The sequence below is a fragment of the Pseudomonas sp. AM14(2022) genome (genome assembly GCF_036346455.1).
GTDB lineage: Bacteria > Pseudomonadota > Gammaproteobacteria > Pseudomonadales > Pseudomonadaceae > Aquipseudomonas > Aquipseudomonas putida_A.
The window spans coordinates 1-57,671 of the sequence record NZ_JAOTNY010000019.1 but is presented as its reverse complement, the minus strand read 5'-3'; the positions used below and the strand labels follow the sequence as shown (position 1 = coordinate 57,671).

The window sequence follows — 57,671 nt, the reverse complement described above, 5'->3', positions numbered from 1 at the left end:
GCTGGCCTGCGAAATCGCTCACGCGCTGCGCGCATTGGGCTGTCCGGAACCGGTGGCGCTGTTTGCCTCGGGCACGGCGGCGCCGACGATGCGCGCCGATTACGATCGCGGTTTTGCCGAGCCGAAAACCAACGCCGAGCTGATCGATCAATTGCGCACACTCAACGGCACGAGCGAAGAAGTGCTGGCCAATGCCGAGCTGATGAGCCTGACCCTGCCGATCCTGCGCGCCGACTTTCTGCTCTGCGGCAAATTCGAGCCGTTGTCGCGGCCGTTGCTCAACTGCCCGGTGCACGTGCTGGGCGGCAAGGCGGATCGCGCGACCACCGAACAACTGATCGGCTGGAGCAAGGAAACCCGTGGCAGCTTTTCGGTGGACATGCTCGCCGGCGGGCACTTCTTCATTCATGAGCATGAGGCCAAAGTGCTCAAGGTGATCAAGGATCAGCTGGAAGGGCATCATCGTCGGCATGTCATGGCCGCAATCGCCTGAACAGCGCATCACCCAATGTGGGAGCGGGCTTGCTCGCGAAAGCGGTATTTCAGTTATTGCATCGTTGACTGACACACCGCTTTCGCGAGCAAGCCCGCTCCCACATTTGATTTGTGTGCATGAAAAAAGCCGCCCTACCTCCCGCCTGACAATTGTTCTCATTCGCTAATTTTTCCGGTCTGCATTCGTTTTATAGGGACGACGTGCCTTTGTGCTTCCTGCCTACTGATCCGGATGCTGAGAAATGAATGCTGAAGACTCCTTGAAACTTGCTCGCCGGTTTATCGGGTTGCCCCTGGAAAAGCGCCAGATGTTCCTCGCGGCCCTGCACAAGGAGGGCGTGGATTTCGCGCGGTTCCCGATACCGGCCGGCATCGCAGCCGAGGATCGTCAGGCGCTGTCTTACGCGCAGCGACGCATGTGGTTCCTGTGGCAACTCGATCCGCAGAGCGGCGCCTACAACCTGCCCGGTGCGGTGCGACTCAATGGTCGACTGAACCAGTCGGCGCTGGAGCAAGCTTTCGCCAGTCTGGTGGAGCGCCACGAAACCCTGCGCACGGTGTTCCAGCGCCAGGCCGATGACAGCCTGCTGCAAGTGCCAGCCACCGCGCCGCTGCTGATTAACCGGGAAGACTTCAGCGCACTGCCGGCCAGCGAGCGCGAGCAGGCGGTGATCCGTGCCGCCGAACAGCAGTCGGTGTTGCCATTTGATCTGGCGGTCGGCCCCTTGCTGCGGGTGACCTTGCTCAAGCTTGCCGAGCAGGAACACGTGCTGCTGCTGACCCTGCACCACATCGTCTCCGATGGCTGGTCGATGAACGTGTTGATCGACGAATTCATCCGTTGCTACGACGCGTTCGACGCCGGTCAGACGCCGCAATTGCCGCCATTGCCGATTCAGTACAGCGACTATGCGCTGTGGCAACGCCGCTGGCTGGAGGCCGGTGAGCAAGCACGCCAACTCGAATATTGGCAGGCACAACTGGGCGACGAACACCCGGTGCTGGAGTTGCCACTGGATCATTCGCGCCCGGCGATGCCGAGCTATCGCGGCACTCGTTACGAGTTTGCGGTCGACGGCCAACTCGCCGAGCAACTGCGCAGCACTGCGCAACAGCATCAAGTCACTTTATTCATGTTCCTGCTCGGCGCCTTCAATGCGCTGCTGCACCGATACACCGGGCAGACCGACCTGCGCGTCGGTGTGCCGATCGCCAACCGCAATCGCGGCGAGATCGAAGGCCTGATCGGCTTCTTCGTCAATACCCAGGTGCTGCGCACGCAACTGCACGGTCAGACCCGGGTCGACGAACTGTTGCGGGCGGTCAAGGAAACCGCGCTGGGTGCCCAGGCGCATCAGGATCTGCCGTTCGAGCAACTGGTCGAAGCGCTGAAGCTGGAACGCAGCCTCAGCCACACGCCGCTGTTCCAGGTGATGTATAACCATCAGCCGCACGTGGCCGATATCGCCACCATCAGCACCGCATCCGGCCTGCAACTCGACAGCCTCGACTGGCAGAGCCGCACCACTCAGTTCGACCTGACGCTGGACACCTGGGAGAAGGGCGGCAAGCTGCACGCCGCGCTGACCTACGCCAGCGACCTGTTCGATGCACCGACCATCGAACGCATGGCGCGGCACTGGCTGCGCCTGCTGACGGCGATGGTCGCTGATCCGTCGCAGCGCATCGGTGAGTTGCCGCTGCTGGAGGCTGACGAGCAGCGCACGTTGGTGCACGACTGGAACAACGTCCACGCGCGATACCCGAGCGACACGCCGATTCACCAGTTGATCGAAGCACAGGTCGCGCGCACGCCGCAGGCACCGGCACTGGTATTCGGCGAACAGACCCTGAGTTATGCCGAACTGGATGGCCGGGCCAATCGTCTGGCGCATCTGTTGCGCGAACAGGGTGTGCAGGCGGACAGCCTGGTCGGCGTCTGTGCCCTGCGTTCGGTGGAAATGGTCGTCGCGCTGCTGGCGATTCTCAGGGCCGGCGGCGCCTACGTGCCGCTGGATCCGGAGTACCCGCAGGAGCGTCTGGCCTACATGATCGAGGACAGCGGCATCACTTTGCTGCTGACGCAACAGGCGTTGCTGGCAGCGCTGCCGACTGACGGCGTAAACGTCATCACCCTGGATCAGCCGGGGCTGCTCGACCGTTACAGCGACAGCCGTCCCAACGTCAGCGTCGATCCGCTGAACCTGGCGTACGTGATTTACACCTCGGGTTCCACCGGTAAACCGAAGGGCGCCGGCAACAGCCACGCGGCGCTGGTCAACCGTTTGTGCTGGATGCAGGAAGCCTATGCGCTGGACGCCAGTGATTCGGTGCTGCAGAAAACCCCGTTCAGTTTCGACGTGTCGGTGTGGGAGTTCTTCTGGCCGCTGCTGACTGGCGCACGGCTGGTGGTGGCCGCGCCGGGCGCGCACCGTGATCCGCTGCAACTGATCGATAGCATCAACCGCCACGGCATCAGCACGCTGCACTTTGTGCCGTCGATGTTGCAGGCGTTCATTCACGAGGCCGGCGTGGAAAGCTGCAGCGGACTCAAGCGGATTGTCTGCAGCGGTGAAGCGTTGCCGCTGGATGCGCAACTGCAAGTCTTCGCCAAACTGCCGAACGCCAGCCTCTACAACTTGTACGGCCCGACCGAAGCGGCCATCGACGTCACCCACTGGACCTGTGTCGATGAAGGCGCGGACAGCGTGCCGATCGGCCGGCCGATCGCCAACCTGCGCACCCATGTCCTCGATGCCGAATTGCTGCCGGTGCCGAGCGGTGTCGCCGGTGAGCTGTATCTGGGCGGCGCCGGGCTGGCGCGCAGTTATCACCAGCGCCCGGCGCTGACGGCCGAACGTTTTGTGCCGTGCCCGTTCCATGACGGCGCGCGCCTGTACCGCACCGGCGACCGTGTGCGGCAGCGTGCCGACGGCGTGATCGAATACCTCGGGCGTCTCGACCATCAGGTTAAGTTGCGCGGTTTGCGCATTGAGTTGGGCGAAATCGAGACCCGCCTGATGCAGCACTCGCTGGTGCGTGAGGCGGTGGTGCTGGTGCAGGGCGGCAAGCATCTGGTGGCTTATCTGGTGCTGGAAAACCCGCAGGCAGACGAGCAGTGGCAGCAAGAGGTCAAGGCGTGGCTGCTCGGCAGTTTGCCGGAGTTCATGGTGCCGACCTACCTGATCACCCTCGACAAATTGCCGGTCACCGCCAACGGCAAGCTCGACCGCAAGGCCTTGCCACAACCGGATGCCGCGCCGCAACAGGCATTCGTGGCGCCACAGGACGCCATGCAGAAAGCCCTCGCGGCGATCTGGGAAGCTGTGCTCGGCCTCGACCGCGTCGGCCTCGAAGACAACTTCTTCGAACTGGGCGGCGATTCGATCATCTCGATTCAAGTGGTCAGCCGTGCGCGACAGGCCGGGATCCGCATCAGCCCGCGTGACCTGTTCCAGTACCAGACCGTGCGCAGTCTGGCGCTGGTCGCGAGCCACGATCATCTGTCTTCGGTGGATCAGGGGCCGGTGACCGGCGACGCTGTGCTCGGGCCGATCCAGCAGGATTTCTTCAGTCGGGCGATGCCGGTGCGCGAGCACTGGAACCAATCGTTGCTGCTGACCCCGCGTGAGGCATTGAACGCACAATGGCTCGATGCGGCGCTGACCCACCTGATCAATCACCACGACGCCTTGCGCCTGCGTTTTGTCGAAGGCAGCGAAGGCTGGCAACAAAGCCACGGCCCGCTGCTGACGGGCGCTGAGCTGTGGCAACGCGATGCCGAATCTGCCGAACAGTTGCAGGCGCTATGCAACGAAGCTCAGCGCAGCCTCGACCTGCAAAACGGCCCGCTGCTGCGCGCGTTGCTGGTGACGATGGCCGACGGCTCGCAACGACTGGCACTGATCATTCATCACCTAGCGGTCGATGGCGTTTCCTGGCGGGTGCTGCTGGAAGATCTGCAGCAGGCTTACGAGCAACTGGCGGCGGGTGGCGGCATTCAGTTGCCGGCGAAGACCAGCGCGTTCCAGAGCTGGACGGCGCGTCTGGCGCAGGAAGCGTCGCGTTTCGATGAGCAATTGAGTTATTGGAAAGCCCAGCATCAGGGCGCCGAAGATCTGCCGTGCGACCGCCCGGATGGCAGCCTGAAAAATTTGCATGGCGAGAAAATCGAATGGCGCCTCGACGCCGAGCGCACCCGCCAGTTGCTGCAACAGGCGCCCGCCGCGTATCGCACGCAGGTCAACGACCTCTTGCTCACCGCACTGGCGCGCACCATCAGCCGCTGGAGCCAGCAGCCGGGCACGCTGATCGAACTGGAAGGCCACGGTCGCGAAGACCTGTTTGATGACGTCGACCTGACCCGCACCGTGGGTTGGTTCACCAGTCTGTTCGCGGTCAACCTGACCGCCAGCGCTGATCTCGACGGTTCGATCAAGGCGATCAAGGAGCAACTGCGCGCGGTGCCGGACAAAGGTCTGGGTTACGGCGTGCTACGGCATCTGGCCGCGCCGTCGGTGCGCGCCGAACTGGCCGCGCTGCCGCAACCGCGCATCACCTTCAACTACCTCGGCCAGTTCGACCGCCAGTTCGACGAAGCGGCGCTGTTCGTGCCGGCTGTTGAAACCAGCGGCGTGGCGCAGGACTCGTCGGCGCCTTTGGGCAACTGGCTGACCGTGGAAGGTCAGGTGTATGGCGGCGAATTGTCGATGAGCTGGGGCTTCAGCCGCGAGATGTTCGACAGCGCCACGGTGCAGCACCTGGTCGATCAATACGCCAGCGAATTGCAGGCGCTGATCGAACACTGCTGCACGCTACCCATTGCGCAAGCTACGCCGTCGGACTTCCCGCTGGCTCGGGTGACCCAGGCGCAACTGGATGCGCTGCCGGTACCGGCCGGTCAGCTCGATGATGTCTATCCGCTGTCGCCGATGCAGCAGGGTTTGCTGTTCCACACCCTTTACGAGCAAGCAGCGGGGGAATACATCAATCAGTTGCGCGTGGATGTGCAAGGTCTTGACCCTGAGCGGTTCCGCGCTGCATGGCAGGCCACCGTCGATGCGCAGGACATTCTGCGCAGCGGTTTCGTCTGGCAGGGCGAACTGGCGCAACCGCTGCAGATCGTGCAAAAAGAGGTGCAGTTGCCATTCAGCATTCTCGACTGGCGCGAGCGCGACGATCAGCCGGCAGCCCTTGCGGCGCTGGCCGATGCCGAACGTCAGCAAGGATTCGATCTGAGCCATGCACCGTTGCTGCGTCTGGTGCTGGTGCAGACCGCTGCCGAGCAATGGCACCTGATCTACACCCATCACCACATTCTGATGGACGGCTGGAGCAACTCGCAGTTGCTCGGCGAAGTGTTGCAGCGCTACAGCGGTCGCACCCCGGCCCATGGCGGCGGGCGGTATCGCGATTACATCGCCTGGCTGCAGCGTCAGGACGCGCAACTGAGTCAGGACTTCTGGAGCGCTCAGTTGGCCACGCTGCAAGAGCCGACCCGACTGGCCCGCGCCGCGACCGGCGGCGAGCGCGCCGGCGGCCACGGCGACCATTATCTGACGCTGGACGTGACGCGCACCCAGGCGCTGGAAGCGTTTGCCCGCCAGCAGAAAGTCACCGTCAACACCCTCGTGCAAGCTGCGTGGCTGCTGTTGCTGCAACGCTACACCGGTCACGAAGCGGTGGCGTTCGGTGCGACCGTGGCCGGGCGCCCGGCGGATTTGCCGGGCATCGAGCAGCAAGTCGGCCTGTTCATCAACACCCTGCCGGTGATCGGCGCGCCGCGTCCGGACCAAAGCGTTGGCCAATGGCTGCAAGCGGTGCAGGCGCAAAACCTCAGCCTGCGCGACTTCGAACACACGCCGCTGGCGGACATCCAGCGCTGGGCCGGGCAGGGTGGGGAAGCGCTGTTCGACAACATTCTGGTGTTCGAAAACTACCCGGTCGCCCAGGCGCTGAGCCAGGCCGGGCAAGGCCTGCAGTTCGGTGATGTCGGCAACCTGGAGCAGACCCACTACGCCCTGAGCGTGGCGGTCACCCTCGGTCAGCAACTGGCGCTGCACTACAGCTTCGACCGCAGCCAGTTTGCCAGTGAGGTGATCGAAGGCATCAGTGCCCATCTGCTGCAATTGCTTGAGCAGTTTGCCGTGTCGGCCGAGCGCAACCTTGGCGAAATCGCTCTGGCCAGCGCGCAAGAGCATGCCCGCCAGCAAGCCGAAAACCAGCCGCAGCCGTACCCGCTGGACATCGCTGTGCATCAGCGCATTGCTGCGCTGGCGGCCGAGCGCCCGCAGCGCACTGCAGTGATTTTCAACGGTCAGCATTTCAGTTATGGCGAGATCGAGCAGCGTGCCAATCAACTGGCCCACGCGCTGATCGCCCGTGGTGTCGGCGCCGAGACCCGGGTCGGCGTGGCCCTGCCGCGCAGCGAGGCGGTGATCGTCGCGCTGCTGGCGGTGCTCAAGGCCGGCGGTGCCTATGTGCCGCTGGACACCAGTTATCCGCGTGAACGCCTGGCCTATCTGATCGAGGATTCAGGACTGGCGCTGCTGATCAGCGATTCATCGGTGTCGGCGCAATTGCCGGTCGGCGAGTCGGTACCGTTGCTGGAACTGGATCGTCTCGACCTGCGCCAGTTGCCGAGCACGGCGCCACAGGTGACAGTCGATCCGCACAACCTCGCGTACGTGATCTACACCTCCGGTTCCACCGGCAATCCGAAAGGCGTCAGCGTGGCCCACGGCCCACTGGCGATGCATTGCCAGGCCATCGGTCAGCGCTACGAAATGCGCGACAGCGACTGCGAATTCCACTTCATGTCGTTCGCCTTCGACGGCGCCCACGAACGCTGGCTGACCAGCCTGACCCACGGGGCTTCGCTGCTGATTCGTGACGACACATTGTGGACGCCGGAGCAGACCTACAACGCGATGATTGAACACGGCGTGAGCGTGGTCGCGTTCCCGCCGGTGTACCTGCAACAACTGGCCGAACACGCCGAGCGTGTCGGCAACCCGCCGAAAGTGCGGATCTATTGCTTCGGCGGCGATGCGGTGCCAAACGCCAGTTTCGAACGGGTCAAACGCGCGCTCGATCCGGACTACATCATCAACGGCTACGGCCCGACGGAAACCGTGGTCACGCCATTGATCTGGAAGGCTGGCCGTGAAGAGCCATGCGGTGCCGCTTACGCGCCGATCGGCAGCCGGATCGGCGACCGCAGCGCCTATGTGCTCGACGCCGATCTGAACCTGTTGCCACAAGGTATGGCCGGGGAGTTGTACCTCGGTGGCACCGGTTTGGCGCGGGGTTATCTGAACCGTCCGGGGCTGACCGCCGAGCGTTTTGTCGCCGACCCGTTCAGCGCAAATGGCGGCTTGCTCTATCGCACCGGCGACCTGGTGCGCCAGCGTGTCGACGGCACGTTCGACTATCTGGATCGCATCGACAATCAGGTGAAGATTCGCGGTTTCCGTATCGAACTGGGCGAAGTCGAAGCGGCGCTGCAAGCCCTCGACGGCGTGCGTGAAGCGGTGGTCGTGGCGCAGGAAGGCAGCGCCGGCAGTGGCAAGCGTCTGGTGGCTTACGTGGTCGGCGATTCAGCGAGTGCCGAGTTCACCGACGACCTGCGCGCGCAGCTCAAGGCCAGCCTGCCGGCGCACATGGTGCCGGCGTATGTCCTGTGTCTTGAGCGCATGCCGCTGACGCCGAATGGCAAGCTCGATCGCAAGAACCTGCCAAAACCGGACGTCAGCCAACTGCAGCAAACCTATGTCGCCCCCCAGAGCGCGCTGGAGCAGCGACTGGCGGCCATCTGGCAGGACGTACTCAAACTTGAGCAAGTCGGTGTCAGCGACAACTTCTTCGAACTGGGCGGCGATTCGATCATCTCGATTCAAGTGGTCAGCCGGGCACGGCAGGCCGGGATTCGCTTCAGCCCCAAAGACCTGTTCCAGCACCAGACCATTCAGGCCCTCGCTACAGTCGCGCAGACTGGCGAGGCGGTGCAGCCCATCGATCAGCATGCGCAAACCGGCGAAACCGCGCTGCTGCCGATTCATCAGACATTCTTCGCCGAAGCGATTCCCGACCGTCACCACTGGAACCAGTCGGTGATGCTCAAGCCGACGCAGGCACTGGACGCTCAGGTACTGGAGCAAGCGCTGGATGCGTTGGTGGTGCAGCACGACAGCTTGCGTCTGGACTTTGTCGAGCAGGCTGCGGGTTGGTCGGCGCACTACCGCGACGTCGCCACGCAAGCGGGTGAAACCATTCTCTGGCAAGTCGAGGTCGCTGATCTCGCCGCCCTTGAGGCACTGGGCGACAAGGCCCAGCGCAGTCTGCAACTGAGCGGCGGTTCGCTGATCCGCGCGGTGCTGGCGAACCTGGCTGATGGCAGTCAGCGCCTGCTGCTGATCGTCCATCACCTGGTGGTCGATGGCGTGTCGTGGCGGATTCTCTTTGAAGATCTGCAAAAAGCTTATCGCCAGCTCCTCGCAGGTAAGCCTGTGCAATTGCCGGCGAAAACCAGCGCAGTCAAAGCTTGGGCGGCAGCGTTGCAGGACTACGCCACAACGCCTGCGTTGCAGGCCGAACTGGGCTTCTGGCAGCAGCAGTTGCAGGGCGCTTCGGCGGCTTTGCCTTACGACCGGCCGCAGGGTGGTCAGCAACACGATCAGGCACTGACCCTGCGCAGCAAACTGGATCAGACCCTGACCCGTCAGCTGTTGCAGGAAGCTCCGGCGGCCTATCGCACCCAGGTCAACGACCTGTTGCTGACCGCGCTGGCGCGGGTGCTGGTGCGCTGGACCGGTGACGACAATGCGTTGGTGTTGCTTGAGGGGCATGGTCGCGAAGACCTGTTCGAACACATCGATCTGACTCGCACAGTGGGCTGGTTCACCAGCGTATTCCCGGCACGCCTGGCTCCGGCCGCCGAACTCGGCGCCTCGTTCAAGCAGATCAAGGAACAGCTGCGGGCGATTCCCCACAAGGGCATCGGCTTCGGCGCACTCGCGTACCTCGGTGATGAATCGGCGCGTGCCACCCTGCAAGCCTTGCCGGCGCCGCGCCTGACCTTCAACTACCTCGGCCAGTTCGACGGCAGCTTCGACGCTGCCAGCGATGCCCTGTTCGTGCCGACCAGCGAGTCCGGCGGCGCAGAGGTCAATCTGCAAGGGCCGCTGGGCAATCCGCTGGCGCTCAACAGCAAGGTATTCGGCGGTGAGCTGGACCTGAGCTGGACCTACAGCGGCGCGATGTTCGACACCGCCACCATCCAGCGTCTGGCCGACGACTATGTGCAGGAACTGACCACGCTGATCGGCCACTGCTGCGACAGTGCCAACCGTGGCGTGACGCCGTCGGACTTCCCGCTGGCGCAACTGTCGCAAGCGCAACTCGACGCACTGGTGCTGGAGCCGCAAGGCATCGACGACATCTATCCGCTGTCGCCGATGCAGCAGGGCATGCTGTTCCACACCTTGCTCGAACACGGCAATGGCGACTACATCAACCAGATGCGCCTGGACGTCGACGGCGTCGATCCGCAACGCTTCCGCGCGGCGTGGCAGGCAGCGGTGGATGCGCATGACATCCTGCGCAGCGGCTTCTTCTGGCAAGGCGATCTGCCGCAACCGGTGCAAGTGGTGCAACGTCAGGTCGAGGTGCCGTTCAGCGTGCTCGACTGGCACGGCAGGACTGATCTGGAGGCAGCGCTGCAAGCCCTCGCCGATGAGGAGCGCGCCCTGGGTCTGGACCTGAGCTGTGCACCGCTGATGCGCCTGGTGCTGGTGCGCACTGCAGCCGAGCGTTATCACCTGATCTACACCAACCATCACATCCTGATGGACGGCTGGAGCAGCGCGCAGTTGCTCGGCGAAGTGTTGCAGCACTACAGCGGCGAAGCGATCGCCCGTGGCGCGGGTCGTTATCGCGATTACATCGCCTGGCTGCAACGTCAGGATGGCGCGGCGGCGCAAGCCTACTGGCGGGCGACGCTGGGCAATCTGCAGGAACCGACGCGCCTGGCCAATGCCATCGCACGGCCGCAGGCCGGTTTGCCGAGCGTGGGTTACGGCGATCATTACCAGGTGCTGGACGCTGAGCTGAGCCAGCGCCTGGGTGAGTTTGCCCGGGCCGCGAAAGTCACCGTCAACACCGTGGTGCAAGCGGCGTGGCTGCTGCTGTTGCAGCGCTACACCGGCAAGGATTGCGTGGCGTTCGGCGCCACCGTCGCCGGGCGTCCGGCGGATCTGCCGGGGGCCGAAGCGCAGATCGGCCTGTTCATCAACACGCTGCCGGTGATCGCTGCGCCGTCCGCGCAGCAGAGCGTGATCGCCTGGCTGCAAGCGGTGCAGGCGCAGAACCTCGCCTCGCGCGAGTTCGAACACACGCCGCTGGCGGACATTCAGCGCTGGGCCGGGCAGGGCGGTGACGCGCTGTTCGACAGCCTGATGGTGTTCGAGAACTACCCGATCGGCGAAGCACTGGAACGCGGTGCGCCGCAAGGTCTGCGCTTCGGCGCGGTGGCCAATCAGGAGCAGACCAACTATCCGCTGACCCTGCTGGTGAACATGGGCGCGCAACTGTCGGTGCATTTCAGTTATCAGCGCGACAGCTTCGCGGCGGCCAGCGTGGCGCAGTTGGGCGCGCATCTGCAGCGTCTGCTGAGCCAGATGGCGGATGCCGGTGAGCGCACGCTCAGCGAGCTGGACCTGATCGAACACCGCCCGCCGGTGAACAGCGATTTCGTCACCGAGCAGTGCATCCATCAAGCCATCGCCAATCAGGTGGCGGCGACCCCGGATGCCTTGGCGGTGACCTTCGCCCATAAGCAACTGAGCTACGCCGAACTGGATGCCCACGCCAACCGTCTGGCGCATAAATTGGTAGAACTGGGCGTCGGCCCGGAAGTGCGCGTGGGCGTGGCGATGCCGCGTTCCGAGCAGTTGCTGATTGCCTTGCTCGCGGTGCTCAAGGCGGGTGGCGCTTACGTGCCGCTCGACCCGGACTATCCGGCGGATCGCGTGGCTTACATGCTCGAAGACAGCCGGGCGCGGGTGTTGCTCACCGAACAGGCGGTTGCCGCGACCCTGAGCGTGCCGGGCGATACGCAAGTGCTGCTGTTGGATCAGCTGTTGCTGGGCAGCTATTCGGCTGTTGCGCCAAAAACTACGGTGCAACCGGACAACCTCGCCTACGTGATTTACACCTCTGGTTCCACCGGCAAGCCGAAAGGCGTAGTAATTGCCCATCGCAACGTCATGGCGCTGATCGACTGGTCGGCCAAGGTCTACAGCCGTGATGACATACAAGGCGTGCTGGCCTCGACGTCGGTGTGCTTCGACCTGTCGGTCTGGGAGCTGTTTGTCACTCTCGCCAACGGCGGCTCGCTGATCATCGCCCGTAATGCCTTGGAGCTGGCGCAACTGCCGGCCCGTGATCAGGTGCGTCTGATCAACACTGTGCCGTCGGCGATTGCTGCGCTACAGCGTGCCGGGCAGATTCCGCCGAGCGTGCGCATCATCAACCTCGCTGGCGAGCCGCTGAAACAAGCGCTGGTGGAGGCGCTGTATCAGCAGTCGACGGTCGAGCACGTTTACGACCTGTACGGCCCGTCGGAAGACACCACCTATTCGACCTGGACCCGCCGCAGTGCCGGTGGTCAGGCGCGGATCGGGCGTGCGCTCGAGCACAGCGCCAGTCATCTGCTGGATGCCGATCTGCACGCGGTGCCGCAAGGCATTTCAGCCGAGCTGTACCTGTCCGGCGCCGGCATCACGCGCGGTTATCTGGGGCGTGCGGCGATGACCGCCGAGCGCTTCGTGCCGAATCCTTTCGTCGGCAACGGCCAGCGCATGTACCGCACCGGCGACCTGATTCGTCAGCGCGAGGAGGGCGAGCTGGAGTACATGGGCCGCATCGACCATCAGGTGAAAATTCGTGGATTCCGCATCGAACTGGGGGAGATCGAGGCGCGATTGCTCGCGCAACCGGCAGTCAGCGAAGCGGCGGTGCTGGCCGTCGAAAGCGACACCGGCGCGCAACTGGTGGCGTATGTGGTCGCTCCGCAACTGGAGATGCACGACGGGGACGCGCAGCGGCAACTGCGCGAGGGACTAAAGACTGGCCTCAAGTCTTCGTTACCTGACTACATGATTCCCGCGCACCTGCTGTTCCTTGAGCAGTTGCCACTGACCCCCAACGGCAAACTCGACCGCAAGGCCCTGCCGGCGGTCGATGCCAGCCAGATGCAGGCCGCGTATGTCGCGCCGCACAGTGAGCTTGAGCAGCAGGTCGCGGCGATCTGGCAGCAAGTGCTCGAAGTGCAACGCATCGGTCTGAACGATCACTTCTTCGAACTCGGCGGGCACTCGCTGCTGGCGGTCAACGTGGTGTCGCGCATGGCCCTTGAACTGGGCCTGACGCTGACCCCGCAACTGTTATTCCAGCACCCCGTCCTGAGCGATTTTGTCGCTCGACTCGATACAGGAGGCGGGGCAATCAACGAACAGAAACTGAGCAAGCTGGAAGCCCTGCTTGACGATATGGAGGAAGTCTGATGGACAAGAGTGTTGCTTTGAGGGTAGCCAAGCGCTTTATCACTCTGCCGCTGGACAAACGTAAGCTGTACCTGGAAAAGATGCTCGAAGAGGGCGTCTCTCCGGCCAACCTGCCGATCCCGGAAACACGTTCCGGGTTTGCGGCGATTCCTCTGTCGTACGCTCAGGAACGTCAACTGTTCCTCTGGCAAATGGACCCGCACAGCACCGCGTATCACATCCCCAGCGCCTTGCGCCTCAAGGGTCGGCTGGATGTGGCGGCGCTGGAGCGCAGCTTCAACGCGGTGGCGGCGCGCCACGAAAGCTTGCGCACCACTTTCGCCGAACAGGGTGAAAGCTTTTGCCAGGTGATTCATCCACAACTGCCGCTGAGCATCACTCTGACGCTGCTGCCGGAGGGCCTCGATGCTGGCGGTGAAGACGCCGCGATCAAGGCCTTTGTCGAGAGCGAAACCGCACGCCCGTTCAATTTGCAGCAGGGCCCGCTGCTGCGGGTGGCGCTGCTCGAAGTGGCGGAAGACGACCATGTGCTGGTGCTGATCCAGCACCACATCATCTCCGATGGCTGGTCGATCAAAGTCCTGGTCAACGAGTTGATTCAGCATTACGCCGCCGACACCGCCGGGCAGCCGCTGAGCCTGCCGGAACTGGAAGTGCAATACGCCGACTACGCGATCTGGCAGCGCCACTGGCTGGAAGCGGGCGAGCGCGAGCGCCAGTTGGCCTACTGGGTCAAGACCCTGGGCGGCGAGCAGTCGGTGCTGGAGCTGCCGATCGATTTCCCGCGTCCGGCCGTGCAAAGCCTGCGCGGTGCGCGGCTGGAACTGAACCTGCCGGCTGACCTCGGTGACGCCCTCAAACAGCTGGCGCAGCGCGAAGGTGCGAGCCTGTTCATGCTGCTGCTGGCGTCGTTCCAGGCGTTGTTGCATCGCTACAGCGGTCAGGCGCAGATTCGCGTCGGGGTGCCGACCGCCAACCGCAACCGGGTCGAGACCGAAGGCCTGATCGGCTTCTTCGTCAACACGCAGGTGCTGAATGCCGAGGTCAGCGGGCAGTTGCCGTTCAACCAGTTGCTGGCTCAGGTCAAGCAGGCGGCGATGGATGCGCAGGCGCATCAGGACCTGCCGTTCGAGCAACTGATCGAAGCCCTGCAACCGGAGCGCAGCCTGAGCCACAGCCCGGTGTTCCAGGTGATGTTCAACCACCAGACCAGCCGTGATCAGGGCCGCAGCGCGGCGCAGTTGCCGCAGCTGAGTGTCGAGGATGTGCAGTGGGAAGGGCGCACCGCGCAGTTCGACCTGACGCTGAATACCTACGAGTCCAGCGACGGCTTTGCCGCCGAGCTGACCTACGCCACCGATCTGTTCAAAGCTGAAACCGTCGAGCGTCTGGCACGTCATTGGCAGAACCTGCTGCGCGGTATCGTCGCCGCACCGAGCCAGCGCGTCGGCGAATTGCCGTTGCTGGAAAGCGCCGAGCACGGCGTGTTGTTGCAGGACTGGTTGCGCAGCGCCGACCGCAGCGCGCAAGCCGAATGCGTGCAGCAGGATTTCTCCCGGCGTGCGCAGCAAACGCCGCAGGCCACTGCACTGATCATCGGCGAAGACATGCTGAGCTACGGCGAGCTGGATGCCCGCTCGAGTCAACTGGCGCACAAGCTGATCGAGGCCGGCGTCGGCCCGGATCAACTGGTCGGCATCGCCGTCGAGCGCAGCGTGGAAATGCTCGTCGGCCTGCTGGCGATCCTCAAGGCTGGCGGTGCTTATGTGCCGCTGGATCCGGCGTATCCGGAGGATCGTCTGGCCTACATGATCGAGGACAGCGGCCTGCAATTGCTGCTGATTCAAAGCCATTTGCAGACGCAGCTGCCGATCCCGCCGGGCGTGCAAGCGCTGTTGCTGGATCAGCCACGCGAGTGGCTGGCGGCTTATCCACAGACCGCGCCGGACGTGGCAGTCAATGGCGAGCATCTGGCCTACACGATCTACACCTCCGGTTCCACCGGCAAACCGAAAGGCGTGATGGTGCGCCACGCGGCGCTGAGCAACTTTGTCGCGAGCATGATCAAGCAGCCGGGCATCTGTGCCGCCGATCGCATGCTGTCGCTGACCACCTTTTCGTTCGATATTTTCGGCCTGGAAATCTACGGCCCATTGCTGGCCGGCGCCTGTGTGGTGCTGACCGGCAAGGACGTGCATCAAGACCCGCAAGCGGTGCTCGAACTGATCGAGCGTCATGGCGTGACGGCGCTGCAAGCCACGCCCTCGACCTGGCGCATGCTGCTGGACAATGAACAGGCGCCAATCCTGGCGGGCCGCACGTTCCTCTGTGGCGGTGAAGCGCTGTCGCAGGAGCTGGCGCAACGCATGCTCGCACTGACGCCGAGCGTGTGGAACCTCTACGGCCCGACCGAAACCACTATCTGGTCGGCGCAGCACGCCTTGAGTGCGGACAGCAGCCGTCCATTCCTCGGCACACCGATCGACAACACCGCGTTGTACATCCTCGGCAGCGACCTTGAGCTCAATCCGCTCGGCGCCCCGGGGGAATTGCTGATCGGCGGCGACGGCCTCGCTCGTGGTTACTTCCAGCGCCCGAGCCTGACCGCCGAACGTTTTGTCCCCGATCCCTTTTCGAAAATCGGCGGGCGTCTGTACCGCACCGGCGACCTGACCCGTTACCGCGCCGAGGGCGTGATCGAGTACATCGGGCGGATCGACCACCAGGTGAAAATCCGTGGTTTCCGGATTGAACTCGGCGAGATCGAAGCGCGTTTGCTCGCCCTCGATAGCGTGCGCGAAACCGTGGTAGTCGCTCAGGATGGCCCGACCGGCCCGCAACTGGTCGGCTATGTGGTGCCAGCCGCCAGCGCTTTTGATGAAGGCGAACTGCGCGCCGCATTGAAAGCCAGTCTCAAGGCCGAGCTGCCGGAATACATGGTGCCGGCGCACCTGCTGTTCCTCGCGCAACTGCCGCTGACGCCGAACGGCAAAGTCGACCGCAAAGCCTTGCCGGCGCCCGATGCCAGCCAACTGCAATCGACTTACATCGCCCCGCAAACCGCCACTCAGCACAGCGTCGCCGAGATCTGGCAGGCGGTGCTCAAGCTCGATCGCGTAGGCCTGAGTGACAATTTCTTTGAACTGGGCGGCCACTCGTTGCTGGTCACGCAGGTGGTCTCGCGCGTCCGTCAGGCGCTGAACGTTCAAGTGCCGCTGCGCACGTTGTTCGAACACAGCACGCTGGAAGACTTCGTCGCCGCGCTGGGTGTCGATCAGGCGCATCGGGAGCCGCCGATTGTTGCCTTGCCACGCCAGCAACCGCTGGCGCTGTCCTATGCCCAGGAGCGTCAATGGTTCCTCTGGCAACTGGAACCGACCAGCACCGCTTATCACGTGCCGGCGGCGCTGCGTCTGCGCGGTGAACTGGATCTGCCGGCGTTGCAGCGCAGCTTCGACGCGCTGATCGAGCGCCATGAATCCCTGCGCACCTGCTTCGTCGAACAGCAGGGCCAGACCCTGCAAGTGATCCAGGCTCACGGCACGCTCGATCTGCAGGTGCAGGACGTGGCAGCGGAGCTCGACGAGGCGGCGCTGCAAGCGCTGGTCGCCGCCGAAACCCTGCACCTGTTCAATCTGCAGCAAGGCCCGTTGCTGCGGGTCAAACTGCTGCGTCTGGCCGCCGATGACCACGCACTGGTCATCACCCTGCATCACATCGTCGCCGATGGCTGGTCGATGAATGTCATGGTCGATGAGCTGGTGGCGTTGTATGCCGCCTACAGCCAGGGCCAGAACGTGCAATTGCCGGCGCTGCCGGTGCAATACGCCGACTACGCCGTGTGGCAGAAACAGTGGATGGACGCCGGTGAACGCGAGCGTCAATTGAGCTACTGGACCGCACAACTCGGCGATGGTGATCAACCGCTGCTGGAGTTGCCGACCGACCGTCCGCGTCCAGCCGAGCAGAGCTATCGTGGCGCCCGTCGCGATATCCCGCTGAGCCTCGAACTGGCCACCGCGCTCAAGCAACTGGCGCAGCGCGAGAACGTCACGCTGTTTGCGCTGTTGCTGGCGTCGTTCCAGACCTTGCTGCATCGCTACAGCGGTCAGGCCGATATCCGCGTCGGAGTGCCGGTGGCCAACCGCAACCGGGTCGAGACCGAAGGCCTGATCGGTTTCTTCGTCAACACCCAGGTACTCAAGGCCGAGTTCGACAGTCAGCAGACGTTCCGCAGCCTGCTGCAGCAAGTGAAAAATACCGTGCTCGGTGCGCAGGCGCATCAGGATCTGCCGTTCGAGCAACTGGTCGACGCGCTGCAACCGGAGCGCAGCCTCAGCCACAGCCCATTGTTCCAGGTGATGCACAACCACCAGAGCCAGGTGCGCCAGGCGCAGGGCGCCACGCGTTTGCCGAAACTGGCGATTGAAGGCTTGCCTTGGGCGTCCAGTACTGCGCAGTTCGACTTGACCCTGAACACCTTTGAATCGAGCGACAACGTCTGGGCCGAGCTGACGTACGCCACCGACCTGTTCGACGTCGAGACCATCGAACGCCTGGCGCAACACTGGACCCATCTGCTGCAAGGCATCGTTGCCGACAGCGCTCAGCGCATCGCCGAACTGCCGCTGCATGACGCCGCCGAACGCGCGGCGACCTTGCAGCAGTGGAACCCGGCCATCCGCGATTTCCCGAGCGAGCAGTGCCTGCATCAACGGATCGAACAACAAGCCGCCCGCGCCCCGCAAGCGATTGCCGTGAGCTGTGCCGGGCAGTCCCTGAGCTACGGCGAACTGAACAGTCGCGCCAACCAGTTGGCCCACAAGCTGATTGCCAGCGGTGTCGGCCCGGACGTGCGCGTCGGTCTGGCGGCGGAGCGCAGCCTCGACATGCTGGTCGGCCTGCTGGCGATTCTCAAGGCCGGCGGTGCCTATGTGCCGCTGGACCCGACGTATCCGGAGGAACGCCTGAGCTACATGATCGGCGACAGCGGCATCGCCTTGCTGCTGACCCAGAGTCATCTGCTGGGGCGTCTGCCAGTACCCGATTCGCTGCGCAGCCTGATGCTCGATCAGGAGCGTGATGGTCTGGAAGGCTACGGCGACAGCAATCCGCAGGTACGCATGAGCCCGGACAACCTGGCTTACGTGATCTACACCTCCGGTTCCACCGGTCAGCCGAAGGGCACATTGCTGGCCCATCGCAACGTGCTGCGCCTGTTCGAGGCCACCGATGCGTGGTTCGATTTTGGCGCCACGGATGTCTGGAGCCTGTTCCATTCCTACGCCTTCGACTTCTCGGTGTGGGAGATTTTCGGGGCGCTGCTGTACGGCGGCAAACTGCTGGTGGTGCCTTACGAGGTCAGCCGCTCGCCGGAAGATTTCTTCGCCTTGCTTTGCCGCGAAGGCGTCACCGTGCTCAACCAGACGCCGTCGGCGTTCAAGCAATTGATGCAAGTGGCCTGCGCCCCGCAGCACGCGGCGCAAGCACTGGCGCTGCGTTACGTGGTGTTCGGCGGCGAGGCGCTGGAGGTCAAGAGCCTGCGTCCGTGGTTCGAGCGTTTCGGCGATCAGGCACCGCAACTGATCAACATGTACGGCATCACCGAAACCACCGTGCACGTGACCTATCGGCCGATTTCGCTGGCCGACTTGCAGCGTGATGCCAGCAGTCCGATCGGCGAACCGATTCCCGATCTGTCCTGGTACTTGCTCGACGGTGATCTGAATCCGGTCGCCAAAGGTTGCATCGGTGAGCTGTACGTCGGTCGTGCCGGCCTGGCTCGCGGTTACCTGAACCGTGCGGATCTGACCAGCCTGCGCTTCATTCCCGACCCGTTCGCCGCCGATGGCGGGCGTCTGTACCGTACCGGTGACCTGGCGCGCTATCGCGCCGACGGTGTGATCGAATACATCGGCCGGATCGACCATCAGGTGAAGATTCGCGGTTTCCGTATCGAACTTGGCGAGATCGAAGCGCAACTGCTGGACCAGGCTGCGGTGCGTCAGGCCGTGGTGCTGGCGCAGCCGGGCCTCAGTGGTCAGCAACTGGTGGCGTATCTGGTGCCAGGCGACGCCGCGCTACTCGACGCGAGCCCGGCCGAACAGGCGCTGTGGCGCGACAGCGTGCGCGCCGAACTCAAGGCCAATCTGCCGGATCACATGGTCCCGGCGCACCTGTTGCTGCTGGCGCAATTGCCGTTGACCGCCAACGGCAAACTCAATCGCAACGCCTTGCCGTCACCGGACGCCAGCCAGGCGCAGCAGACCTATCAGGCGCCGCAAAGCGCGATGGAACAGGGTCTGGCCGCGATCTGGCAAGACGTACTGAAGCTGCCGCAAGTCGGCATCAACGACAACTTCTTCGAATTGGGCGGCGACTCGATCATCTCGATTCAGGTGGTCAGCCGCGCCCGTCAGGCCGGCATTCGCCTCAATCCCAAAGACCTGTTCCAGCACCAGACCGTGCAGCGTCTGGCGCTGGTCGCGCAGTGGGGCGGCGACGAGTCGACGATTGATCAGCAAGCCGCGAGCGGTGCAGCGTTGCTGCTGCCGATCCAGCAGCAGTTCTTCGCCGACGAGATTCCGCAGCGTCATCACTGGAACCAGTCGGTGCTGCTGCAGCCGCGGCAGGCGCTGGACGCTGAAAAACTCGAGCAAGTGTTGCGCGCACTGGTGGCTCATCACGATGCCTTACGCCTGAGCTTCACCCAGCGCGATGGCGTGTGGCAGGCCGAGCACCGCGCGGTCGAAGCGCTGCCGCAGCACCTGCTCTGGCAGGAGGACGTGGCCGATGCCGCTGCCCTTGAGGCCTTGGGTAATCGCGCCCAGCGCAGTCTCGATCTGCAACACGGGCCGTTGCTGCGTGCGGTACTGGCGAATCTGGCCGATGGCACGCAGCGTTTGCAGTTGGTGATTCATCACCTGGCGGTGGACGGCGTGTCGTGGCGGATTCTGCTGGAAGACCTGCAAAACGCTTATCAGCAATTGCTGAATGATCAGCCGTTGAGCCTGCCGTCCCGGACCAGCGCCTTCAAGGACTGGGGCGAGCATTTGCAGCGTTACGCCAACAGCCCGGCGTTGCAGGCCGAACTGGATTATTGGCAGGCCTGCCTGAGCGATGTAAGTACCGATCTGCCGTGCAAACGCGTTGACGCCAGCCAGGACAATCGTCTGGCCCAGACCGTGCAGACCCGGCTCGGCGCCGAGCTGACCCGCCAACTGCTGCAAGAGGCCCCGGCGGCGTACCGCACCCAGGTCAACGATCTGTTGCTGACGGCGCTGGCGCGGGTCATCGGCCGTTGGAGCGGGCAGGCGTCGACGCTGATCCAGCTCGAAGGCCATGGCCGCGAAGAACTGTTCGACGGTGTCGATCTGACCCGCACGGTGGGCTGGTTCACCAGCCTGTTCCCGGTGCGCCTGACGCCGGCAGAGACGCTTGGCGAGTCGATCAAGCAGATCAAGGAACAACTGCGCTCGATCCCCAACAAGGGCATCGGTTTCGGCGCCTTGCGTTACCTCGGTGATGCCCGCGCGCAACAGAGCCTGCAGGCCTTGCCGAGCCCGCGCATCACCTTCAACTACCTCGGGCAGTTCGACGGCAGTTTCGCCGGCGATGACGCTGCGCTGTTCGTGCCGTCGCCGGACAACGCCGGCCTCGATCAGAGCCCGGAGGCGCCGCTGGGCAACTGGTTGACCCTCAACGGTCAAGTGTATGGCGGCGAGCTGCGGGTGGGCTGGACGTTCAGCAGCGAGCGTTTCGACGGCGCGGTGATCGAAGCCCTTGCGGAAGATTACGCCGCAGAACTCGCAGCGTTGATCGGCCATTGCCTGACCCCGGGCGTCGAAGGTCTGACCCCGTCGGACTTCCCGTTGGCTGGCCTGACGCAGGCGCAGCTCGATCAGTTCCCGCTGGCGCCACGCCAGGTCGCCGATGTGTATCCGCTGTCGGCGATGCAGCAGGGCATGTTGTTCCACAGCCTCTACGAGCAGGCCACCGGCGATTACATCAACCAGGTCCGGCTCGATGTCGAAGGCCTCGATCCGCAACGCTTTCAGCAGGCCTGGCAAGCGGCGGTGGACAACCACGACATCCTGCGCAGCAGCTTTGTCTGGCAGGGTGAACTGGCGCGTCCAGTGCAGGTGGTGCACAAGCAACTGGACATGCCGTTCCGCGTCCTCGACTGGCGTGATCGCGACGATTGCCACAGCGATCTGAATGCGCTGGCCGCAGCCGAACAGGCGCAAGGTTTCGACTTGAGCCAGGGGCCGCTGTTGCGCATGGTCGTGGTGCGGCTGGACGAGCAGCGCTGCCACTTGATCTACACCAACCACCACATCCTGATGGACGGCTGGAGCAACTCGCAATTGCTTGGTGAAGTCCTGCAGCGCTACAGCGGGGTTGCCCAGCCGCCACTGGCCGGACGTTATCGCGATTACATCGAATGGCTGCAGCGCCAAGACGTGCAGGCCAGCGAGCGTTACTGGACCGCGCAACTGGCTGACCTGCAAGCGCCGACCTTGCTCGCGCAAGCGTTGCAGGCGCAGCGCGGCGATGCACCGCGCGACGGCCACGGCGAGCATTTCTGCGTGCTCGACGCTGAGCAAACGCGGCGTCTGGGCGAGTTCGCGCGCCAGCAGAAAGTCACCCTCAACACGCTGATTCAGGCAGCATGGCTGCTGCTGTTGCAGCGCCTGACCGGCCAGCCGTGTGTGGCGTTCGGCGCGACGGTGGCGGGGCGCCCGGCCGAGCTCAAAGGGGTCGAGCAGCAGATCGGCCTGTTCATCAACACCTTGCCGGTCATCGCCAGCCCGCAGTCGCCATCGAGCGTTGGCGAATGGTTGCAGAGCGTGCAGGCGCAGAACCTGGCCTTGCGTGAGCATGAGCACACGCCGCTGTTCGACATTCAGCGTTGGGCCGAGCGCAACGGTGAGGCGCTGTTCGACAACATTCTGGTGTTCGAGAACTACCCGGTGTCCGAGGCCCTGGCGCAGGGCGCACCGCAAGAACTGCGCTTCGGTGAAATCCACAATCATGAGCAGACCAACTACCCGCTGACGCTGCTGGTGCACTTGAGCGACGAATTGTCGATGCACTTCAGCTACCAGTGCGAAAGCTTTGCCGCGCACAGCGTGGTGCAACTGGCCGGGTATCTGCAGCGCTTGCTCGGGCAAATGAGCGAGTCGGGGGAGCGTTCGCTCAGTGAGCTGAACCTGATCGAGCACAGCCCGCAAGTGAACAGCGATTTCGTTACTGAGCAGTGCATCCATCAAGCCATCGCCCGTCAGGTAGCGGCGATCCCGGATGCCTTGGCGGTAACCTTCGCCCATAAGCAACTGACCTACGCCGAACTGGATGCCCAGGCCAACCGTCTGGCGCACAAACTGGTCGAGCTGGGTGTCGGCCCGGAAGTGCGCGTGGGCGTGGCCATGCCGCGTTCCGAGCAGTTGCTGATTGCCTTGCTCGCGGTGCTCAAGGCCGGTGGCGCCTATGTGCCGCTGGACCCGGATTACCCGGCGGATCGCGTTGCCTACATGCTGGAGGACAGCCGGGCGCGGGTGTTGCTGACCGAACAGGCGGTTGCCTTGACCCTGAGCGTGCCGGGCGATACGCAAGTGCTGCTGATGGATCAGGTTTCGTTGAGCGGTTATTCGACTGTTGCGCCACAGACTGCGGTGCAACCGGACAACCTCGCCTACGTGATTTACACCTCCGGTTCCACCGGCAAACCGAAAGGCGTGGCGATTGCCCATCGCAACGTCATGGCGCTGATCGACTGGTCGGCCAAGGTCTACAGCCGCGACGACATTCAAGGCGTACTGGCCTCGACCTCGGTGTGCTTCGACCTGTCGGTGTGGGAGCTGTTTGTCACGCTGGCCAACGGTGGTTCGCTGATCATCGCGCGTAATGCCTTGGAGCTGGCGCAACTGCCGGCCCGTGATCAGGTGCGCCTGATCAACACTGTGCCGTCGGCGATTGCTGCGCTACAGCGTGCCGGGCAGATTCCGCCGAGCGTGCGCATCATCAACCTGGCGGGTGAACCGCTGAAACAAGCGCTGGTGGAGGCGCTGTATCAGCAGTCGACGGTCGAGCACGTCTACGACCTGTACGGCCCGTCGGAAGACACCACCTATTCGACCTGGACCCGCCGCAGTGCCGGTGGTCAGGCGCGGATTGGTCGTGCGCTCGATCACAGTGCCAGCCATCTGTTGGATGCCGATTTGCACGCGGTTCCGCAGGGTGTTTCGGCCGAGCTGTACGTGTCCGGCGCAGGCATCACGCGCGGTTATCTGGGGCGTGCGGCGATGACCGCTGAGCGCTTCGTGCCGAATCCTTTCGTCGGCAACGGCGAGCGCATGTACCGCACCGGCGACCTGATTCGTGAGCGTGAAGCGGGCGAGCTGGAGTACATGGGCCGGATCGACCATCAGGTGAAAATTCGCGGCTTGCGTATCGAGCTGGGCGAAATTGAAGCGCGTCTGCTGGCGCATGCCGCCGTGCGTGAAGCGGTGGTCGTGGCCAGCGAAGTGTCGAGCAGTCAGCAACTGATTGCCTATCTGGTGCCGAGCGATCCGGCGATCATCGACGCCAACGCCGAGCAACAGGCCGCACTGCAGAAAACCCTCGGCAACTGGCTGGGCGCGACCTTGCCGGATTACATGGTGCCGAGCCACCGCCTGTGGCTGGCGCAGCTGCCGCTGACCCCCAACGGCAAGATCGATCGCAAGCGCCTGCCAGCACTGGAGCTCAGCGCCGCGCAGCTGCATGTCGAACCGGTGAACGCCACCGAGCAGGCGTTGGTGGAGATCTGGAAAGAGGTGCTGGGCCTTGAGCAGGTCAGCACCCACGACAGTTTCTTTGCCTTGGGCGGCGACTCGATCATCTCGATTCAGGTGGTCAGTCGCGCCCGTCAGCAAGGGCTGGAGCTGAGCCCGAAAGACCTGTTCCAGCAACCGACCATTCAACAATTGGCCCTGTGCGTGCAGGCTGCCGAAGGGCGTGTGGCGCCGGAGCCGGCGCTGATCGACCTGCCGCTGCACGGCTTGAGCGAGGCGCAGGTGGCGCAACTGCCACTGCCGGCCGGGCAACTGGACGGGCTCTATCGCTTGTCGCCAATGCAGCAGGGCATGCTGTTCCTTGGCCTGAATTCGCCGGAAGCGGATCTCTACGTCAACCAGTTGAGCGTTCCGGTGCAGGGCCTTGAGCCGCTGCGTCTGCAAGCCGCGTGGGAAACCGTCAGCCGTCGCCACGACATTCTGCGCACCGGTTTCCTCTGGCAGGATATGGCCGAGCCGCTGCAATTTGTGCTCGCCGATCCGCAGTTGCCGTTCAGTCTGCTCGACTGGCGTGAGCAGGATCATTGCGCCGAGGCCTTGCAAGGCCTGGCGGATGCCGAGCGGGCCAAGGGCTTCGACCTTGACCAGCCACCGCTGCAACGGCTGACGCTGGTGCAAGTCGGCGAGCACAGCTATCAACTGATCTGGACCTACCATCACATTCTGATCGACGGCTGGAGCAGTTCGCAATTGATCGGTGAAGTGCTGAGCCAGTATTCCCGACGACCACTGGCCGACGCGGTGCCGTATCGCGGTTACATCAACTGGCTGCAACAGCAGGACGCGAACGCCAGCGAAGGTTTCTGGCGTCAGCACCTGAGCCTGCTCGACGAACCGACCTATCTGGCGGACGCGGTGACGCGTACCGGCAGCGGTCGCGGTCACCAGGCGCTGTACAGCCGTCTGGGCGAGGCCCGCACCGAGCAGTTGAAAGCCTTTGCCCAGTCGCAGCAGGTCACCCTCAACACCTTGGTGCAGGGCGCGTGGCTGGTGCTGCTCAGCCGGTACAGCGGCCAGCGTTGCGTGGCGTTCGGCGCCACGGTGGCGGGGCGTCCGGCGAGTCTGCCGGCGTCGGAATCGATCCTCGGCCTGTTCATCAACACCTTGCCGGTGATCAAGGACGTACCGGCCGAGCAGGCCGTGGGCGCCTGGTTGCGCGAGTTGCAGGACTTCAACCTGGAGATGCGCGAGCGCGAATACACGCCGCTGACCGACGTCCAGCGTTGGGGCGGGCGTGCCGGGCAGTCGCTGTTCGACAGCATCATCGTGTTCGAAAACCACCCGATCGATCAGGCGCTGCGCGAGTGGCGCGATGATTCGCTGAAGTTTGGCGAGATCAATAACTCGGGCCTGACCAACTTCCCGATGGACCTGATGGTCACCCTCGAAGACGGGCTGGTGATCGAGTACATGTTCCTGCGCGAACATTTTGATCTGGCGACCGTGGAAGGCATCCGCAGCAACATGGAAGGCCTGCTCACCGCACTGGTTCAGGACGCCGGGCAGGCGCTGGGACGCATCGGTCTGCCGACCGGGCAAGTCGCGCCCGCGCCGGACGTTGTCGCGCAAGCGCAGACCACGCTGGTGCACCAGCGCATTGCCGGGTGGGCCGCGCAGCGTGCCGAACAAACCGCAGTGATCTTCAATGAGCAAGCCTTCAGCTACGGCCAGATCGAAGCGCGGGCCAATCGTCTGGCGCATGCGCTGATCGCCGAAGGTGTCGGTCCGGAAGTGCGGGTCGGTGTGGCCCTGCCACGCAGCGAAAACATGATTGTCGCGCTGTTGGCGGTGCTCAAGGCCGGTGGCGCCTATGTTCCGCTGGACGCGACCTATCCGCGCGAGCGCTTGAGTTATCTGATGCACGATTCGGGCATCGCCTTGCTGCTCAGCGATTCGAGTCTGCGTCAGGTGCTGCCGACCCAGGCCAACCTGCATGTGCTGGAACTCGATCAACTGGACCTGCGCACTCAGCCGGATTCGGCGCCGCAGGTCGCGGTGCAGCCGGGCAACCTGGCCTACGTGATCTACACCTCCGGCTCCACCGGTCAGCCGAAAGGTGTCGGCGTGGCGCACGGGCCGCTGGCGATGCACTGCCAGGCGATCGGTCAGCGTTACGAAATGAGCGCGGCCGATTGCGAGTTGCACTTCATGTCATTCGCCTTCGACGGCGCGCATGAACGCTGGCTGACCACCCTGACGCACGGCGCGCGTTTGCTGATTCGTGACGACAGCCTGTGGACTGCGGAACAGACCTACGACGCCCTGCATCAGCACGGCGTGACCGTGGCCGCGTTCCCGCCGGTGTACCTGCAGCAACTGGCCGAACACGCTGAGCAGCACGGCAATCCGCCGCCGGTACGGATCTACTGCTTCGGCGGGGACGCGGTGCCGGTGGCGAGTTTCGAACTGGCCAAACGCGCACTGCAACCGCAGTACATCATCAACGGCTATGGCCCGACCGAGACGGTGGTCACGCCGCTGATCTGGAAGGCCGCGGTCGACGATCAATGCGGCGCGGCCTATGCGCCGATCGGCAGCGTGGTCGGCGAGCGTAGCGGTTATGTGCTCGACAGCGACCTCAACCCGCTGCCGGCCGGCATTGCCGGTGAGTTGTACCTCGGAGGGGCGTTGGCGCGCGGTTATCTGGGGCGTGCCAGTGGCACCGCCGAACGTTTCGTTGCCAACCCGTTCAGTGCCGATGGCAGTCGCCTGTACCGCACTGGCGACCTGGTGCGCCAGCGTGCCGACGGCACCGTCGATTACCTCGGGCGGATCGACCATCAGGTGAAAATCCGTGGTTTCCGCATCGAGCTGGGTGAAATCGAAGCGCGCCTCAAGCAGCAGCCGGGCGTGCGTGACGCCGCCGTGGTGGCCCGCGAAGGTGCCAGCGGCAAACAATTGCTCGGCTATGTGCTGGCCGCTGCCGAGACGCCTGCCGACGGTTTGGGCGAACGTCTGCGCGAGCAGCTCAAGGCCAGCCTGCCGGATTACATGGTGCCGGCACACCTGATGGTGCTTGAGCGCATGCCGCTGACGCCGAACGGCAAGCTCGACCGCAAGGCCCTGCCGAATCCGGACGCTGAACAGCGCCTGGCCTACGTCGAGCCGCGCACCGAGCTGGAAAAAGCCCTGGCGAAGATCTGGCAGGAGGTGCTGAAAATCGAACGGGTCGGGCTCACCGACAACTTCTTCGAACTGGGTGGCGACTCGATCCTCAGCCTGCAAGTGGTTGCCCGCAGCCGTGTGCTCAAGGCTCAGGGCCTGAGCCTGAAACTGCGCGATCTGATGCAGAAACCGAGCATCGGCGAACTGGTAGCGAGTGTTCAGGGCACGGCGGAAAAAGCCTCCGGGTTGCTGGCGATGAACGCCGAGGTCAAGGGCGTGGCGCCGCTGTTCTGCCTGCATGCCGGTTTCGGCACGGTGTTCGACTACGAGCCGCTGGCGCGGCGCCTGAGCGGTCAACGCCAGGTGTTGGCGATTCAGTCGCGGATGCTGCTGGATCCGACGTTCAACGACACATCGTTGCACGAGATGGCGAGTGATTACCTGGCGCAGATTCGTCAGAAACAGCCGCAGGGGCCTTACCACCTGTTGGGCTGGTCGCTGGGCGGTACGCTGGCGATGTTGATCGCCGCGCAACTGGAGCAGGCCGGGCAACAGGTCAAGTTTGTCGGGCTGGTCGACAGCTTCGTGCCGTCGGCGGCGGTCGACGCCGGGGCTGTCGATGACTGGCAAGCCGACCTGCGCGACTTCTTGCAGGTGACGCTGCCGGATGCCACACCGGGCCTGCCCATCGATGGTGAAGAAACGCCGCATAACCTGCGCGCGCTGTTCCAGCGTGCCATGAGCGCCGAGCGCGGGGCGTCGACTTATGTGGCGCTGGGTGCCGAAGAACTGGCGCAGGTGTTCAGCGTGGCGCGCCGGCTCAAGCAGTTGTCGCTCAAGCTTGAGCGCTGTGCGCCGCTGACCGTCAACCCGACGTGCTGGTGGACCTTGGGTCGCGAAGCCGAGGCACTGGAGCTGGCGGCGCAACTCGGCCAGCCGGGCATGGGCGGTGAATGGCTGGATTGCGGGCACTTCCAGATCCCGCGCGATGAAACTTTCCTGTCCGAGGCTGAAGAAATGCTCGGCCAGATCGTTGAATCAGTAGTCATGTCCTGAAACCTGCTGTGAAACCCAAGCAAAACCGATCGGGCGCTGCTGGCGCCCGATCGCTTTGGAGATTTGAATGTCATTGAATCCTGATATCGCCGCATTTCTGCAATTGGTCGGCAACGGCCGGGCCAGTGGCAAACGCGTCGGCATGCACGAGCTGACCCCGAGCGAGGCCCGTGAACAATTCGATCAGTCATCGTTGCTGATGGACGCCGGCGGTGAAGAACTGGCCGTGGTGGATGAGCTGCAATTGCCGGTGCGTGACGGTGCACTGTTGAACGCACGGATCTACAGCAATCATCCGTTGCAGGCGGGTGCCGGTCGTCCGGCACTGTTGTATTTCCATGGCGGCGGCTATGTGGTCGGCAGCCTCGACTCGCATGATTCGTTGTGCCGTGCGTTGGCCGCGCTAGCCGATTGTGTGGTGCTGTCGGTGGCGTATCGACTGGCGCCGGAACATCGTTTCCCGACAGCGGCCGACGACGTCCGCGATGCCTGGGACTGGCTGGTGGCGAGTGCTGCTGATCTGGGCATCGATGCGGCGCGGCTGGCGATTGCCGGCGACAGCGTCGGTGGCAGCCTGGCCACGGTGCTGGCTGCGCAACTGACGGATGCTGCTGTGCAGCCGCGTTTGCAGGTGCTGATTTATCCGGTTACCGATGCCAGTCGCACTACGCCTTCGATCGAGCGTTTTGCCGAAGGTTATCTGCTGGAGAAGGCTTCGCTGCAGTGGTTCTACGCGTACTATCAGCGTGATGCCAGCGATCGTCTTGATCCGCGCTTCTCGCCGTTGCTCGGCGAAGTTCCGGCCGATGTCGCGCCGGTGCTGATGGTGTTGGCCGAGTGTGATCCGTTGCACGATGAGGGGGTGGCTTATGCCCGGCATTTGCAGGCGGCGGGGGTTGTTGTGGATTTGCAGGTGTACTCGGGCATGACCCATGACTTTATGCGGATGGGGGCGATTGTTGATGAGGCTGAAGAGGCGCTGGGGTTGATTGCTGGGCGCTTGGTAGAGGTGTTTGCTTTGGCTTGACGGGGTGGGAGGGTGGGGGGGTGAATATCCGTTGCTGCGGTAACGGCCACCTAGGGTTCCGCCCTTACGGCGGGTCACTTTTGGCAAACGCCCCAAAAGTAACCAAAAAGGCTTTACCCTGACGTTCGGCCCTCGCCTAGGCTCGGGTTCCTTCGCTCCGGGATTCATCCGGGGGGCAGCGCCTACGGTTTGCTTCGCTGCACCTCCTCTCGCTGTGTTTGGCTGCGCCAAACGGTCGCTGCGCTCCCACCCCCGGATAAATCCCTCCACTCAGCCTGCCGACGGGCCCTCAGATCAAAAGCGGTACTCGAGCTAACGCTCATTGTGTTGAGTGGGGCGGCTTCGCCGCAAGGGGTGCACGCTCTCTAAATTGTAGGAGCCAGCCTGCTGGTGAAGGCGGCCTGACAGCCGACCCATTTACAACTGAACACACCCATTCCAACTGTGGGAGCGGGCTTGCTCGCGAAGGCGGCCTGCCAGTCGACCAAACTCCAACTGAAAACACCCATTCCCACGCAGGAGCTGCCGAAGGCTGCGATCTTTTGATCTGCTTTGGCTTTGGCTTTGGCTTTGGCTTTGGCTTTGGCTTTGGCTTTGGCTTTGGCTTTGGCTCTTGATGTGGCTTTTGATCTTTTGCCCCTTCGGCAGGCCGAGCGTAGGTGTCCATCCGGGGGTTAGGCGCGCAGCGCCATGCGGCGAAGCCGCATACATCGAGAGGAGGTGCAGCGAAGCAAACCGGAGGCGATGCCCCCGGATGGACGCCGTAGCGAGGGAACACTGAGCCTAAGCGAAGTGCCGTACGCCGGGGCAAAGCCTTTTGGGTTACCTTTTCGGCGTCTGGAAAAGGTGACTCGCTGTAAGAGCGAAACCGCCAGCGGCAGCACCCGAAGCAACGGATATTCACCCAAAACCCCAAGAGCCTGGTCGGCCCAAAGGCCGCCAAGCCCCAATCAGCCCCCCAAAAAAAACGCCAGCAAATGCCGGCGTTTCAGTGATCGCTAAACGTATTACCAGTTATAGGTCACGTCAGCAGTCATGGTCCGGCCTTCGCCGTAATAGCAGTCGAGGGTACCGTTGCACGCGGCCACGTATTTCTCGTCAGTGAGGTTTTGCAGGTTGGCTTGCAGCTTCACGCCTTTGACATGCAGCGGCGATTTCTCCAGGTCGTAAGAGACCATGGCGTCATACACCGTGTAGGACGGAATCTGGAACGAGTCCGACTCGTAATCCGAACCGTAGCTGCTGCGCACGTAACGGGCGCCCAGGCCCATGCCGAAACCGGCGAGGGCGGTAGAGATGTCGAAGTCGTAGTTGACCCACGCGGAGGCGGTCAGCGGTGGACGCATGGCCAGGGTGCGACCTTCGCGACCGTCGTTGTCTTTCTCCCATTTGGTCTGGTTACGCGACACCGCAGCCAGCACGCGCAGGTTGCGGGTGACGTTGACCTTGCCTTCCAGCTCGATACCGCGCGAACGCACGGAGCCGCTCTGGGTGCTGAAGCCCGGGTTGTTGAGGTCGGTGGTGAGCATATTGTCCTGGTCGATCTGGTACGCCGACAGCTGGATGAAGCCGTCGATCGACTTCGGCTCATACTTGACGCCGACTTCGTACTGCTTGCCGGTGGTCGGTTCGAAGGCGCCGCCGCTCATGTCGGTACCGGTTTGCGGCAGGAACGATTCGGCGTAGCTGACGTACGGCGTGATGCCGTTGTCGAACTCGTAGCCGAGGCCGGCACGACCAGTGAACTTCTCGTCCTTCTGGTTGCTGTGGCCGCCGCTCAGCGGTTGCTTGTTGTCGGTTTCGGCGAAGTCATACCGACCGCCGAGGGTCAGGAACCACTGGTTCCAGCGCAGTTGATCCTGAGCGTACAGGCCGGTCTGGGTGATGGTGTTGTCCCATTTGTACGGCTGACGGAAATTGATCTGGCTGCCATACACCGGGTTGTACAGGTCCAGACCTGGAGCGGTGCGGTCATACAAGCCGAGGAATTTCGAATTGTAGTGGTAGTAATCCACGCCCAGCAGCACGGTGTGCTCGACGTCGGCGGTGTGGAACTTGGCCTGGGCGATGTTATCGATGCCGTAGACCTTGTTGTGCTGCGACCAGTCCACCGCATAACGGCTCTGGTAGCTGCCGTCGTTGAGGCCGGTGACCGGGTTGGTCGGGAACGCATAACCGTGCAGCGGCGCCACGTACTGGTCGTTGATGTCGGCGTAACGCGCGTTTTGCTTCAGAGTCCAGACGTCGTTGAGTTCGTGAGCGATCTCGTAACCGACGACGAACTGCTCGCGGTGGTACTTGTTCACGTCCGGCTCGCCGAGGAACAGGCTGCGGCTGATGCGCCCGGCCTGGCTGCGATGTACGGTGCCGTTGGCGGGCAGGCCCTGGGCTTCCGGTACGTCGTGGTCTTTCTGGTACTGACCGAACACGGTGATGGTGGTCTGGTCGTTGGGCAGCCAGGTCAGGCTCGGCGCCAGCAGCATGCGGTTCTGGCTGGCGTAGTCGATGGCCGAGCCGCTGTCGTTGACCACACCGGTCAGGCGATAGAGGAATTCGCCTTGATCGTCGATCGGGCCGCCGAGGTCGAAGGCACCGTACTTGCGGTCATAGCTGCCGCCACCGAGCTTCACTTCGTGCAGCGGGGTCGCGGTCGGACGCTTGCTGACCATGTTGACGATACCGCCCGGCTGGTTCTGGCCGTACAGCACCGAGGCCGGACCCTTGAGCACTTCGACGCGCTCCAGGGTGTACGGGTCGATCTGCAGCGAACCGCCGGTGCTGCCGCCGCCGTAAGGCATGTGCAGGCCGTCGAGGTACAGCGGAGTAGGGGAGAAGCCACGGGACGTCGGTTCGTCGAAGATTTTCACCCGGTCCGAGAAACCGCCGCCGGTCATGCCCGGCGTGTATTGCAGGGCCTCGGTGACGGTCTTCGAGCCGCGCATCTTGATTTCGTCTTGAGTGACGACGTTGATGGTCTGCGGGATTTCCTTGAGCGACGAATCAGTCTTCGAACCGGTGGCGCTGCGCTTGGCGACGATCCCGTCGACCGGGCCCCAGGCCGATTCGGCGGTGGCGGAAATGCTGGTCGGGGCCAGATCGAGGCTGGCACCGCCGGTGCTGCGCGAACGCAAGGCGACGTTGTTGCCCTCGACGCTGTAGGCGATGTTGGTGCCTTGCAGCAGTTGCGCGATGGCGGCGGTCGGTTCCAGGTTGCCACTGACGGCGCTGCTGCGCAGGCCGCTGACTTCATCCGGGCTGTAAAGCACTTGGAGGTTGGTCTGGCGACCGAATTCCTGCAACGCGCTCCCCAGCGACTGTGCAGGAATATTGATCGCCACGGCGGCGGCCTGGGCCTGGCCGATCATCGGCACAGTCAGGGCCATGGCGCAGAACGCGGGCAAGGTGCAACGGAAGGAGCGGCGGATCAGCAGGGCCTTGGCGAGCGGGTGGAGTCCGTGCGGTGCGGGCATTGTTCTTCTACTCTTCAAAGTGTTGACTGAGAACTATTTCTATTAACTGTTAGTAAGACGTTGAGCCTTCCGAAAACCGGAAAGCTCAACGCCATTTTTTTACAAAATTTTCACAGTCAGGCGGGTTGCAGCTCAGTGACCACTTTGCCGGCGCTCATGCGCACCAGTTGGTCGGCGACATCGAAGTAACGATCGTCGTGGGAAATGACGATGATGGTCTTGCCCAGACGCTTCAGGTCCGGCAGCAGCTCGGTATAGAAAATCCGCCGGAAGGTCGGGTCCTGATCGGCGGCCCACTCGTCGAACACCAGCACCGGACGCTCTTCCAGCCAGGCATTGATCAGGGCCAGACGCTTGCGCTGGCCGGTGGACAGGTCGGTGGTGGTGAACGAGCCGTCACGCACGCTGACCTTGTGCGCAATTTCCAGGCGCTCCAGGTATTGGTTGGCGTCTTCCGGGATATGCGTATCGCCCTGGACCACGTCGTCGAACAGGTAATAGTCGGCGAAAATCGTGGTGAACAACTGGCGGTAATCGTCGCGGTTGCTGGCGTCGACGAGCTGCTGATTGAGGTGGATTTCGCCTTGCTGCGGCGCGTACAGGCCCAGCAGCAACTTGATCAGGGTGGTCTTGCCGCAGCCATTTTCGCCGACGATGAAAATGATGTCGCCCTGTTCGATTTTCAGGTTCACCGGCCCCAGCCGGAACGGCTTGGCGCCTTCTACCGTCGGGAAACTGTACGAGACATCGGTCAGTTCCAGGCTGTGCACCGGGGTCTTTTGATGGCCCTGATCACTGAGCAGCAGGTGCGGCTCGGGCGAGGAGAATTGCTCGGACAGATCGGCGATCCGGCGGAACGCAATCTGCGCGCGACTGACGATCGGCAAGGTGCCAATGATGTGTTCCAGCGGCCCTTTCATGTACAGCAGCACCAGCACGAAGCCGCTCATCACCGCTTTGTCGGCGCTCGGCCACAGCGATTGCAGGCCCAGCGCCAGACCGATCACCACGAAGAACAGCATCGAACCCAAGGTCTTGGCGACCACGAAAATGTTCACCGAGCGCACCTGCGTGTCGCAGATCTTATCGGCCGTGCCTTCGATGCCCGAGACGAACATGCGATGCCGGCGCGGGCGGTGGATGCGCAGTTCCTTGGCGCCCTCGGCGACCGCGTGGTAGTGCTTCTGCAACTCGTCTTCGTAGTCACGGGCCTTGAGGAAACCCTGCATGCCGCGCCCGCGCGCGATGTACTGAATGACCGTGCCGATCAGAATCGCCACGGCCATCATCAAGAACATCGGCCACGACAACATCGCCAGGTAGCCCATGCAACCGAGGGTCACGGTCAGGGAAATCGCCAGCGGCGCAAAGGCGAAGGCGAAGTCGCTGATGGTGTCGACGTCGTGGGTCAGCACCGGAATCAGCCGATGGCTGCGATAGCGCTCGATCTGCTCGATCGGCGCCGAGAGGACTTTCTCGCCCAGCTCTTTGCGCAATTTGGCGATGATGTGCTGGCCGACGAAATTGGTGCCGATGTCGGAAAAGATCGAGCTGGTCAGCGCCAGCAGGCACAGGCCGGCAAACACCGCGACCATCGTGCTGGTCAGTGCGCCCTCGGCGTGCAGCACGTTGTTGATGGTCGCCAGCAGTGCGGTGACGCTCAGGCCACCGACCATGCCGAGCAGGATCGACACGCTGACGATCAGTCGAAAGGGTTTGAGCAGGGCGAACAATTCATTGATCACCCCGCGTGTTGGTTTGCTCATGGAGGTTCCCTGCTTGAAGGAGCGGCGAACACCGGCACTGCGCGTGGGGTTCACCTGGATGACGTAGAGGGCGGTGGGCGCGCCATGGAGGATCGCGCCCACCTGTAGAACGACTGGCAGGACGGCTAATTTAGCCGGGCGATGGCGTTACAGATCGCGGGCGACCCGGAAGCCGATCCAGTCGCCACGGGTGTCGGTGTAAGTGGCGTTGCGGTTGCCCGAGCGCGAGAACACCGGGGCCTCGCCCCAGTCGTTGCCACGGATGCGCCGCACGTCGCACTTGCCGCTTAACCAGGCACTGCCATCGCTTGGCGCGCCGACGTAGTTCTCGTTGTAGCAATCGGCGGTCCACTCATAAATATTGCCGTGCATGTCGTAGACGCCGAAGGCATTGGCCGGGAAGCTGCCGGCCGGCGCGGTGAAGTTGTAGCCATCGGCGGCGCCATAGGTGTTGGCGTGTTTGGCGATGCTGTATTCCTTGCCTTCGTCAAACGGGAAAGGGAACGGCCCGGTGCTGCCGGCGCGGGCGGCGTATTCACGCAGCGATTCGCTGACCAGCCGGTATTGCTGGCCGGTCTTCTTCGACAGCCAGGCCACGTACGCTTCGACCTCCGGGAAATCCATGCACACCGCCGGGTGCTTGTCGGTGTACTGCTTGCGCGGGTCGCTGCCCTGATAATCCGGGATCCCCGCCTTGCAGGCGCGACCGGGACGAGTGTCGCCGTCGGGCATTTTGTAGCCGCTGTCCTTGAGGTAGGCGTCCCACTCGCCGCGCAGTATCTGGAAACGGCTGATCGCCAGCGGTTTGGCAAACGTCACCGGGTGCATCGGTCCTTCGTCCGGCTCGCGGCCGACCTCATCCTCCGGGGTGCCCATGGTGAACGTGCCGGTGGGCAGCACGACCATTTCCGGGCAGTCCTTGCAGTCCTTGAACACCTTGCCCGGCGCAGGAGGGGTGGCGGCCTGCGCGGCACCCGGCAGCAGGCCGGCGGCGAGGGCGGTGAGCATCAGCGCCGGCAGCGCCCTCAAGGAAAATCGACGCAGTTCACTGTTCATTGCGAGTCTCGCTAAAAGGAAAAAGGGATCGCCCGGATTCACAGGGCCTGGTCGAGCACGGCCAGCAAGCGGTCGATTTGCTCTTCGTCGTTGAGCAGCCCCGGTGCGGTACGGATCACCGGGCCGACGTCACGGTGCACGGCATCGGCCACCACGCGGTTGGCCATCAGGTGCGCGGCGATCTTGTCGCTGTCCTTGCCCTTGACCCGGAAGAAGGTGAAACCGGCGGACAGCTCAGGGCTCAGTGGCGTCACCAGTTCGATCTGCGGCCGTTGCTGCAGGCGTTGTTTCAGGTAGCTGTTGAGCGCGTGAATGCGCGCCTCGACCTCGGCCTTGCCCAGCTCAAGATGCAATTTGAACGCTTCGTCCAGTGCCCAGCGGTGCTCGAACGAGTGGTAGCCGCCGGGCGTCATGGTGGTGGAAAACGCCGTGGCTTCGGAGAACGTCGGAATGATCGGGGTGACGTATCTGACCTCGGCGAAGCGGCTGCAGACGATGCCGGTGCCGCGCGGGCCGAACATCCACTTGTGGGTGCCGGCGATGAAGAAGTCGCAGTTCATTTGCGTGAAGTTCAGGTTGTCCACGCCGAAGCCATGCACCCCGTCGACCACGTAAACGATGCGGTCAGCGTCGCTGCGACTGCGGTTGTGCTTGTCGACGATGGCGCCGATCTCACCGATGGGCAGTTTCATGCCGCTGCCCGAATGCACCCAGCACATGCCCAGCACCCGGGTTTCGGGGCGGATGGCGCCGTCGATGGCAGCAAGGATTTCTGCTTTGCTGGCGTTGTACGAATCCTTGAACAGACGAATCTTGCGCACCCGGGTGTTGTCGCGTTCGCTACGCAGGGCGAGGATGGTGTGGGTCGCGTAGTGCTCGTGTTCAGTGGTGAGGATTTCCTGATCGGGGCGCACGTGCACGCCGCCGTAAATCATCGCCAGACCTTCGGTGGTGCTGCCGGTCAGAGCGATCTGTTTGGCATCGGCTTGCAGGTAGCGTCCGGCCCAGACGCGGACGTTCTCTTCGCGCTGTTCGATCACGCCGAGGTCCCAATCCATGGCCAGTCCGGGATTGTTGTCGAGGGCGACGCGGTGCCGCTCAATCGCCTCGCGCACTGGTTTGGGGTGCGAGGTGATCAGGAAGTTGGAGAAGTGCAGATACGCCGGATCCTGATCGAACAGCTGCTGCAACTGCGCCCACTTGTTGCCGGTCGCGGGCGCGGCGTTCGCGGCACCGGCGACATTCGGCAGGCTCGCGCCCAGTGGCAGAGCCGCGGCGAGAATCCCCGCCTGCTTCAAGAACTCACGACGATTGCTCATGGCTTGGCAGTTCCCGGCGCGGCGGCCAGTGCCGGTTTCGCGGCTTTCTCGACCTGATCCCAGACCCGCAGGAAGTTGCCGCCCCAGAGCTTGGCGATGTCCGCTTCGGAGTAACCGCGTGAGATCAGCTCGGCGGTGACGTTGCGAATGTCGCCGACGTTCTCGAAGCCTTTGACGCCGCCACCTTCGTTGAAGTCGGAGCTGATGCCGACATGGTCGATGCCGATCTTGCGCACCGCGTAATCGATGGCGTCACCCAGATCCTTGAGGCTGGCTTTCGGTTCTTCTTCGAGGATGCCGTACAGGCGACTGGCGTACTGGCCGAACTTCTGCTCGGACCACGCGGCAATGATCGGGTCGCCGGGCATCAACGCCATCGCCAGGTTCGGCAGCGGCGGCAGGTCGAAGTCCTTGCGCATCTCGTTGAGCTTGTCCTGGGTTTGTTGGGTGAGCGGACGCAGGTACTGCGAGAACGCGACGATCTGCACCACGCCGCCGCTGTTTTTGATCAGCTGCATTTCCTTGTCGCTGAGGTTGCGCGGGATATCGACCATCGCACGCGGCGCCGAATGCGAGGCCACCAAAGGTGTGCGGCTCAGTTGCGCGACTTGCTCGAGGGCCTTGGTCGACATTTGCGAGACGTCGATGATCACACCCAGATCGTTGAGGCGCTTGACCGCTTGCTTGCCCAGATCCGAGAGACCGTCGAGGGCGTCCGGCGAATCATTGAGGAATGGCAGCGGCCGCGACGAATCCGCCCAGTCGTTGTTGCCGATGTAGCTGAAACCGAACATGCGCATGCCGCGCGCCGTCCACAGGTCCAGCAGGTTGAGGTCGTGGCCCAGCGGGTAGGCGTTGAGCATGCTGATGAAAATCGCGAATTTGCCTTCGCCGTGCAAACGCCGGAAATCGTCCGGGGTGTAGGCGATGGCGACCTGATTGGGGTAGTCGCGAACCATCCCGGAGATGATCTTGAAGCGGATTTCCTGCTGGTTGCGCGCCTCGTCGACGAAGCCGGGTGTTGGCTTGTGCGGGGCGTTCGGGCCGTTCCACATTTCCGGCCAGCCGAAGATGGTCAGGGCGGCGCCGGACAGGCGCCCGCGGTTGGCCTTGGCGAGGTCGAACTGGCCGTCGCCGTCCTTGTCGGCTTCGTGGCCGTCGGTGCCGAAATTTTGCGTCAGGCTGACATGGCTGTCGAAAGAGAGCATGCGTTCGTGCAGCTCATCGGCCTGCTTCATGACTTTGGCCGGGTAGCCGAGGTCGTCCTTGAACCAGTGATGCCACACGGCAAAGCCTGCGCCGGCGCTGATCGCCAGGGCCAACGGCAGGCCGATGAATAGAGCCTTTTTCGAACGTGGTTTTGTCATTGCCATCTCAGTCAGGTTCGCCATCGAGTTGCAGGCGCGGAGGCCTTCGCTATCTGGGAAGAACGAGTGGTTGGCAACAAAATTTAAGCCTGGTGCTGTGGCGAGGGGATTTATCCCCGATCGAGTGCGAAGCGCTCGCAAAGCCTGCCAGCGCTGTCCCTTCTGGTGTCGCCGCCAGCGTCGGATGGGAGTTGATTCGCAACTCATCGGGGATGAATCCCCTCGCCACGGGTCATCATCGCCGGGCGCGTTAAATTTGCCGGGGCAACAAACGTTCTAGCTTGGATAAAGCCTGCTTCATGGCTGACACAGGTAGGGCAATGAAGATTTCTCGACGATGGTTCATGGCGGGTCTGGCGCTGACCGGCGCTGCCGTGCCTGCGGCGTATTTCGGGCATCGTGAATGGACGAAGCCGGACCCGACGATCACCCCGGGCGAAGCGTCTTTCGATGTCGCGGACATGGCCGGGCAGCGCCTGGCGAATGCGTTGCGCGGGGTGTGGGATATCCGTTTCGAAGGTGCCGATGCCGGCCTCGAAGGCTTGCCGCTCAAGGGCCTGCAAGTGTTTCTCGACATCGGCCAGAAGGGACGCGGCGTGTGCGGTTTTCTCGACACGCCCGAGCGCCTGCGTTCCGCTGAAACACCGCGCTATCGAATTCTGGGCGACCTCGCGAAAGCCGATGCGGCGAAACTGAGCTGGCGCCTGATCGGCGCTGATGGCCAGATCAGCTATGAGCTGGAGATGATCCTCGATGAGGTCTGGGCCGACTTCGGTAATGCCGGCAGTGGCACCCTCAGCGGCAAGGCTTTGCGCCTGGACCGCTCACTGGCCTTGCCGGCGCAGGACAATCGCTTCGTCGCCGTCAAGCGGCTGTTCCCCGAAGCGCGCGAGCGCACGCCGCTCAACCCGATGTTGCTGGCGTGGTTGATCTCCCCCGAGCATCGCCTGTTTCACCAGTTGTGGCATGCGACCCGGGACAAGTGGCACAAACTGCCCGAGGACAAACGCGAGGCCTTGCGCGGCATCGGCTGGCAGCCCGGCCCGCGCGACAAGGAGCGCGATGCCCGTGGTCCGCGCAAGGATCGCAATGGCTCGGGCGTGGACTTTTTCTTCATGCACCGGCACATGCTCGGGACGGCGCGCTCGATGCAGGAATTGCCATCCTGGGAGTTTTTCCCGCTGCCGCAGCCGGAGCTGATCCGCGACCGCGTTGGCTTCGCCCGCTATTTCGACAACCACGACGGCACGGCCTTGCCACCGACCTGGACGGCGGCGGGTGATGACGAATTCAGTCAGTGGGTCAGCGACATCAAGACTGCCGAGACCTACGAAAGCAACTTCCAGGTCTGGGAATCGCAGTACCGCGATCCGGCGTACCTCGCCCGGCTCACCCTCGGCCAGTTCGGCTCCGAAGTCGAGTTGGGTCTGCATGACTGGCTGCATATGCGCTGGGCCTCTGTGCCGCGCGATCCGTCCAACGGTCAGCCGGTGCCGTTTGCCCGCGATCCGGCGGACTTCGCGGCGCGTTGGTACAACGCCGAAAACGATTTCCTCGGCGATCCGTTTTCTTCCCACGTCAACCCGACGTTCTGGCATTTCCATGGCTGGATCGACGATCGCATCGAGGACTGGTTCCGCGCCCACGAGCGGTTCCATCCGGGCGAAGTCACGCGGCTGCAGGTCAATGGCGTGCCATGGTTTGCCCCGGGGCGTTGGGTGGAAGTCGACGACCCATGGCTCGGGCCGATCACCCATGGCTGCAGCACCACGCCGGGTTTGCAGATGGGCAAGTCGGTGGAGATGGATCCGGAAACCATGAAGCTGGCGCTGCGCATCACCTTCATCACCGACGAGGAAAAACTCGCCGGCCTGTTCCGCCGCGTGCCGCAACGGCCATGGTATGCGCGCAATCTGAAGCCTAAAACCAGCCCGACTTGAGGGCTGCGTTATCGTTCTTCGCGAGCAAGCCCGCTCCCACAGGGTTATGTGTCAGACAATAATGTCCGGGCTGACCCCTGCATGAGAACGCATTCTTACTGATGGAACGCGTTCAAATGTGGGAGCGGGCTTGCTCGCGAAAGCAATCTGTCAAACGCTGCAATTACCGGGCCTGCCAACCCCCACCCAACGCCTTGTACAACGCAATGCTCGCCTGCACTCGTGACAGCCGTAGTTGTGCATGTTGATCCTGGGCCGCGTACAGCGTGCGCTGGGTTTCCAACACGGTCAGCAAGTCTTCAGCGCCAGCCTGGTAACGGCTCTGCGCGATGTCGAATGCGGTCTGCGCCTGATTCAGTTCTTCGTTCTGCCACAACCGCTGCTCATCCAGGCGGCGAATGCTATTGAGCGCTTTTTCCACATCGGCGAAACCGTTGATGATTGCCCCACGGTAAGTTTCCAGCAGCTCTTGCTGGCGCGCAGAGGCCTTGTCGCGTTCCGCGCCGAGGCGACCGTTATTGAAAATCGGTGCGACCAGTCCGGCGGTCAGGTTGTAGAAAGGGCTGCGGATCAAATCGTCGAACTGATTGGCGCCCGAGCCGAGTTGGGCGGTCAGGGTCAGTGCCGGCAACATGGCTGCGCGAGCGACTTTGACGTCAGCTTCGGCGGCGGCCAGTTGGGCTTCGGCGTGTGCGATGTCCGGACGATGCGTGAGCAACTCGCTGGGCACGCCAGCGGCGATGTCTGGCCATTGCAGGTGATCGAAGGACTCTGTCGTCGACAGTTGCTGCACCGGTCGGCCAAGCAGGGCGGCGAGGCTGATCAGCGCGTCCTGGGCTTGCTGTTGCACGCGCGGCAATTGCCATTGCTGGGCGGCGACCAGGCTCTTCTGTTGCGCCAGTTCCAGCGCGGTGGCTGAGCCTGAATCAAACCGCGTCTGCACCAGTTTCAGCACGCTTTGCGCGTTGGCCAGATTGAGTTCGGCGATGCGGCTCTGCTCGCGTAGCGACAAGGTTTGCGCATACGTGCTGGCAACGCCGCTGAGCAATGTCAGTTCGACCGTCGCCCGGTCGAATTCGCTGGCCTGCAGAGCGAACTGGGCACTGTCGCGCGACGCGCGCTTGCCGCCCCAGAAATCGATTTCGTAGGTGGCGCTCAGGTTGGTATCGAAATAGTCCACCGCCTTGTTGCTGCTGTTGGCATCGAGTTGGCTGTAGCCATTGCCGCGCAGCAGTTTCTGCCGATTGGCATTCAGTCCTGCCTTGACCTCCGGCAACTGTGAGCCGCCAGCGATGACGGTGCCCGCCTGCGCCTGATGCACTCGAGCAACGGCGGCCGCGAGGTCGAAACTGCCGACGCGAGCCTGTTCGATCAGGCGATCCAGTTCCGGGCTGCCAAATTGCGTCCACCACTGCGGGTTGTTGCGGGCAACGCTGGCGCCATGGGGCGACTGCCAGGCAGTTGGCGTTTGCACGCCACTGTCCGGGCGTTGAACGGGACTGCCGCAGGCACTGAGGATCAGGCACACGGTCAACAGGCTGAGGCGCGGTTTCATAGATCGATCATTCACTGGTAAGGGCCGTGACCGGGTCGAGCCGGGCAGCTTTGCGGGCAGGCATGAAGCCGAAGACAACACCGGTGACCAGGGCGCAGCCGAACGCGCCGAGTACCGCCATCAAGGAAAAGGCCACGGCCACTTCGCTGAGGATCAGCACGCCACCGACGATCAGTGCCAGGGCGATCCCGGCAATGCCGCCGACCACCGAGAGCATCACCGCTTCGGTGAGGAACTGCCGGAGGATGTCGCGCTGACGTGCGCCGGTGGCCATGCGAATGCCGATCTCGCGAGTCCGCTCGCGCACGGTCATGAGCATGATGTTCATCACGCCGATACCGCCGACCAGCAGCGAAATCGCCGCAATCGAACCGAGCATCAGCGACAGGGTGTTCTGGGTGCGCGCCTCGGCCTGAATCATCGCGGCGTTGTTGGTCAGTTCGAAATCCTTCTTGCCGTTGTGCAGGCGCAGCATCAGTTGCTCGATGGCCTGCTCGGTGTCCTTGACCTTGCGCGCGTCGGCGGCGGCGATGGCCACGTATTCCGGATTGCGCGTGCCGAACAGCCGGACGCTGGCCGCCGAATAAGGGATGGCGATGCGGTTATCACTGTCGGAGTCGCCGGAGCTGGCGCCTTTTTCCGCAAGCACGCCGACCACCTGGAACGGCACATTCTCGATCAGGATGAATTGGCCGATCGGGTTCGGCACATCCTTGAGCAGTTTGCTGCGGACTTTGTGGCCGATCACCGCGACGGCTGCAGCGTTCTGCTCATCGGCCTCGGTGAAGTAATTGCCTTGCACCACCGGCCAGTTGAAGATCGCCGGGAAGTTGGTGTCGTTGCCGCCGACGTAACTCAGGTGGTCGGCGTTGCCGTACCGCACGCCGGCCTCGGCGCCGTTGACCGGCATGATCCGCTGCACTTGCGGCAGGCTGGCCAGCGCGTGCACATCGTCGAGGGTGATGATCCCCGGCGGCGTGCGCGGGTTGGGCGCCGAGCCGCTCAGATAAATAATGTTCGAACCGAAGGCGCCCATCTGCGCCATCACCTGGCGTTTGCTGCCTTCACCGACCGCCAGCATCACCACCACCGACGCCACGCCGATGATGATCCCGAGCAGGGTCAGTGCGGTGCGAAAGCGGTTGATCCACATCACGCGCCACGCGGCGTGCAGGGCATCGACCAGTTCGCCTTTCCAGGCGCCGGTGGCTTCGGCGCCGTCGGCCAGACGCTGGCGCAGATCCACCGCTTGCAGGGCGCCGGGGTTGGCGCTGGTCTGGGCGTGGGGATTGTCGCGGGCGCTGTCGCTGATGATCAGGCCGTCGCGTATTTCGATGATGCGTTTGGCCCGGGCCGCAACTTCGCGGTCGTGGGTGATGAGGATCACCACGTGGCCCTGGCTCGCCAGCTCATCGAGCAGCGTCATCACTTCTTTGCCGCTGTGACTGTCGAGGGCGCCGGTGGGTTCGTCGGCGAGGATGATGTGGCCGCCGTTCATCAACGCCCGGGCAATCGACACCCGTTGCTGTTGGCCACCGGACAACTGATGCGGGCGGTTGCCGGTGCGCGAGGCCAGGCCGAGTCGGTCGAGCAGGGCAGCGGCGCGGGCGTGACGCTCGGCGGCCGGGGTGCCGGCATAGATCGCCGGCATCTCGACGTTTTCCTGGGCCGAGCCGGACGGAATCAGGTGATAGCCCTGGAACACAAAGCCAAAGGCTTCGCGGCGCAGCCAGGCCAGCTCGTCGCTGTCGAGGCCGGCGACGTTTTCCCCGGCAAAGCGATACTCGCCGGAGGTCGGGCGGTCGAGGCAGCCGAGGATATTCATCAGGGTCGATTTGCCGGAGCCGGAAGCGCCGACAATCGCCACGAATTCACCAGCGTGAATCGACAGGTCGATGCCGCGCAACACGTGAACTTCAGGCGCGTCACCGCCGCCGTAGGATTTGCGAATGTCCTGCAGATCGATCAGAGGCGTTCTCATTCAGCCTCCGCTGCCGTCGACCGGGCCGATCAATAGGTGATCGCCTTCGTTGAGGCCGTCGACAATCTGCACTTTGAGCCGGTCGCTGATACCGGTGCGTACCTCGCGCTGCTGGATGTCGCCGTTGGCCGCCACCACCTGCGCGGTTTGCAGGTTGGCCGTGGTGCTGCCCTGCAACGCGGCGACCGGCGCGGTGAGCACGCCTTTGGCCTGATTGGCGACGAAAAACACCTGGGTGGTCATCTCGGCCATCAAGGCGTTGTCGGCGTTATCGACGTCGAGCAAAACCGTGTACAGCACAACGCGGGCGCTGCCGCTTTTACTGCTGCTGGCTGGGCTGCCGCCGCCTTGGCTGGTCTGGTCCAGCGGCTTGGGTGGCACCGGCAAAATCTGCCGCACGGTGCTGCTCCAGCGCCGCTGGCCGCCGCTGAGGGTGGTGAAGTAGGCGGTCATGCCCGGTTTGACGTGACCGATGTCAGCCTCGGAAACCTCGGCCCACACGGTCATCGGTGACAGTTTGGCGATGCGCAGGATCAGCGGCGTCTGCTGTTGCGCGTTGAGGGTCTGGCCTTCGCGGGCGTCGAGGGCAACCACGGTGCCGGCCATCGGCGCGTAGATCCGCGTGTAGCCGAGTTCGGCCTGATCGCTGCGCAGGCTCGCTTCGGCCTGGCGGATCTGCGCCTGGAACATGTCGACGCGGGCCTGAGTGGCTTTCAGTTCGGCGCGGGCGGTTTGCACGTCTTCTTCACGGGTGGCGCCGCCGGCCACGAGATTCTGCTGCCGCTGATACTTCTGCCGCGCCAGCTCATGCTGGGCGCGCTGCTCCTGCAATTGCGCCTTGAGGTTTTCGATGGAGAAGCGCCCGGCGTCGAGTTTGGCCTTCTGCGTGGACGGATCGATTTCCACCAACAGTTGACCTTCCTTGACCACGTCACCGACTTCGACGTGGATCTTCTGGATCTGCCCGGAGGCCTGCGCGCCGACATCGACATACCGGCGCGGTTGCAGGGTGCCCAGCGCGGTGACGCTGCTCTCGATGTCGCCACGGCTGACTTGCACGGTGGCGAAGCGCTCGCGGCCCGGCGGCATGATTTGCCACGCGGCGTAGGCAACAACAGGAATCAGACAAAGGACTGCGAGCAGGGCGCGTCGAGCGGGGCGGGGACGTTTCATGCAGGGTTCCGGCCAGTGGAATTCGGCCCGTCGTCCGGCTGCACGCCACAGCGCGCAGCCGCAGAACGCTGTCGCAGGGCGCGACAGACACGGGGAGCTGTCCTGTAAACGATGAATGCGCAGGGGAATTTAAGCGAAGACACAGGATGTTACAGGTATAGAACGGCACTATTTAGCGGGCAACGACAAACGCCACTTTAAATCTATATGAGAATTACTATAAATTACGCACCTCAAGTTGCCACTATCTTGCTACCCGTGTTTGCGGGGCCTTCGATCAGTGTGCTCAAGGATCGAATCCGCATCGAAGCGGCCGGGAGTCATGTTGGAAAACTACTATCGCGAGCTGGTGTGTTTCCTGAACGCCAAGCTCGGCAACCGTCAGGTCGCCGAAGATGTGGTGCATGACGCTTATGTGCGGGTTCTGGAACGCTCCAGCGACACGCCCATCGAGCAGCCCCGGGCCTTTCTTTATCGCACGGCGCTGAATCTGGTGATCGACGATCATCGGCGCAACGCCTTGCGCCAGGTCGAGCCACTGGAAGTGCTCGACAGCGAAGAGCGCTATTTCACCCCGTCGCCCCATGGCACTCTCGATCACGGCCAGCGTCTGGAGATGCTCCAGCGCGCACTGGCGGAGTTGTCGCCGCTGTGCCGCGACAGTTTTCTGCTGCGCAAGATCGAAGGCCTGTCGCACCCGCAGATTGCCGAACAGCTGGGAATTTCCAAGGCACTGGTGGAAAAACACATCGTCAATGCGATGAAGCATTGCCGTCTGCGCATCAAGCAATGGGATGCCCATTGAGCCGCCATCGCTAAATTTTATTTCACTGTCCTCGTTCCTACTCAACAGACGACCTGCTGTCCTGCTCAAGGCCAGTCGGGTCACTTAGGCTCTCCTTCCCCTTGTTGAGGGGTTCATCCAGAGGACACTGGAAATGACTCAGGCAATTGCATCGCCCATCGTTCACGACCTGATCGGCGTCGGTTTCGGCCCTTCGAACCTGGCGCTGGCCATCGCTCTGCAAGAGCGCGGCCCGACCCACGGCGAGCTGGATGTGCTGTTCCTCGACAAGCAGGCCAACTACAGCTGGCACGGCAACACCCTGTCGACCCAAAGCGAATTGCAGATTTCCTTCCTCAAGGATCTGGTGACCCTGCGCAACCCGACCAGCCCGTACTCGTTCGTCAATTACCTGAAGGCCCACGGCCGTCTGGTGGACTTCATCAACCTCGGCACCTTCTATCCGTGCCGCATGGAGTACAACGACTACTTGCGCTGGGTCGCCGGGCAGTTCACTGAGCAGAGCCGCTATGGCGAAGAAGTGCTGACCATCGAACCGGTGCTGCACAACCATCAGGTTGAAGCGCTGCGCGTGATCTCCCGCGACAGTGAAGGCCAGCAGTTGGTGCGCACCGCGCGTTCGGTGGTGGTCAGTGCCGGTGGCACGCCGCGGATTCCCGAAGCGTTCAAGGCGCTGAAGGGGGACAGCCGCGTGTTCCACCACTCGCAGTATCTGTCGCAGATGGCCAAACAGCCGTGTGTGAACAACCAGCCGATGAGCATCGCGATCATCGGCGGCGGGCAGAGCGCGGCGGAAGCCTTTATCGATCTGAACGATTCGTTCCCGTCGGTGCAGGTCGACATGATCCTGCGCGGCTCGGCCCTCAAACCTGCGGACGACAGCCCGTTCGTCAACGAAGTGTTCTCGCCGGAGTTCACCGATCTGGTGTTCCAGCAAAACAGCGCCGAGCGTGAGCGGCTGGTCAACGAGTACCACAACACCAACTACTCGGTGGTCGACATCGACCTGATCGAACGCATCTACGGCATCTTCTATCGGCAGAAAGTCTCGGGCATTGCCCGTCATGCGTTCCGTACCCTGACCACCGTCGAGAGCGCCACCGCCACCGAACGCGGCATCGAACTGGCGGTGCGCAACAACGCCACCGGCGAAGTCACCGTGCGCACCTACGACGCCGTGGTTCTGGCCACCGGTTACGAGCGGCAGATGCACCGCAAACTGTTGGCACCGCTGGAAGAATACCTCGGTGATTTCGAGGTCGATCGCAACTACAAACTGATCACCGACGAACGCTGCAAGGCCGGTCTGTACATGCAGGGCTTCTGCCAGGCCAGCCATGGCCTGAGTGATACGTTGCTGTCGGTGTTGCCGGTGCGTGCTGACGAGATTGCCGGCTCGCTGTATGAGCATGGCAAGAACCGTGGGCATCGTTCGGTGGCGGATCTGTTGTTGGCGACGGCAAGCTGATTTTGTAGCGCCTCACATACCGCTTTCGCGAGCAAGCCCGCTCCCACATTGGCTCTCTGTTGACCACAAAATCTGTGTTCAATGAAGATCCCCCTGTGGGAGCGAGCCTGCTCGCGAAGGGGCCGTCAAAAACACCCTGAAATCTGAATCCTGAACCCTTCCTGAACACCCGCCACATTCCCCGGCACACTTCCTTTTGCGGGTTTACTCTCAAATCATCGAGGCGTAAGCTTCGCGCGTTTTCATCAATAGCGGAGACCCACAGTGGGTACTTGTTCGAGTGACAGTTGTCGGCCGGTCTCGGTAACCGGCAGATTCTCGGCAAGATAACGCGCAGCCTTTCTCTGCCGTTGTCTCGCCGTAAAGCGAGCAGCGGCATCCCGATCATGGTCAGTTGAGGCCATGTCCCGACGTCCTTCTCATCGACACTGAAAGTATGTGATTTCGACCGTGTGGTCGCGATCGCAAACCTATCGACACGCCTGTCCTTTGTGATCGGCGCGCCAAGCCTTGCCGTGCCGGATTTTTCGGCGTACGAGGCGCGGTCGTACCTGCTCGACGGTTTCCCGGCTGACCATAGGGGCAACAGCCATGAAACTTACGCTCAAGGAATTTTTCGCAGGCTTCCTGCGTACACGCCACATCGCCCGGCACTTCCGCCGTCTGGCGCTGCTGGAATCGATCACCGACACCACGGTCAGCCGTGAAGTGCCGCCCACCCTGGCCAACACCCTGGTCGATGCGGCCCATCGCGACAGCGGTGAACTGCTGTCGTCACTGGGTACTCACACCGACGGCCTGACCGATTTTGAAGTCGACGCCCTGCGTGCGCAGTACGGCCTCAACGAAGTCGAGCACGAGCAGCCGCTGCCATGGTGGATCCACCTGTGGCACTGCTACAAAAACCCGTTCAACCTGCTGCTGACTCTGTTGGCGGTGATCTCGTGGCTGACCGAAGACCTGAAAGCCGCCACGGTGATTTTCTCCATGGTGGTGCTGTCGACGCTGCTGCGCTTCTGGCAGGAAAGCAAATCCAACCAGGCCGCCGACGCGCTCAAGGCGATGGTCAGCAACACCGCCACGGTGATGCGCCGCGACGAGCCGCGCATCGAACTGCCGATCAAGCAGCTGGTGCCGGGCGACCTGATCGTGCTGTCCGCCGGCGACATGATTCCTGCCGACTGCCGAGTGCTCAGCGCCAAGGACCTGTTCGTCAGCCAGGCGGCGATGACCGGTGAATCGATGCCGGTGGAAAAATTCGCCCGTCAGGCCGACCGCGACACGCGCAATCCGCTGGAGCTGGAGAACATTCTGTTCATGGGCACCAACGTGGTGTCCGGCACGGCGGTGGCGGTGATTCTCACCACCGGGAACAGCACCTATTTCGGCGCGCTGGCGCAGCGGGTCGGCGCGACTGACCGCGCGGTAACCTCGTTCCAGCTGGGCGTGAACAAAGTCAGCTGGCTGCTGATCCGCTTCATGTTCGTCATGGCGCCGCTGGTGCTGTTCATCAACGGTTTCACCAAGGGCGACTGGACCGAAGCGCTGCTGTTTGCGCTGTCGATTGCTGTGGGCCTGACCCCGGAAATGCTGCCGATGATCGTCACCTCGACCCTGGCCAAAGGTGCGGTGTTCCTGTCGCGCAAAAAGGTCATCGTCAAGCGTCTGGACGCGATCCAGAACTTCGGCGCCATGGACGTGCTGTGCACCGACAAGACCGGCACCCTGACCCAGGACAAGATCTTCCTCGCGCGCAATGTCGACGTCTGGGGTGAAGACTCCGATGGCGTGCTGGAAATGGCCTACCTCAACAGCTACTACCAGACCGGGCTGAAAAACCTGCTCGACGTAGCGGTGCTGGAACACGTGGAAATCCACCGTGAACTGAAAGTCGGCACGGCATTTCGCAAGGTCGATGAGATTCCGTTCGACTTCAATCGCCGGCGCATGTCGGTGGTGGTCGAAGGGCGTGGCCAGCCACATCAACTGATCTGCAAAGGTGCGGTGGAAGAAGTGCTGGCGGTGTGCACCCGTGTGCAGCACGGTGACGTCGAGGAAGCCTTGAGCGATGAATTGCTGACCCGGATTCGTCAGGTCACCGCAGCATTCAACGCTGAAGGCTTGCGCGTGGTGGCAGTGGCTGCCCGCTCGATGCCGGAAGGTCGCGACACTTACAGCCTGGCGGATGAGCAGGAACTGACGCTGATCGGTTATGTGGCGTTCCTTGATCCACCGAAGGAAAGCACCGCGCCGGCACTCAAGGCTTTGGCCGAGCACGGTGTGGCGGTCAAAGTGTTGACCGGTGACAACGAACTGGTGACCGCGAAGATCTGCCGTGAAGTCGGTCTGGCGCAACAGGGCTTGCTGCTGGGCAACGACATCGAGCGCATGAGCGATGCCGAACTGGCGGTGGCGGTGGAGAAAACCAACGTCTTCGCCAAGCTGACGCCGTCGCACAAGGAACGCATCGTGCGCATCCTCAAGGGTAACGGTCATGTGGTCGGCTTCATGGGTGACGGCATCAACGACGCCCCGGCGCTGCGCACGGCCGACATCGGTATTTCGGTAGACAGTGCGGTGGATATCGCCAAGGAGGCCGCCGACATCATCCTTTTGGAGAAGAGCCTGATGGTGCTGGAGGAGGGCGTGCTCGAAGGGCGGCGGACCTTCGCCAACATGCTCAAGTACATCAAGATGACTGCCAGCTCGAACTTCGGCAACGTGTTCTCGGTGCTGGTCGCCAGCGCGTTCATTCCGTTCCTGCCGATGCTGCCGATGCATCTGCTGGTACAGAACCTGCTCTACGACATTTCGCAGATCGCGATTCCGTTCGACAACGTCGACAAGGAGATGCTGAAGAAGCCGCAACGCTGGCAGCCGGCTGATGTCGGGCGCTTCATGCTGTTCTTCGGCCCGATCAGTTCGATCTTTGACATCCTGACGTTCGCCTTGATGTGGTATGTGTTCGATGCCAACACCCCGGATCACCAGACGCTGTTCCAGTCCGGCTGGTTCGTGGTGGGGCTGCTGACCCAGACGCTGATCGTGCACATGATCCGCACGCCGAAGATTCCGTTCCTGCAAAGCCGTGCAGCCATGCCGTTGCTGGTGATGACCGGGATCATCATGGCGGTCGGGATCTTCCTGCCGATGGGGCCGCTGGCCAACTACTTCAAACTGCAGGCGCTGCCGTCGCTGTATTTCGTGTTCCTGCCGATGATCCTGCTGGCATACATGGCGCTGACCCAGGCAGTGAAAGGCTTCTACATCCGCCGGTTCGGCTGGCAATAACAACAGGACAACGCTGTTCCCTCTGTAGGAGTGAGCCTGCTCGCGATGGCAATCCGTCAGTCAAAATATCAACGACTGACACACCGCTATCGCGAGCAGGCTCACTCCTACAGGGGATTCGGATGTTTTCAAGGACAAGACTATGCAAGCCATCAACAACCTCAACCTCGATTCACTGCTCGACACGCTGGTCAGCCTCAGCGCAGCGTTCATCCTCGGTGGCCTGATCGGGTTCGAGCGCCAGTACCGGCAACGCACCGCCGGCCTGCGCACCAACGTGCTGGTGGCGGTCGGCGCGGCGATTTTTGTCGACATGGCCAACCGTCTCGGCGGTGCTGAAGGTGCGGTGCGGGTGGTCGCCTACGTGGTCTCCGGCATCGGCTTTCTCGGTGCCGGGGTGATCATGCGCGAAGAGGGGAACGTCCGTGGCCTCAATACCGCCGCGACTCTGTGGACTTCCGCCGCTGTCGGTGCCTGCGCCGGTGCCGACCTGCTGGCCGAAGCGCTGCTCGGCACGCTGTTCATTCTGGCCGCCAACACCTTGCTGCGGCCGATCGTCAACAACATCAACCGCCAGCCACTGGACGTGGTCTCGGCCGAAGTCACCAACATTGTCTATGTCATCGCCCGGCGCTCACAGCAGAAAGCCGTGTTCGCCCTGCTCGAAGCCGAGCTGGAGCGCAGCAATTACCCGGCCAGCGACGTCGATGTACACGCCTTCGGTGCCGACGAAATCGAGATCGAAGCGACGCTGGCGACGACTTCGGTCGACGGCGATGAACTCGATGCGCTGGTGGCGCGGATTTCGACTTCAGCGCTGGTGGTGCAGGCGTTCTGGAGTCCGAGTACCACCGAATAAGGCAACAACGTCGGGCAGCCATTCGGCATGGCTCATGAGTGCGGATGAATGACCGGTTTTTTAGGAAAAGTCCTACAGAACTGCTCCTGCGGCTTGCGTAGTCTTGGCGCACCCGTCCACCTCCACGAGATCGAGCATGATCAATAAAGCCCTGCGTATCCTGATTGCCGATTCGCAGCATTTTCACCGGATGAAAATCGAGCGCCTGTTCAATGGTCTCGAATACTTCCGGGTTGCTCCGGTACAGAGTCTGCTTGAGCTGCTGACCCTGGTGGACTACGGCTGTGAACCGTTCGACGTCGTGGTCATCAACGCCGAGCTGGCGGCCGGATCGCTGGACCTGCCGGGTTTTTTCCTCAACAACCCGCAGGTGCGCCACACCCTGATCTATAACGAGCCCTCGGCACCTGCGCTGACGCCCGCAGGCTTCGCTCAGGAAAACCTGCAGATCAGCCCCGTCGCCTTGCCCAATGCGGCCGCGATCAAGCACCTGATGGCGCGGGTCGACGTTGACCCGGTGTGTGCAGCTCATGCCTGGAACCCGGCGCCAGCCTTGCAACGCCGGGCTTGAGCACGAATTACGTTTTTGCGCAACTGTCAGATCTGACAGGTAGATACGACTGGCTTCCCGTGTAACAGTTCTTGCGCAGCCACCCCGGCGGAACAGCCGCTACCGGTGGCGCCATCGTTTGTTTTTGCCCTGGGAGCGGTCATGAAGTCAGCGCTGATCGTCGACGATCATCCGGTGGTGCGGGCTGCCGTGAAACTTGTGCTCGAAGCCGAAAGGTTCAGGGTGATTCATGAAGCGTCGAGCGCCAGCGAAGCCCTGGAGCTTAGCCGTGAGCACAAACCGGAACTGGTGATACTTGATCTCAAGTTGCCGGGGGTGGGTGGACTGGAAGCGCTGGAGCGGCTGAAGGCCAACGACCCCAACTGCAGGGTGCTGATCTTTACTTCTCAGGATCCGCTGCACTATCAGGATCGCTGTCTGCGTGGCGGCGCGATGGGTTACGTGGCCAAAACCAACCAGTTGCTGCAATTGCACAAGGCTGTCCAGGCGCTGATGTCGGGCTACTCCTATTTTGCTGCACTGCCTGATAACGGCCTTGCGTCGACCCCGTCGCACCGCAGCGAAAAACAGCTGATCGACGAGCTCTCCAACCGAGAACTGAACATTCTCGTGCAGTTGGCTCTGGATAAGCCCAACAAGAAAATCGCCGCTGAAATGTTCCTCAGCCACAAGACCGTCAGCACCTACAAAACCCGCTTGATAAAAAAACTGGGGCTGCACTCAAAGTCAGCGGTGTACTTGCGCGAATTCGCCAAGCGCAACGATTTGATCTGAGTAGCACAGTGAATCTGCGATGCTGGTGGTGCGTGCTCTGGTTGAGCATCACGGCCACCTGCTGGGCCAGTGAGTCGCCGCAGCCTCTGGAGTTGTTGAGCCAGGCAGCACTGGAGAACATTCAAGTCCCGCTCGACCCCCAGGATCAACAGTGGCTACGCAGCCATTCGACGTTGCACATGGGTATTTCCGGGCCCGATTATCCACCGTTCGAGATCACGCGGAATCGGCAGGAGCTGGAAGGTCTCACCGCCGACTATGCCGAGCTGCTGGCGCAACTGCTCGGGGTGCGGATCGAGGTGCAACGCTACGCAAACCGCGACGCGGTGATGAGCGCACTCAAGCGCGGCGAACTCGATCTGCTGGGCACCTCGAACAATTTCGAGCTGGCCGATCCAGATTTCATCTTGTCGCGCCCCTATGCCGAAGACCAACCGATGCTGGTGACCCGGCTCGACGAAACGTTACCGGCCGACCTGACAGGCAAACGCATCGCCATGGTCGAGGACTATCTGCCGCTGACCAGCGTGCAGGCGTTCTACCCCGACGCGAAGGTGCAGCGTTACGCCTCGGCAATGGATGCGCTGGGTGCGGTAGCGTTTGGTGTCGATGACGGCTATCTCGGCGATCTGATCAGTGCCAATTACCTGATCAACACCAATTACCGCAATGACCTGCAACTGGCCGGGCCCTCGGGCCTGGATGCCAATCCCTTCGGTTTCGCCCTGCTGCGCAGTGAGGTGCGCCTCAAACGCATCATCGACAAGGCGCTGGCGGCCATTCCCATGGAGCGCCGACAGCTTATCGAGCAGCGCTGGAGTGCGGGGGGCGCGCACATGGCCGCGCAGTCACGGGTACGCCTCAGTGTCAGCGAGCAGCAGTGGCTGGAGCAACATCCTCGGGTGCGGGTTGGAGTGATCGAGGACTTCGCACCGCTGACGTTTTTTGATGCCGACGGGCGATTCAACGGGCTGGCGGCACAGTTGCTCAACCTGATCAGTCAGCGTACCGGGCTGCAATTCGAGTTGGTTCGGGGGCGTTCGCTGGATCGTCAGATTGAGCAGCTCAAGGCCGGTGAGCTCGACATGTTGCCGGTGGTGACCCCGAGCAGCGAACGGGAAACCGAGCTGCAATTCACCCGTGCCTACCTGAACAATCCGTTTGTGCTGGTCAGCGCGACGACGGCCGGCAGCCCGCGCAGCCTCGCCGATCTGCCGGGCAAGCGGCTGGCGATTTATCGCGGTCATCCATTGCACGACTTTATTCTGCAGCAGGTGCCCGGGATTCGCCTGGTGGAGGTGCGCAGCCCGGCCGAGGGCATGGAGCAGATCGCCAAAGGCCAGGCCGACGTGACCGTCAGCTCGCTGCTGGTGGCGCGTTTTCTGATCGCCCGCCATTACCGCGAGCGCCTGCGCATCACCAACACGATCGGCGATCAGCCGGCACGCATTGCCCTGGCGACCGCAACGCAGGATACGGCGCTGCACACCATTCTGAACAAGGCGCTGCTGAGCATCGCGCCGCAGCAGATGGACGAACTGGTCGAGCGCTGGAGCCATGACGTGGTCGTGGAAGAGAGCTACTGGCAGCGTCATCGCCGCGAAATCCTGCTGGCGTTTGCCGGTGCGGCAGGGCTGCTGTTGCTGGCCTTGGCCTGGATCGGTTTTCAGCGCTCGCAGCTGCGTCAGCGTCAGCAGTGGCTGCAACAGTTGCAGCAGGCCAAGGATGCCGCCGACGACGCCAATCGGGCCAAGACTACGTTTCTGGCGACCATGAGCCATGAAATCCGCACGCCGATGAATGCCCTGATCGGCATGCTCGAAATGGCCCTCAAGCGTGCCGAGGAGGGCGTCACCGACAAGCTGGCAATCGAGGTCGCGTCCGCTGCCGGCCAGCAATTACTGGCGTTGATCGGTGACATTCTCGATATCGCACGTATCGAGTCCGGGCATTTGTCCCTCGCGCCGCAGCGGGCCAATCTGCGCGAACAAGTGATCGCGGTGTGCCGCGTATTCGAAGGGCTGGCGCGCGAGAAACGCCTGCTGTGGCAGGTCGAACTGGATGCGCACAGCGACGTTGACGTGATGCTCGACCCGACACGCTTCAAGCAAGTGCTGTCAAACCTGTTGAGCAACGCGATCAAGTTCACCGAGCAGGGTCAGGTGAGCCTGCATTTGTCATGCTCTGCGATGCCGTCCGGGATCCTGGCGGTCGCGGTGGTGATTGCAGACAGCGGAATCGGCATCAGTGCCGATGACCGCAAACGCCTGTTCAGTCCGTTCGTCCAGGCCGCTAATCAAGGCCAGTCAGCGCGTAGCGGCTCGGGACTGGGCCTGGTGATCAGCCGTAACCTCTGCGAAATGATGGGTGGCACACTGCACCTGGACAGCGAGCCGGGGCATGGAACGTGGGTTGAGGTAAACCTGCAATTGCCGCTGTTGACCGCGCTCGAACCCGAGACGGCAGGCCCGCAAGTGGCGGACACGCCAGCGCGTTCGCTGAGGGTGCTGGTGGTGGACGATCATCCGGTCAACCGCTTGCTCCTGTGCCGGCAACTGAGTGAACTGGGCCACGTTACGGTCGATGTCGAGGATGGTGAGCTGGGCTTGCAGCGCTGGCGAACACAGGCTTTCGATGTGCTGATCACCGATTGCAACATGCCGCGGCGCAACGGTTACGAACTCGCTCGGACACTTCGTGAAGAAGAGGCGGCGAGCGGTCGGGCACGCTGCCTGATCCTCGGCTTTACCGCCAACGCGCAGGTCGAGGAGAAAGTCCGTTGTCTTGAGGCCGGCATGGACGATTGTCTGTTCAAGCCGATTCGCTTGCACGATCTGCAACAGGCATTGAAGGCGGCCAGTCGCGGCGACGGGGACCAACTGTCGGACCCGGCACCGCCGCTGCCTGAGATCGACCTGAGCGCGCTTGAGCAGATGGCCGGGGACAATCCTGCAGTGATGCAACGCCTGCGCGAACAAGTGCTCCGCAGTCTGCACGAGGATCTGCAACGGCTGGACGCTGCGCGCCAGCCACAGGATCTGAGCGAATTAAGCACCCTGGCGCATCACATCAAGGGCGGTGCGCAAATGGTCGGTGCCGCGCGGGTGGCGGCGGCGTGCGCGGAGCTCGAACAGGCGTGCCGCGACGCCGAAACCCTGGCGGTCCACCGTTCGGCGGATGCGCTGCGCAGGGCCATGCTCGACCTCGCGCAGCGGCTTCAGGACTGAGCGATCAATCCCACTGCGGGGCAATGCCTTTCGGGCTGGTCAGACGATGGCCGCGCTCCAGACCGGCGATCAGCGCCATGTCGGATTCGCTCAGGGTCAGCGTGGTGGCGCCGAGGTTGCTTTGCAGGTTGGCGCGTTTGGTCGACGATGGAATCACCGCGTAACCCGACTGCATCGCCCAGGCCAGAGTGACTTGCGCCGGGGTCGCTTGCAGGCGTTCAGCAATCTGCTGAATCACCGGATCCTTCGGCACTTCGCCATAGGCGAGGGTCATGTAGGAGGTGATCTGGATGCCCTGGCTGCGGGCGAACTCGACCACTTTGCGGTTTTGCAGGTACGGGTGCAGTTCGATCTGGTTGGTGGCGATGTTGTCTGCGCCAACCGCTGCGATGGCCTGTTGCATCAGCTCGATGGTGAAGTTGGACACCCCGATCTGCCGGGTCAGGCCCAGACGCTTGGCTTCGAGCAGCGCGCCCATGAATTCGGCGACCGGCACCTGATCTTCCGGCGACGGCCAGTGGATCAGGGTCAGGTCGAGGTAGTCGGTCTGCAGTTTCTGCAGGCTTTCCTTGAGGCTCTCGATCAGACGATCCTTGGCGAAGTTGGCGATCCAGATCTTGCTGGTGATGAACAACTCTTCGCGAGCAATGCCGCTGGCGGCGATGGCCTGGCCGACCTCGGCTTCGTTCTCGTAGATCTGCGCGGTGTCGATGGCGCGGTAACCGAGTTCAAGGCCGGTGCGCACCGAATCGATGACCACCTGACCTTGCAGGCGAAACGTACCCAGACCAAAAGCGGGAACAGACATTGATGACTCCAGGGTTGCAGTGGGAATGGGCAGGAGTATCCGCGTCTGCGTGCTTGGGAAAAACCGCTGCTGGGGCAAAGCACTGTTGAGCAGAAGTCATGAATCTTTCCCGATAGTTGTGTTGTCTGGACTGGCACCTTTGCGAGCAAGTCCGCTCCCGCAAGGATCGAGATTCAACGGTGGGACTGTTCTATGAATGGAACACTAAAGCCGGTTTTTGCCGTCTAGTCCTAAAAACGCTATGGATTTAAGCTTAATCCATTGCGTCACCCACCTTTTCTGGAGGCAACCATGAAAAACATCATCGGTATCTACACCAGCCCTCGCGGCCATTGGGTCGGCGATGGTTTCCCGGTGCGCACCCTGTTTTCCTATGACAACCTGGGCAAACACATCAGCCCGTTCCTGCTGCTCGATCACGCAGGTCCGGCCGAATTCACCCCGACCACCGAGCGCCGTGGCGTCGGCCAGCACCCGCACCGTGGTTTTGAAACGGTGACCATCGTCTACGACGGCGAAGTGCAGCACCGCGACTCCACCGGCAGCGGCGGCACCATCGGCCCCGGCGATGTGCAGTGGATGACCGCCGCGTCCGGGATCCTCCACGAGGAGTTCCACTCGGATGATTTCGCCAGAACCGGCGGCAAGCTGGAAATGGTGCAGCTGTGGGTCAACCTGCCGGCCAAGGACAAAATGGCTGCGCCCGGCTACCAGACCATTCTCGACGGCGATATTCCGAATATCGCGCTGAAGGACGATGCCGGCCGGCTGCGGCTGATTGCCGGTGAGTTCGACGGTCATACAGGCCCGTCGCACACCTTCACGCCGATCGACGTCTGGGACCTGCGGCTGAACGCCGGCAAGTTGCTGACGCTCGATCTGCACGAGGGACGCAACACCGCGCTGGTGCTGTTGAAAGGTTCGGTGCAGATCAACGGTGTGGAAACCGCAGGTGTCGGGCAGTTGGTGCTGTTCGAGCGCGACGGTCGTCAGTTGACCCTTGAGACCAGTGAAGACGCCGTGGTGCTGCTGCTCAGCGGCGAGCCGATCGACGAACCGATTGTCGGCCATGGCCCGTTCGTGATGAACACCGAGCAGGAGATTCATCAGGCATTCGCCGACTTCCAGTCCGGGCGTTTTGGCCAAATGCGCGGGTAAAT

General features: G+C 62.8%; 22 protein-coding genes (1 of these 22 running past the window's edge). 13 read left to right on the top strand and 9 right to left on the bottom strand.

What is annotated here, in order from left to right; genetic code table 11:
* The 4 genes from V3W27_RS25610 to V3W27_RS25595 form a co-directional block, all read left to right on the top strand.
* On the top strand, positions 1-493 hold the 3' portion of the coding sequence (locus tag V3W27_RS25610; protein ID WP_330207840.1) for a thioesterase II family protein. The gene continues 242 nt to the left of window position 1, outside the view; only the last 493 of its 735 coding nucleotides appear in the window; its start codon lies beyond the left edge, outside the window; the stop codon is at positions 491-493.
* Positions 494-737: 244 nt separating this feature from the next.
* Entirely contained in the window at positions 738-13,058 is a 12,321-nt protein-coding gene (locus V3W27_RS25605; protein ID WP_330207839.1) for a non-ribosomal peptide synthetase, read from the top strand.
* The gene (locus V3W27_RS25600; protein ID WP_330207838.1) at positions 13,058-28,054 is read left to right on the top strand and encodes a non-ribosomal peptide synthase/polyketide synthase; all 14,997 of its coding nucleotides are present in this window, start codon (positions 13,058-13,060) and stop codon (positions 28,052-28,054) included. The genes V3W27_RS25605 and V3W27_RS25600 overlap by 1 nt, the downstream gene beginning before the upstream one ends.
* 67 nt (positions 28,055-28,121) lie before the next feature.
* The gene (locus tag V3W27_RS25595; protein WP_330207837.1) at positions 28,122-29,081 is read left to right on the top strand and encodes an alpha/beta hydrolase; all 960 of its coding nucleotides are present in this window, start codon (positions 28,122-28,124) and stop codon (positions 29,079-29,081) included.
* Between the two features lie 1,007 nt (positions 29,082-30,088).
* On the opposite strand, the gene V3W27_RS25590 is transcribed toward V3W27_RS25595, so the two are convergent.
* From V3W27_RS25590 to pvdM, 5 genes are all read right to left on the bottom strand, one after another.
* Entirely contained in the window at positions 30,089-32,551 is a 2,463-nt protein-coding gene (locus V3W27_RS25590) for a TonB-dependent siderophore receptor (protein WP_247842478.1), read from the bottom strand.
* A gap of 116 nt (positions 32,552-32,667) precedes the next feature.
* Entirely contained in the window at positions 32,668-34,317 is a 1,650-nt protein-coding gene (locus V3W27_RS25585) for a cyclic peptide export ABC transporter (RefSeq protein ID WP_330207836.1), read from the bottom strand.
* Between the two features lie 147 nt (positions 34,318-34,464).
* Positions 34,465-35,373 (bottom strand): dihydropyoverdine dehydrogenase, encoded by a 909-nt coding sequence (gene pvdO, locus V3W27_RS25580; RefSeq protein ID WP_330207835.1) that lies wholly within the window; start codon positions 35,371-35,373, stop codon positions 34,465-34,467.
* 38 nt (positions 35,374-35,411) lie between these two features.
* Positions 35,412-36,692, bottom strand: coding sequence for a pyoverdine-tailoring periplasmic protein PvdN (gene pvdN / locus V3W27_RS25575; protein ID WP_115990294.1), 1,281 nt, complete (start codon positions 36,690-36,692; stop codon positions 35,412-35,414).
* Positions 36,689-38,059, bottom strand: a complete 1,371-nt coding sequence (gene pvdM / locus V3W27_RS25570) for a pyoverdine-tailoring dipeptidase-like protein PvdM (RefSeq protein ID WP_225138197.1) — start codon at positions 38,057-38,059, stop codon at positions 36,689-36,691. Before pvdM ends, pvdN begins: the two co-directional genes overlap by 4 nt.
* 320 nt (positions 38,060-38,379) lie before the next feature.
* On the opposite strand from pvdM, the gene pvdP reads away from it, so the two are divergent.
* Entirely contained in the window at positions 38,380-39,999 is a 1,620-nt protein-coding gene (gene pvdP, locus V3W27_RS25565; protein ID WP_330207834.1) for a pyoverdine maturation tyrosinase PvdP, read from the top strand.
* Positions 40,000-40,162: 163 nt separating this feature from the next.
* On the opposite strand, the gene V3W27_RS25560 is transcribed toward pvdP, so the two are convergent.
* From V3W27_RS25560 to V3W27_RS25550, 3 genes are read right to left on the bottom strand one after another with little or no spacing between them, the layout of a single operon-like run.
* Positions 40,163-41,554 (bottom strand): efflux transporter outer membrane subunit, encoded by a 1,392-nt coding sequence (locus tag V3W27_RS25560; protein ID WP_330207833.1) that lies wholly within the window; start codon positions 41,552-41,554, stop codon positions 40,163-40,165.
* A 7-nt stretch (positions 41,555-41,561) separates the two neighbouring features.
* On the bottom strand, positions 41,562-43,535 hold the full coding sequence (locus V3W27_RS25555; protein ID WP_330207832.1) for a MacB family efflux pump subunit: 1,974 nt from the start codon (positions 43,533-43,535) through the stop codon (positions 41,562-41,564).
* Positions 43,536-44,708 (bottom strand): efflux RND transporter periplasmic adaptor subunit, encoded by a 1,173-nt coding sequence (locus V3W27_RS25550; RefSeq protein ID WP_225138204.1) that lies wholly within the window; start codon positions 44,706-44,708, stop codon positions 43,536-43,538.
* Positions 44,709-45,030: 322 nt separating this feature from the next.
* Between V3W27_RS25550 and V3W27_RS25545 the strand changes: the two genes are divergently transcribed.
* From V3W27_RS25545 to V3W27_RS25515, 7 genes are all read left to right on the top strand, one after another.
* Positions 45,031-45,513 carry a sigma-70 family RNA polymerase sigma factor gene (locus tag V3W27_RS25545; protein WP_027614027.1) on the top strand — a complete coding sequence of 161 codons (483 nt, stop codon included), beginning with the start codon at positions 45,031-45,033 and terminating at the stop codon, positions 45,511-45,513.
* A gap of 133 nt (positions 45,514-45,646) precedes the next feature.
* Positions 45,647-46,981 (top strand): lysine N(6)-hydroxylase/L-ornithine N(5)-oxygenase family protein, encoded by a 1,335-nt coding sequence (locus V3W27_RS25540; protein WP_330207831.1) that lies wholly within the window; start codon positions 45,647-45,649, stop codon positions 46,979-46,981.
* Between the two features lie 591 nt (positions 46,982-47,572).
* Complete coding sequence (mgtA, locus tag V3W27_RS25535) at positions 47,573-50,272, top strand: magnesium-translocating P-type ATPase (protein WP_330207830.1); 2,700 nt, start codon at positions 47,573-47,575, stop codon at positions 50,270-50,272.
* A gap of 142 nt (positions 50,273-50,414) precedes the next feature.
* Positions 50,415-51,131, top strand: a complete 717-nt coding sequence (locus tag V3W27_RS25530; RefSeq protein ID WP_330207829.1) for an MgtC/SapB family protein — start codon at positions 50,415-50,417, stop codon at positions 51,129-51,131.
* A gap of 136 nt (positions 51,132-51,267) precedes the next feature.
* Entirely contained in the window at positions 51,268-51,702 is a 435-nt protein-coding gene (locus V3W27_RS25525; RefSeq protein ID WP_330207828.1) for a chemotaxis protein CheY, read from the top strand.
* Positions 51,703-51,843: 141 nt separating this feature from the next.
* Entirely contained in the window at positions 51,844-52,476 is a 633-nt protein-coding gene (locus V3W27_RS25520; protein ID WP_330207827.1) for a response regulator transcription factor, read from the top strand.
* An 8-nt stretch (positions 52,477-52,484) separates the two neighbouring features.
* On the top strand, positions 52,485-55,703 hold the full coding sequence (locus tag V3W27_RS25515) for a transporter substrate-binding domain-containing protein (protein WP_330207826.1): 3,219 nt from the start codon (positions 52,485-52,487) through the stop codon (positions 55,701-55,703).
* A gap of 4 nt (positions 55,704-55,707) precedes the next feature.
* Here the strand turns inward: V3W27_RS25515 and dkgB are convergent, their stop codons facing one another.
* Positions 55,708-56,511 (bottom strand): 2,5-didehydrogluconate reductase DkgB, encoded by an 804-nt coding sequence (dkgB, locus tag V3W27_RS25510; protein ID WP_330207825.1) that lies wholly within the window; start codon positions 56,509-56,511, stop codon positions 55,708-55,710.
* A 291-nt stretch (positions 56,512-56,802) separates the two neighbouring features.
* Here dkgB and V3W27_RS25505 point away from each other — a divergent pair, with 291 nt between their 5' ends.
* Positions 56,803-57,669: a pirin family protein gene (locus V3W27_RS25505; protein ID WP_330207824.1), complete on the top strand. Its 867-nt coding sequence runs from the start codon at positions 56,803-56,805 to the stop codon at positions 57,667-57,669.
* Positions 57,670-57,671 lie beyond the last annotated feature (2 nt).

Bases quoted from the DNA above. Each gene is read 5' to 3' on its own strand.
- V3W27_RS25605 (WP_330207839.1), top strand. From the start codon at position 738: ATGAATGCTGAAGACTCCTTGAAACTTGCTCGCCGGTTTATCGGGTTG.
- V3W27_RS25600 (WP_330207838.1), top strand. From the start codon at position 13,058: ATGGACAAGAGTGTTGCTTTGAGGGTAGCCAAGCGCTTTATCACTCTG.
- V3W27_RS25595 (WP_330207837.1), top strand. From the start codon at position 28,122: ATGTCATTGAATCCTGATATCGCCGCATTTCTGCAATTGGTCGGCAAC.
- V3W27_RS25590 (WP_247842478.1), bottom strand. From the start codon at position 32,551: ATGCCCGCACCGCACGGACTCCACCCGCTCGCCAAGGCCCTGCTGATC.
- V3W27_RS25585 (WP_330207836.1), bottom strand. From the start codon at position 34,317: ATGAGCAAACCAACACGCGGGGTGATCAATGAATTGTTCGCCCTGCTC.
- pvdO (WP_330207835.1), bottom strand. From the start codon at position 35,373: ATGAACAGTGAACTGCGTCGATTTTCCTTGAGGGCGCTGCCGGCGCTG.
- pvdN (WP_115990294.1), bottom strand. From the start codon at position 36,692: ATGAGCAATCGTCGTGAGTTCTTGAAGCAGGCGGGGATTCTCGCCGCG.
- pvdM (WP_225138197.1), bottom strand. From the start codon at position 38,059: ATGACAAAACCACGTTCGAAAAAGGCTCTATTCATCGGCCTGCCGTTG.
- pvdP (WP_330207834.1), top strand. From the start codon at position 38,380: ATGAAGATTTCTCGACGATGGTTCATGGCGGGTCTGGCGCTGACCGGC.
- V3W27_RS25560 (WP_330207833.1), bottom strand. From the start codon at position 41,554: ATGAAACCGCGCCTCAGCCTGTTGACCGTGTGCCTGATCCTCAGTGCC.
- V3W27_RS25555 (WP_330207832.1), bottom strand. From the start codon at position 43,535: ATGAGAACGCCTCTGATCGATCTGCAGGACATTCGCAAATCCTACGGC.
- V3W27_RS25550 (WP_225138204.1), bottom strand. From the start codon at position 44,708: ATGAAACGTCCCCGCCCCGCTCGACGCGCCCTGCTCGCAGTCCTTTGT.
- V3W27_RS25545 (WP_027614027.1), top strand. From the start codon at position 45,031: ATGTTGGAAAACTACTATCGCGAGCTGGTGTGTTTCCTGAACGCCAAG.
- V3W27_RS25540 (WP_330207831.1), top strand. From the start codon at position 45,647: ATGACTCAGGCAATTGCATCGCCCATCGTTCACGACCTGATCGGCGTC.
- mgtA (WP_330207830.1), top strand. From the start codon at position 47,573: ATGAAACTTACGCTCAAGGAATTTTTCGCAGGCTTCCTGCGTACACGC.
- V3W27_RS25530 (WP_330207829.1), top strand. From the start codon at position 50,415: ATGCAAGCCATCAACAACCTCAACCTCGATTCACTGCTCGACACGCTG.
- V3W27_RS25525 (WP_330207828.1), top strand. From the start codon at position 51,268: ATGATCAATAAAGCCCTGCGTATCCTGATTGCCGATTCGCAGCATTTT.
- V3W27_RS25520 (WP_330207827.1), top strand. From the start codon at position 51,844: ATGAAGTCAGCGCTGATCGTCGACGATCATCCGGTGGTGCGGGCTGCC.
- dkgB (WP_330207825.1), bottom strand. From the start codon at position 56,511: ATGTCTGTTCCCGCTTTTGGTCTGGGTACGTTTCGCCTGCAAGGTCAG.
- V3W27_RS25505 (WP_330207824.1), top strand. From the start codon at position 56,803: ATGAAAAACATCATCGGTATCTACACCAGCCCTCGCGGCCATTGGGTC.